The 56,394-nt window shown below is 63.7% G+C and carries 53 protein-coding genes and 1 pseudogene (1 of these 54 only partly in view); 30 read left to right on the forward strand and 24 right to left on the reverse strand.

From position 1 onward, the window contains the following. Positions 1–1,221 precede the first annotated feature (1,221 nt). Positions 1,222–1,578: a hypothetical protein gene (locus F6X40_RS29015; protein ID WP_184023464.1), complete on the forward strand. Its 357-nt coding sequence runs from the start codon at positions 1,222–1,224 to the stop codon at positions 1,576–1,578. A 58-nt stretch (positions 1,579–1,636) separates the two neighbouring features. Further along, positions 1,637–1,849: a hypothetical protein gene (locus F6X40_RS29020; RefSeq protein ID WP_187630190.1), complete on the forward strand. Its 213-nt coding sequence runs from the start codon at positions 1,637–1,639 to the stop codon at positions 1,847–1,849. A 483-nt stretch (positions 1,850–2,332) separates the two neighbouring features. On the opposite strand, the gene F6X40_RS29025 is transcribed toward F6X40_RS29020, so the two are convergent. Beyond that, the gene (locus tag F6X40_RS29025) at positions 2,333–2,953 is read right to left on the reverse strand and encodes a TetR/AcrR family transcriptional regulator (RefSeq protein ID WP_187630191.1); all 621 of its coding nucleotides are present in this window, start codon (positions 2,951–2,953) and stop codon (positions 2,333–2,335) included. A 188-nt stretch (positions 2,954–3,141) separates the two neighbouring features. On the opposite strand from F6X40_RS29025, the gene F6X40_RS29030 reads away from it, so the two are divergent. The 4 genes from F6X40_RS29030 to F6X40_RS29045 all read left to right on the forward strand — a co-directional run bounded on the left by F6X40_RS29030 (position 3,142) and on the right by F6X40_RS29045 (position 8,622). Beyond that, on the forward strand, positions 3,142–4,650 hold the full coding sequence (locus F6X40_RS29030) for an efflux transporter outer membrane subunit (RefSeq protein WP_187630192.1): 1,509 nt from the start codon (positions 3,142–3,144) through the stop codon (positions 4,648–4,650). 56 nt (positions 4,651–4,706) lie between these two features. Further along, on the forward strand, positions 4,707–5,882 hold the full coding sequence (locus tag F6X40_RS29035) for an HlyD family efflux transporter periplasmic adaptor subunit (protein WP_187630227.1): 1,176 nt from the start codon (positions 4,707–4,709) through the stop codon (positions 5,880–5,882). Positions 5,883–5,894: 12 nt separating this feature from the next. Beyond that, positions 5,895–7,436 carry a DHA2 family efflux MFS transporter permease subunit gene (locus F6X40_RS29040; RefSeq protein ID WP_316251859.1) on the forward strand — a complete coding sequence of 514 codons (1,542 nt, stop codon included), beginning with the start codon at positions 5,895–5,897 and terminating at the stop codon, positions 7,434–7,436. A 109-nt stretch (positions 7,437–7,545) separates the two neighbouring features. Next, positions 7,546–8,622, forward strand: coding sequence for an AI-2E family transporter (locus tag F6X40_RS29045; RefSeq protein ID WP_184074534.1), 1,077 nt, complete (start codon positions 7,546–7,548; stop codon positions 8,620–8,622). A 60-nt stretch (positions 8,623–8,682) separates the two neighbouring features. On the opposite strand, the gene F6X40_RS29050 is transcribed toward F6X40_RS29045, so the two are convergent. Continuing rightward, on the reverse strand, positions 8,683–9,306 hold the full coding sequence (locus tag F6X40_RS29050) for a TetR/AcrR family transcriptional regulator (RefSeq protein ID WP_187630193.1): 624 nt from the start codon (positions 9,304–9,306) through the stop codon (positions 8,683–8,685). A 203-nt stretch (positions 9,307–9,509) separates the two neighbouring features. Here F6X40_RS29050 and F6X40_RS29055 point away from each other — a divergent pair, with 203 nt between their 5' ends. Further along, entirely contained in the window at positions 9,510–10,469 is a 960-nt protein-coding gene (locus F6X40_RS29055) for a LysR family transcriptional regulator (protein WP_184074536.1), read from the forward strand. A 776-nt stretch (positions 10,470–11,245) separates the two neighbouring features. Here F6X40_RS29055 and F6X40_RS29060 read toward each other — a convergent pair. The 3 genes from F6X40_RS29060 to F6X40_RS29070 all read right to left on the reverse strand — a co-directional run bounded on the left by F6X40_RS29060 (position 11,246) and on the right by F6X40_RS29070 (position 13,168). After that, positions 11,246–11,764, reverse strand: coding sequence for a hypothetical protein (locus tag F6X40_RS29060; protein ID WP_090808157.1), 519 nt, complete (start codon positions 11,762–11,764; stop codon positions 11,246–11,248). Between the two features lie 245 nt (positions 11,765–12,009). Further along, positions 12,010–12,489, reverse strand: a complete 480-nt coding sequence (locus F6X40_RS29065) for a DUF1348 family protein (protein WP_184073402.1) — start codon at positions 12,487–12,489, stop codon at positions 12,010–12,012. 13 nt (positions 12,490–12,502) lie between these two features. Further along, positions 12,503–13,168 carry a TetR/AcrR family transcriptional regulator gene (locus F6X40_RS29070; protein WP_187630194.1) on the reverse strand — a complete coding sequence of 222 codons (666 nt, stop codon included), beginning with the start codon at positions 13,166–13,168 and terminating at the stop codon, positions 12,503–12,505. A gap of 122 nt (positions 13,169–13,290) precedes the next feature. Between F6X40_RS29070 and F6X40_RS29075 the strand changes: the two genes are divergently transcribed. Beyond that, complete coding sequence (locus F6X40_RS29075; protein WP_018424028.1) at positions 13,291–13,941, forward strand: YceI family protein; 651 nt, start codon at positions 13,291–13,293, stop codon at positions 13,939–13,941. Positions 13,942–13,982: 41 nt separating this feature from the next. On the opposite strand, the gene tdh is transcribed toward F6X40_RS29075, so the two are convergent. Then, positions 13,983–15,014, reverse strand: a complete 1,032-nt coding sequence (gene tdh / locus F6X40_RS29080) for an L-threonine 3-dehydrogenase (protein WP_187630195.1) — start codon at positions 15,012–15,014, stop codon at positions 13,983–13,985. Positions 15,015–15,042: 28 nt separating this feature from the next. Continuing rightward, positions 15,043–16,248: a glycine C-acetyltransferase gene (locus F6X40_RS29085; protein ID WP_187630196.1), complete on the reverse strand. Its 1,206-nt coding sequence runs from the start codon at positions 16,246–16,248 to the stop codon at positions 15,043–15,045. Positions 16,249–16,385: 137 nt separating this feature from the next. On the opposite strand from F6X40_RS29085, the gene F6X40_RS29090 reads away from it, so the two are divergent. From F6X40_RS29090 to F6X40_RS29100, 3 genes are all read left to right on the forward strand, one after another. After that, entirely contained in the window at positions 16,386–17,033 is a 648-nt protein-coding gene (locus F6X40_RS29090) for a helix-turn-helix domain-containing protein (protein WP_187630197.1), read from the forward strand. 67 nt (positions 17,034–17,100) lie between these two features. Next, positions 17,101–17,499 (forward strand): DUF2471 family protein, encoded by a 399-nt coding sequence (locus tag F6X40_RS29095; RefSeq protein WP_187630198.1) that lies wholly within the window; start codon positions 17,101–17,103, stop codon positions 17,497–17,499. A gap of 115 nt (positions 17,500–17,614) precedes the next feature. After that, positions 17,615–18,697 (forward strand): tyrosine-type recombinase/integrase, encoded by a 1,083-nt coding sequence (locus tag F6X40_RS29100; protein WP_187630199.1) that lies wholly within the window; start codon positions 17,615–17,617, stop codon positions 18,695–18,697. 70 nt (positions 18,698–18,767) lie between these two features. Here the strand turns inward: F6X40_RS29100 and F6X40_RS29105 are convergent, their stop codons facing one another. Next, complete coding sequence (locus F6X40_RS29105) at positions 18,768–19,997, reverse strand: DNA-binding protein (protein ID WP_184073418.1); 1,230 nt, start codon at positions 19,995–19,997, stop codon at positions 18,768–18,770. 2,036 nt (positions 19,998–22,033) lie between these two features. Here F6X40_RS29105 and F6X40_RS29110 point away from each other — a divergent pair. After that, the gene (locus F6X40_RS29110; RefSeq protein ID WP_184057688.1) at positions 22,034–23,383 is read left to right on the forward strand and encodes a replication initiation protein; all 1,350 of its coding nucleotides are present in this window, start codon (positions 22,034–22,036) and stop codon (positions 23,381–23,383) included. A gap of 58 nt (positions 23,384–23,441) precedes the next feature. Here the strand turns inward: F6X40_RS29110 and F6X40_RS29115 are convergent, their stop codons facing one another. Beyond that, positions 23,442–24,497, reverse strand: coding sequence for a ParB/RepB/Spo0J family partition protein (locus F6X40_RS29115; RefSeq protein WP_184073420.1), 1,056 nt, complete (start codon positions 24,495–24,497; stop codon positions 23,442–23,444). Between the two features lie 24 nt (positions 24,498–24,521). Continuing rightward, positions 24,522–25,184, reverse strand: coding sequence for a ParA family partition ATPase (gene parA, locus F6X40_RS29120; protein WP_013092840.1), 663 nt, complete (start codon positions 25,182–25,184; stop codon positions 24,522–24,524). 723 nt (positions 25,185–25,907) lie between these two features. On the opposite strand from parA, the gene arsC reads away from it, so the two are divergent. Continuing rightward, entirely contained in the window at positions 25,908–26,267 is a 360-nt protein-coding gene (gene arsC / locus F6X40_RS29125) for an arsenate reductase (glutaredoxin) (protein ID WP_187630200.1), read from the forward strand. A 54-nt stretch (positions 26,268–26,321) separates the two neighbouring features. On the opposite strand, the gene F6X40_RS29130 is transcribed toward arsC, so the two are convergent. Then, positions 26,322–27,305 (reverse strand): sulfonate ABC transporter substrate-binding protein, encoded by a 984-nt coding sequence (locus tag F6X40_RS29130; protein ID WP_187630201.1) that lies wholly within the window; start codon positions 27,303–27,305, stop codon positions 26,322–26,324. A 247-nt stretch (positions 27,306–27,552) separates the two neighbouring features. Between F6X40_RS29130 and F6X40_RS29135 the strand changes: the two are divergent. Together F6X40_RS29135 and F6X40_RS29140 are read left to right on the forward strand one after the other, a co-directional pair. Further along, a pseudogene (locus tag F6X40_RS29135) lies at positions 27,553–28,553 on the forward strand (GntP family permease). Between the two features lie 133 nt (positions 28,554–28,686). Continuing rightward, positions 28,687–28,977, forward strand: a complete 291-nt coding sequence (locus F6X40_RS29140) for a DUF1272 domain-containing protein (RefSeq protein WP_187630202.1) — start codon at positions 28,687–28,689, stop codon at positions 28,975–28,977. A gap of 24 nt (positions 28,978–29,001) precedes the next feature. Here F6X40_RS29140 and F6X40_RS29145 read toward each other — a convergent pair whose 3' ends face one another. Both F6X40_RS29145 and F6X40_RS29150 read right to left on the reverse strand, forming a co-directional pair. After that, complete coding sequence (locus tag F6X40_RS29145; RefSeq protein WP_187617628.1) at positions 29,002–29,214, reverse strand: zf-HC2 domain-containing protein; 213 nt, start codon at positions 29,212–29,214, stop codon at positions 29,002–29,004. After that, a complete protein-coding gene (locus tag F6X40_RS29150) occupies positions 29,195–29,803 on the reverse strand; it encodes an RNA polymerase factor sigma-70 (protein ID WP_184073430.1) in 609 nt (202 codons plus the stop codon). The genes F6X40_RS29145 and F6X40_RS29150 overlap by 20 nt, the downstream gene beginning before the upstream one ends. Positions 29,804–30,268: 465 nt before the next feature. Between F6X40_RS29150 and F6X40_RS42685 the strand changes: the two genes are divergently transcribed. Further along, positions 30,269–30,403, forward strand: coding sequence for a hypothetical protein (locus tag F6X40_RS42685; protein ID WP_018424013.1), 135 nt, complete (start codon positions 30,269–30,271; stop codon positions 30,401–30,403). 157 nt (positions 30,404–30,560) lie between these two features. On the opposite strand, the gene F6X40_RS29155 is transcribed toward F6X40_RS42685, so the two are convergent. Next, positions 30,561–30,776 (reverse strand): hypothetical protein, encoded by a 216-nt coding sequence (locus tag F6X40_RS29155; protein WP_026226445.1) that lies wholly within the window; start codon positions 30,774–30,776, stop codon positions 30,561–30,563. A gap of 290 nt (positions 30,777–31,066) precedes the next feature. Between F6X40_RS29155 and F6X40_RS29160 the strand changes: the two genes are divergently transcribed. Beyond that, on the forward strand, positions 31,067–31,621 hold the full coding sequence (locus F6X40_RS29160) for an NADPH-dependent FMN reductase (RefSeq protein ID WP_187630203.1): 555 nt from the start codon (positions 31,067–31,069) through the stop codon (positions 31,619–31,621). Positions 31,622–31,725: 104 nt separating this feature from the next. Here the strand turns inward: F6X40_RS29160 and F6X40_RS29165 are convergent, their stop codons facing one another. After that, positions 31,726–32,895, reverse strand: coding sequence for a hypothetical protein (locus F6X40_RS29165; protein ID WP_187630204.1), 1,170 nt, complete (start codon positions 32,893–32,895; stop codon positions 31,726–31,728). Between the two features lie 206 nt (positions 32,896–33,101). Further along, entirely contained in the window at positions 33,102–35,396 is a 2,295-nt protein-coding gene (locus tag F6X40_RS29170; RefSeq protein WP_187630205.1) for a hybrid sensor histidine kinase/response regulator, read from the reverse strand. 605 nt (positions 35,397–36,001) lie between these two features. On the opposite strand from F6X40_RS29170, the gene F6X40_RS29175 reads away from it, so the two are divergent. From F6X40_RS29175 to F6X40_RS29205, 7 genes are all read left to right on the forward strand, one after another. After that, positions 36,002–36,367 (forward strand): response regulator, encoded by a 366-nt coding sequence (locus F6X40_RS29175; protein WP_090808122.1) that lies wholly within the window; start codon positions 36,002–36,004, stop codon positions 36,365–36,367. Beyond that, the gene (locus F6X40_RS29180; protein ID WP_184031036.1) at positions 36,360–36,983 is read left to right on the forward strand and encodes a chemotaxis protein CheC; all 624 of its coding nucleotides are present in this window, start codon (positions 36,360–36,362) and stop codon (positions 36,981–36,983) included. The genes F6X40_RS29175 and F6X40_RS29180 overlap by 8 nt, the downstream gene beginning before the upstream one ends. Then, a complete protein-coding gene (locus F6X40_RS29185; protein ID WP_187617622.1) occupies positions 36,980–37,930 on the forward strand; it encodes a diguanylate cyclase in 951 nt (316 codons plus the stop codon). The genes F6X40_RS29180 and F6X40_RS29185 overlap by 4 nt, the downstream gene beginning before the upstream one ends. A 238-nt stretch (positions 37,931–38,168) precedes the next feature. Next, positions 38,169–39,017, forward strand: coding sequence for a presqualene diphosphate synthase HpnD (gene hpnD / locus F6X40_RS29190; RefSeq protein ID WP_184073438.1), 849 nt, complete (start codon positions 38,169–38,171; stop codon positions 39,015–39,017). 4 nt (positions 39,018–39,021) lie between these two features. After that, positions 39,022–40,290: a hydroxysqualene dehydroxylase HpnE gene (gene hpnE / locus F6X40_RS29195; RefSeq protein ID WP_187630206.1), complete on the forward strand. Its 1,269-nt coding sequence runs from the start codon at positions 39,022–39,024 to the stop codon at positions 40,288–40,290. After that, positions 40,287–42,365: a squalene--hopene cyclase gene (gene shc, locus F6X40_RS29200; RefSeq protein WP_187630207.1), complete on the forward strand. Its 2,079-nt coding sequence runs from the start codon at positions 40,287–40,289 to the stop codon at positions 42,363–42,365. The genes hpnE and shc overlap by 4 nt, the downstream gene beginning before the upstream one ends. A 3-nt stretch (positions 42,366–42,368) precedes the next feature. Then, a complete protein-coding gene (locus F6X40_RS29205) occupies positions 42,369–43,127 on the forward strand; it encodes a phosphorylase (protein WP_187630208.1) in 759 nt (252 codons plus the stop codon). A gap of 55 nt (positions 43,128–43,182) precedes the next feature. Here F6X40_RS29205 and F6X40_RS29210 read toward each other — a convergent pair whose 3' ends face one another. Next, positions 43,183–43,404 carry a hypothetical protein gene (locus tag F6X40_RS29210; protein ID WP_184073447.1) on the reverse strand — a complete coding sequence of 74 codons (222 nt, stop codon included), beginning with the start codon at positions 43,402–43,404 and terminating at the stop codon, positions 43,183–43,185. Positions 43,405–43,485: 81 nt separating this feature from the next. On the opposite strand from F6X40_RS29210, the gene F6X40_RS29215 reads away from it, so the two are divergent. Then, the gene (locus F6X40_RS29215; protein WP_184073449.1) at positions 43,486–43,626 is read left to right on the forward strand and encodes a hypothetical protein; all 141 of its coding nucleotides are present in this window, start codon (positions 43,486–43,488) and stop codon (positions 43,624–43,626) included. A 432-nt stretch (positions 43,627–44,058) separates the two neighbouring features. Next, positions 44,059–44,544 carry an acyl-CoA thioesterase gene (locus tag F6X40_RS29220; RefSeq protein ID WP_090808106.1) on the forward strand — a complete coding sequence of 162 codons (486 nt, stop codon included), beginning with the start codon at positions 44,059–44,061 and terminating at the stop codon, positions 44,542–44,544. 127 nt (positions 44,545–44,671) lie between these two features. Here F6X40_RS29220 and F6X40_RS29225 read toward each other — a convergent pair whose 3' ends face one another. After that, the gene (locus tag F6X40_RS29225; protein ID WP_184073451.1) at positions 44,672–45,601 is read right to left on the reverse strand and encodes a VacJ family lipoprotein; all 930 of its coding nucleotides are present in this window, start codon (positions 45,599–45,601) and stop codon (positions 44,672–44,674) included. 2 nt (positions 45,602–45,603) lie between these two features. Then, a complete protein-coding gene (locus F6X40_RS29230; protein ID WP_187630209.1) occupies positions 45,604–48,219 on the reverse strand; it encodes an MMPL family transporter in 2,616 nt (871 codons plus the stop codon). 211 nt (positions 48,220–48,430) lie between these two features. Between F6X40_RS29230 and F6X40_RS29235 the strand changes: the two genes are divergently transcribed. After that, the gene (locus tag F6X40_RS29235) at positions 48,431–49,033 is read left to right on the forward strand and encodes a phospholipid-binding protein MlaC (protein WP_184073454.1); all 603 of its coding nucleotides are present in this window, start codon (positions 48,431–48,433) and stop codon (positions 49,031–49,033) included. 142 nt (positions 49,034–49,175) lie between these two features. On the opposite strand, the gene hpnH is transcribed toward F6X40_RS29235, so the two are convergent. Continuing rightward, positions 49,176–50,330 carry an adenosyl-hopene transferase HpnH gene (gene hpnH / locus F6X40_RS29240; RefSeq protein ID WP_018423996.1) on the reverse strand — a complete coding sequence of 385 codons (1,155 nt, stop codon included), beginning with the start codon at positions 50,328–50,330 and terminating at the stop codon, positions 49,176–49,178. Between the two features lie 10 nt (positions 50,331–50,340). After that, positions 50,341–51,285 (reverse strand): 4-hydroxy-3-methylbut-2-enyl diphosphate reductase, encoded by a 945-nt coding sequence (ispH, locus tag F6X40_RS29245; RefSeq protein ID WP_090808097.1) that lies wholly within the window; start codon positions 51,283–51,285, stop codon positions 50,341–50,343. A 376-nt stretch (positions 51,286–51,661) separates the two neighbouring features. Between ispH and hpnC the strand changes: the two genes are divergently transcribed. Next, entirely contained in the window at positions 51,662–52,528 is an 867-nt protein-coding gene (gene hpnC, locus F6X40_RS29250; RefSeq protein ID WP_187630210.1) for a squalene synthase HpnC, read from the forward strand. Beyond that, positions 52,528–53,700 carry a glycosyltransferase gene (locus F6X40_RS29255; protein WP_187630211.1) on the forward strand — a complete coding sequence of 391 codons (1,173 nt, stop codon included), beginning with the start codon at positions 52,528–52,530 and terminating at the stop codon, positions 53,698–53,700. The genes hpnC and F6X40_RS29255 overlap by 1 nt, the downstream gene beginning before the upstream one ends. Before the next feature lie 91 nt (positions 53,701–53,791). On the opposite strand, the gene F6X40_RS29260 is transcribed toward F6X40_RS29255, so the two are convergent. Further along, positions 53,792–54,358, reverse strand: a complete 567-nt coding sequence (locus F6X40_RS29260; RefSeq protein WP_187630212.1) for a hypothetical protein — start codon at positions 54,356–54,358, stop codon at positions 53,792–53,794. Positions 54,359–54,480: 122 nt separating this feature from the next. Next, positions 54,481–55,491 (reverse strand): hopanoid-associated sugar epimerase, encoded by a 1,011-nt coding sequence (gene hpnA / locus F6X40_RS29265; protein ID WP_187630213.1) that lies wholly within the window; start codon positions 55,489–55,491, stop codon positions 54,481–54,483. A 138-nt stretch (positions 55,492–55,629) separates the two neighbouring features. Here hpnA and F6X40_RS29270 point away from each other — a divergent pair, with 138 nt between their 5' ends. After that, positions 55,630–55,923: an acylphosphatase gene (locus F6X40_RS29270; protein WP_187630214.1), complete on the forward strand. Its 294-nt coding sequence runs from the start codon at positions 55,630–55,632 to the stop codon at positions 55,921–55,923. A gap of 103 nt (positions 55,924–56,026) precedes the next feature. Here the strand turns inward: F6X40_RS29270 and egtD are convergent, their stop codons facing one another. After that, positions 56,027–56,394, reverse strand: the 3' portion of a protein-coding gene (egtD, locus tag F6X40_RS29275) for an L-histidine N(alpha)-methyltransferase (RefSeq protein ID WP_187630215.1). It continues 616 nt past the right edge of the window; 368 of the gene's 984 nt are visible here — the last part of the coding sequence; its start codon lies off the right edge, out of view — the gene reads right to left on this strand; the stop codon is at positions 56,027–56,029.

Consider the following 56,394-nt stretch of genomic DNA (forward strand, 5'->3'; position numbering starts at 1 on the left):
TCGAGCCGCCTCCCGCAAACGCGGCTGCCATGATGCTCGCACCATTAGTCGAGCTCGCCTTTAGCGATCCATCCTGTTGATTTTCGCGGGCGTGTTTCGCTGTTGATCCTTCCCGGATCAACACTGCTCGACAGCGCAGTTGCTGCCCGCGACCGATCAGTCAACTTGTCTCCTCGAGCCACATACAGGACGTCGCCGATGCGCGCGAATGTCGCTTAACAGGTGTGCGAGGGACGTTTGCAAATCTTGCGCGACTCGACGTGTTTAGTTTGTAGGTTGAGGGTGTCGAACGGAGCTTGTGCTGGCCGGCGCGCTACGTATCCAGCTAGCCTGTCGAGATCGGCTGGTCAAATCCGCCCCCATGCGAAAGTGATTGTCACGATCTCCGAATCGCGCCGTTATAGACGCGTGGGCAAATGGTCACGAAGGCGAAACCGGCAATGGATCGTGCAAGAAAGTTGCCAATCTGATGTCGGTCAAGGGTCCGGGCACAGCGAAAGTGTTGAACCCCAGCATGGGCCGCGTTCGGCGCTTGATCCGCGTCAAGGGGGAATGGCGGTAACTCTACCAGCCAACAGAACCGTCATAAATGCCCCATTGGGCGAGTGATCGAGTGGCCTTCGTCGTTGCGCGCAGAGGGCTCAGTGCGTCACGACGGTCGTGTGCGCGGCGAGGCGCTCGACCTCGGGTAGCGCCTGGCCCAGCACATCGATAGCCCCATCGTGGTGGAGGCCGTAGCAGCGCTGCGCAACGCGTGCTGAACGACCTCATGAATGACTCCCGTGTTCGATGAACCGATCTGGAACGTGAGTTGGGTTTGTGCGAACCGCGAATCGCTGGCATCAGAACAACAAGCGGAAGGCATTCCAATATTCACGTAGCGGTCTTGACAACGAACTTCGATTGAAGCTTGCACGCTCGACGGCTGATCCCGCTTGCGTAACGCCCGGCTGGATAGCGTCGAAGCAAATGTGCTGCGTGTCATTCAGATGGTCCGCACGGCCCCTGCCTCCGGACACACTAAAGAACTGCGCACCGCTCCAGGGCAATCGGCTAAAACCTTGCAGCGACGGCAACTATCCGTTGCCCCGCAGATGCTTGTAAGCCGACGGTAAGTGACTAGACTGGCAACGAACTGGCAAACAGCAGTCATGCCTCGCCAGACCGTTGTTCCCCAAACACGGCGTCTCCTGCATCCGACGCTCGATATGGAGTCTGATCATGCCGAAGTCGAAGACCTTCATCCCCGTCCCTGTTGTCGCGTCGATCCTGTCCTTCTCGACCGCCGCATTCGCTAGCAGCAGCGGTCCCCAAACCTATGAGCAAGCGGCTGTGCAACCGGTTCAGCGTCAAACGGTCGGCTACCATGACCACACGGGCGCCAATACACAACATGCAATGGACTTTCAGGCGGTGTTAGCCCGCGTGGAAGCCCAGCGGCAAGCGTTCAACAACTGCGGCGGGGTGACTAGTTCGTCCGCTCCCCTCCCGTCAGACAACGTAGCGTCGGGTAGCCCCGTCGACTTCAGTACCGCAACAGCGTCCTGGCGTTACAAGGCAACCTTGGCCGCGCGTTGATACGGCCCGCGGCTGCTAATCGCATCAAAATCAAGACGACCAACTGTAGAGCATTGAAATGAAAAAGACCTTCCTTGTACTGTTCGCCTTCCTTACCAGCACATCCGTGCTTGCGCAAAGCAATCTGCCGCAGCAATTGCCGTCGCAGCAGCCAGCGTCCGCCGGGCAACCGTCCACGAAGCAGCTTTCACAAGGTGGGCCGCAGCTTCCGCAACCTCCGCAGCTTCCGACACAAGCGTCGGCGCAAGTCCCGACCCAGCTTCCGAAATAACCCCATATGACTGCGCAACCCGCGCAGCCATACCTTGGAGACCGGCGAATGTCGCGGCTACCCGGATTCTGTTCATCGCTGTATGCGCATGTGATGCACGACCGGCGTTTGCCGGCGATTCGTTCATGACGTCGGCAGATCGCTGGCCGCGAGACCGTGGTTGGTTCAGCAATGGACTGCTCTCAACCCTTCCTCAGCAATTCCTCAGCAATTCGATAAGGCGCGGCGTCTTCGCCGGCTGCCTGCGGGTTTCGGCGAGAGCATCGACCGCGATCGGCGTGCCCCGCCATCCGGGCATGATCCGGAGTAGCCGTCCACGGGCCATTCATCGTGACGATTGGCTCCGCAACGGGCTGATTACCCATGTCACGCGTTGCAAACGGCGGATTTTGCCGACGCTGTGCAGGGTGAACCGTCCACCTGACGACACGATGGCGGTTCGCTTGCCGTCTCCCAAGGTTCGCGACCGTCCAGGCACCTGGCCTATGCGGCGTCAGTCCCGTCCGTCGGCCCATATGCGGCCAGAAACACATCGGCCGCTCTTTGAACGACTTTGGCGATGTTGCGCGCACTGATATCCGCCGGCACGCCCAGCAGGCAGAGTTCCAGCAATTCCGCTTCATACAGCCCACGCAAATGCGCTGTCGCGACGGCTGCGTTACAGCTGCGCAGCTTCCCGGCGTCAATCGATTGCTGCAGGAAGTCAGTCACCACTTGCCACCCGGGCTTCGGCCCGCGCTCATAGAACAGGGCGCCGACGTTCGACCGGCCACCTTCAAAATGCGCGAGACGGCGCACCGCGAGCAGTTGCGGTGTCAGGATCGCAACCAGACAGTGCTTGCCGAAGCTCACCAGTGCGTCGCGAACCGGCACAGTGGTCTTGAGTCGCTCGAGTGCAGCTTCTACTCCCTGTTGCGCGGCGACGCCCATGAACTCGGTGAACATCTCGTCCTTCGACTTGAAGTAGTTGTAGAGCGTGGCCTTCGACACGCCTGCCCGCGCCGCAATCTCGGACATCGACGCAAGCTCGAACCCCAATTCACTGAACACCTCAAACGCGGCGTCAACGATCACCTGCCGCTTTGCTTCTGTTTTCACTCTCATCTTCAATGCTCCTCCGGTCTGCGCGACCGATCAACGACATGGCCGGCGGCGACGCCCGTGACCGGCCTTCGACTTTCAATGTTGTGATCTTACCATACCTGAACCGTACAGTTTATTTCTGTTGACATGGATGATTTCGATAACTAGACTGTGCAGTATTGTAAAACGGAGCGAGGGAGCAGGAGATCATGCAAGAGAGCACGGACATTTGGAGCCAGGTGAAACCGGTGAGACTGGCCGCCGCATTCGCATTCGCCATCGTGGCGAGCGCCTGCGCGCAACTGCCTGATATGCCGCAAAAGCCGGTAACGAAAGACATCAGCAGGTACGAGACGGCAGAAAGTCTCGGTGCGGGCTCCGGCAAGCAGGTCGGCACCGCGTCCGCCTGGCCCACCGATCAGTGGTGGCTCGGCTATCACGATCCGCAATTGAACGCGCTGATCGCGGAAGCGCTCAAGGATGAGCCGACGCTGGCGGCCGCCGAGGCGCAGCTGCATAACGCCGAGGCGTCGGCGCAGGTGGCAGGCGCGGCGCTGTTGCCCGAAGTCAGCGCGCAGGGCTCGGTCGAAAAGAAGAAGCAGAGCTACAACAACGGCACGCCCTCCGCTCTCGTCCCTCACGGATGGCGCCCCTACGGCACCGCCGAGCTCGACTTCAGCTACGAGATCGACTTCTGGGGCAAGAATCGCGCGGCGCTAGCCGCCGCTACGTCGGAACTCGACGCGGCGCGCGCCGATGCGGCACAGGCCCGCATGGTGCTGTCCGCGTCGATCGCCGCAGCGTATGCCGACCTCGCGCGGCTGTTTGCCGAGCGCGACAGTGCGCAGGCGGCACTGCAGGTGCGCACGCAATCCGCACAGCTGTTCAGGGAGCGTTTCGCAAACGGGCTCGAAACGCAGTCCGGCGTCAAGCAGGCTGAGTCGAAGCAGCAAAGCGCGCAGGCCGACCTGCTCGAGCTGGATGAATCGATTGCACTGGAGCGCAACAAGATCGCCGCGCTGATGGGCGCGGGGCCCGACCGCGGCTTGCGCATCGAGCGTCCGGCCGTCGACCTGACCCAGCCTGCCGGCATGCCCGCCAACCTTGGACTCGGCCTGCTTGGCCGTCGCCCGGACGTGGTCGTTGCACGCCTGCGCGTAGAGGCGGCGGCCAAGCGGATCGACGTCGCGCGCGCCGAGTTCTATCCGGACATCACGCTCGGCGCGTCGATCGGCTACCAGTCGCTTGGCCTGAACATGCTGACGAACGCGGCTTCGGTGGCCGGCAACTTCGGGCCGGCGATCACGCTGCCCATCTTCAATGGCGGACGTTTGCGCGGCGAACTGCGCGGCAAGCGGGCGACCTACGACGAGGCGGTCGCGAACTACGACGAAACGCTGACGAAGGCGCTGCACGACGTGGCCGACGTTGCCGCAAGCAAACGCGCGCTGGCGGACCGGCTGCAAGCGACGCAGGCCGCCTACGACGACGCCGCCCAGGCGCACCAGGTCGCGCTCGATCGCTATCGCGCCGGCCTTGCCGGTTATCTCGAAGTGCTGAACGCCGCCGACACGATGACTTCCGCGCAGCGCCAGCTCGCCGATATCCAGTCGCGCACCTTCTCGCTCGATGTCGCGCTCGTGCGCGCGCTCGGCGGCGGCTTTCAGGCCAGCACGCCGGCCGCGACCGACGCAACCCATCCCAACAAGCAAAGCTGATTTCAAGGACTCCGATCATGTCTGAAACCCAATTCGTCAAAACCAGCGAGTCGCTGATGCCGGACTCGCCCGCTTCCGCTGCTCCCGCTGCTCCCGTCGATACCGGCGCTGCGGCCGGCGCTCCCCCATCGAACCGCAAGAAGCTGTTCGCGCTGCTCGGCGGCGCCATTCTCGTCGCCGGTCTCGGGTACGCGAGCTACTGGCACTTCGTCGCGTCGCATTACGTGTCGACCGACAACGCCTACACCGCGGCCGAAGTCGCATCGATCACGCCGGCGGTCAGCGGCATCGTCAAAAGCGTGCCGGTCGTGAATACGCAGCAGGTCCACAAGGGCGACGTACTGGCCGTCGTCGACGACACCGACGCAAAGATCGCGCTGGCGCAGGCCGAAGCCGATCTGGGCCGCGCCGAACGCAAGGTGCGCGGCTATGTCGCCACCGATACGCAACTGGCCGCGCAGGTCAGTGCGCGCGCAGCGGACGAATCCCGCATGGCCGCGCAGATCGCGTCGGCCCAGGCCGACTTTGACCGCGCGGCGATCGACCTGCAGCGTCGGGAAGTGCTCGCCCGCACCGGCAGCGTATCGGGCGAAGAGCTGAGCCACGCGCGCGCGGCGTTTGCCGCCGGCAGGGCGGCGCTCGACGCAGCCCGCGCTGCGGCCTCGCAGGCGAAGGCAAGCCGCGATGCCGCAGTCGGCTCGCTCGAGGCGAACAGGGTGCTGATTGCGGACACGACGGTCGATACCAATCCGGAAGTCCTGCTCGCACGCGCGAAGCGCGATCAGGCCCGCGTCGATCTCGAACGCACCGTGCTGCGCGCGCCGGTCGACGGTGTCGTCGCGAGCCGCCAGGTTCAGGTGGGTCAGCGCGTTCAGACCGGCACCACCCTGATGAAAGTCGTGCCGATCGAATCCGTCTACGTCGATGCGAATTACAAGGAAACCCAACTCGGCAAGGTGCGCATCGGTCAGCCGGTGGAACTGAAGTCGGACCTGTACGGCAGCAAGGTCGTCTATCACGGCAAGGTCGTTGGTTTCTCGGGCGGTTCAGGTTCCGCGTTCGCGATGATCCCCGCGCAGAACGCGACCGGCAACTGGATCAAGGTCGTGCAGCGCCTGCCGGTGCGCGTCAGGATCGATCCGGCCGAGCTTCGCGCGCACCCGCTGGGTATCAACCTGTCCATGGAAGCAACGGTCGACACACGCGGCGGCAACGACGCGTCCGCATACTAAGGATGCGCCATCATGTCTTCCCGTCAGGTCAATGACATCGCATTGCCGCCGCTGTCCGGCCCCATGCTAATTCTCGCGGCGGTGATGATCGCCGCCGCCAACTTTGTCGCGGTGCTGGACAGCACCATCGCGAACGTGTCGCTGTCGACCATCTCCGGTGCACTCGGCTCCTCGACGAGCCAGGGCACGTACGTGATCACCTCCTACGCGGTAGCCGAGGCGATCACCGTGCCGCTGACCGGCTGGCTCGCGAGCCGCTTCGGCACGGTGCGCGTGTTCATCACGGCGCTGGTGATGTTCGGGCTCTTTTCGGCACTGTGCGGGATGGCGACTTCGCTCGGCACGCTGATCCTGTACCGTGTATTTCAGGGGCTCGCGGGCGGCCCGCTCATGCCGCTCTCGCAAACCCTGCTGCTGCGCATCTTTCCGAAGGAGAAGGCCGCCGCGGCGCTTGGCCTGTGGAGCATGACGACATTGATTGCGCCGGTGATGGGCCCCGTGCTGGGCGGTATCATCTGCGACGACTACCACTGGTCCTACATCTTCTTCATCAACGTGCCGGTCTCGCTGATCTGCGGATACGCCGGATGGATGATGCTCAAGCGCTTCGAATCGGAGAAGATCCGGATGCGGATCGACACGGTCGGGCTCGTGCTGCTGATCATCTGGGTCTCTGCGCTGCAGATCATGGTCGATGATGGCAAGGACAAGGACTGGTTCAGCTCGATGGAAATTCGCGTTCTCGCGATCGTTGCGGTGATTGGTTTCCTCGCCTTCCTCATCTGGGAGCTGACCGAGCGAAATCCCATCGTCGATCTGCGGGTGTTCCGTCATCGCGGCTTTGCCGCGAGTGTGGTCACCATGTCGCTGGCGTTCGGCGCGTACTTCGGCGCCACCGTCCTCACGCCCCTGTGGCTGCAGAACAATATGGGCTACACGGCCACGTGGGCCGGCTACGCCCAGGCGACAACGGGCATCTTCGCGGTGGTCGCCGCACCGTTTGCAGCCAGACTGTCGACCAAGTTCGATGGACGCTGGCTGGTGTTTGCCGGCGTGATGTTGCTCGGCTCGGTGACGCTGTTCCGCACCCATGCGAATTCGGACATGGACTTCTGGCAGGTGGCACTGCCGCTGCTGCTGCAAGGCATCGGCCTGCCGTTCTTCTTCGTGCCGACGACGAGCATCGGCCTGAGCAGTGTCGACGAGCCCGAAACGGCGTCGGCGGCGGGCCTGATGAGCTTCTGCCGGACCTTCAGCGGGGCGATTGCCACCTCGGTCGTCAACACGTTGTGGGAGGACAAGACCAAGTTCAACCGCGCGGAGTTGTCGGGCCTCGTCGATCAGGCCGGCCACTTCATGTCCTCGCTGACCGGTTCCGGCTGGAGTGCAGATCAGGCGCAGGCGCAGATCAGCAACATGGTTGAGTCGCAGGCGGTGATGCTCGCCACCAACCAGCTTTTCTTTAACATCGCATGCTGCTTCATCATCGGCGCACTGGCGATCTGGCTTGCGCCCAAACCGACCCGTGTCGCGGATACGTCACAGGCACATTGAAGGCCAACGCGGGGCGCGCGCGCCCCGCTTTCGCCGATGCTGAATGACGACGACTGATGCCCCCTCGATACCCCGCCGCTTTTTTGCCTGTCACGTGCGGGTCACCTGAATACGACTCCCGACCATGATCCTGACTTCCTATCAGCGCCAGACCCTCGTCTGGGGCGCCATCGCGGCTGGCCTCGGTATCCTTCTATGGATCTTGCGCCCGGTTCTGACGCCATTCCTGCTCGGTGCACTCATCGCGTACATGCTGCAGCCGGGCGTCGAGTGGCTGGTGCGCCAGCGTGTGCCACGCGCGGTGGCCGTCCTGCTGATGATGCTCCTCTTCGCACTGCTCCTGACCCTGCTGCCGTTGCTTGCGTTCGCCGTGATGCACAAGGAAGGACCCGAGCTCGCGAAGAACCTTCCCGTCTTCATCGCGAACCTGAACGCGTGGCTGCAACCCAGGCTGGCACTGCTGGGTGTCAGCTACTCACTCGATCTGCCCGGAGTCCGCCACCTGCTGACGGGCGACACGATCGGCGACGGCCAGACCGTCATACTCGCGGCGTTGCGTTATGTGCGCACAGGCAGCAACGTCGTGTTTCCCGTGGTAAGCAACGTCATACTGGTGCCGCTCGTCCTTTTCTATCAGCTTTACGACAGGCACCAGATATTTGCGCGGATGGAAAGCTTTGTGCCGCGGCGCTGGGTCGGCAAGGTCCGGGCACTCGTGACCGAGATGGACCACATGCTGTCGCAATACCTGCGCGGCCAGTTGCTCGTGATGGGCGTGCTCGCCGTGTTCTACCCGATAGCGTTGACACTGGCCGGCCTCGACATCGCGCTGCCCATTGGACTCTTCACCGGCTTCGCGGTGTTCATCCCCTACGTGGGTTTCGCCGTGGGACTCGCCCTTGCCCTGCTTGCCGCGCTTCTGCAGTTTGGCGTCTGGTACGGCATCGGCGTAGTCGCAGCCGTGTACGGAGTTGGACAGGTTCTCGAAAGTTCTTTTCTTGTTCCCAAACTCGTGGGCGACCGCATTGGGCTGCACCCGCTCGCGGTGATCTTCGCTCTGCTTGCGTTTGGCCAGCTTTTCGGCTTTTTTGGCGTGCTGCTCGCGCTGCCGGTGAGTGCGATCCTTGCAGCGGTGCTGGGCGACCTGCGGCGCCGCTATGTGGCCAGCGCGCTGTATAAGGATTGACCGCCGGTTTGCCCTGGATGTCGATCTGCCGCCCGGACAATGCGGGCGGTAGCCGGATAATCAGTGCTTGGTTTGTGCGGCGTCCGTCGGCCCGTATGCGGCCATGAACACGTCGACCGCTCTCTGGACGACCTTCGCGATGTTGCGGGGGCTGGTATCGGCCGGCACGCCAAACAGGCACAGCTCCATCAACTCACCTTCATACAGGGTGCGCAGATGCGAGGTCGCGATAGCCGCATTACAGCTGCGCAACTGCCCGGCGTCAATCAATTGCTGCAGGAAGACAGCCACGGTTTGCCAGCCGAGCTTCGGCCCGCGCTCATAAAACAGGGCGCCGACGTTGGACCGGCCGCCTTCGTGATGCGCGAGACGGCGCACCGCGAGCAGTTGCGGTTTCAGCACTGCAACCAGATAGTGCTTGCCGAAGCTCGCCAGTGCGTCGCGAACCGGCACCGAGGTCTGGAGCAGCTCAAACGCCGCCCTGATTTCCTGTCGCGCGGCGACGCTCATGAACTCAGCGAACATCTCTTCCTTCGACTGGAAATAGCTGTACAGCGTGGCTTTTGATCCACCTGCCCGTGCCGCAATCTCGGACATCGACGCCTGCTCGAACCCCACCTCACTGAACACCTCAAACGCGGCGTCAACAATCGCCTGCCGCTTTTCTTCCGTTTTCACCCTCATTTCCGGTTCTCCTTCGGTCTATGAGACCGATCAAACGACACCGCTGGCGGCGGCGACGCACTTGACTGGTGTTTTCGATCAATACTGACAATCTTATCATAACAAAACCACTCGGTTTATTTGCGTTGACGGCAACAGTGGGTTTCACTATACTGAACGGTATAGTTATAACCATTTGGACTTACCTTGAATTGCGAGCACTTATGGACCACCTCGAAACGCTGCGAACCTTTTGTACCGTCGTCGAAATGCAAAGCTTCACGCACGCCGCGAATGCGTTGGGCATCTCAAAGGCAGTCGTCTCGCGTGCGATAACGGGGCTCGAAACCAGGCTCGGTGTGCGTCTTTTTCAGCGCACGACCCGACACCTCGCACTCACTGAATCCGGGGAGGAGTTTTACGGCGGCTGCTCGCGCGTGGTTGCTGAACTGGACGTGCTCGAGGCCGGTACCGGGGAGCGCGCACGGGCGCCTGCGGGGGTACTGCGGCTCGTCGCCCACACCACCGCGGCGCTGATAGAGTTGCCACCACTGATCGCCGGGTTCCGTGCCCGCTACCCAGCCGTGCAGCTCGAATTGACGCTGGCGGAACGGCCAGTCGATCTGATCAAGGAAGCCTTCGATCTCGGCATCGTGCTGCCGTTCATGCTCACGAGCGAGCTCACGATCACCCGTGCGTTGTGTCGCCTGCCCCTCGCCGTGGTGGGCTCGCCCAGCTATCTGCAGGGGCGCCAGCTACCGCAAAGGCCTATCGACCTCGCCGCATTCCGCTTCGTCACAATACTTGCGTCGATCAGCGAACCACAACTGCGGTTCCGGCGCGGTGGCGAACAGATCGCCGTGCCACTCGAACACGACGTGTCGAGCAACAACGCCGCGTTGAACAAGGAACTGGTGATGAGCGGTGCTGGTCTCGGCGCGTTGCCTCTTACGATGGTCGGCAAGGAGCTGGACGATGGCCGGCTGGTACAGCTGCTGCCCGACTTCGAGCTCATGAGCGGCGACGCCGAACTCAGGCTCGCATATCGCGACAGGGGCCTGATGACGGCGAAGGTCCGGGCGTTCATCGACTATGCGACGTCGTACTTCGACGCGCGCGCGGCTCAGATGGGCCACGTCCAACAGCAGCGGACGGTGGCCGGCGGCAGTGGCAGGCCGTCCTGATTGCCAGATGCTCATGCAAACCTTCCCTACGCTCGTCGTTTGCGAGCATTGTGACAGCGTGCTACGTCCGCAGCCCCAGGATAACGGCCGATACGAAGAGCGACCTGCTGTTCGACATTCTCAAGCGGTTGCGTGCAGCGGCCATTACGTCGGCGACCCCGCAGACTGTAATTATTCGAGACCTGCGGGAAGTTGACACCGGTAGCTCTGTCGTCTCTCGGGAGTGGAAACACGCTGGCAGCATCTGACGCGCATACAGATATATTCAAACCGGTCTCGCTAACGGCAACCCTAACCGGATCTTCCCTCACGTGTGCGGTGAGCAATTCCAGGAGGTCCTCATCAGTTGTGAACGGTGTGCTGAATCTAAACTGGGGCCGCCCATCTCACGGGTACACTGAGCAGTAGTTTTAGGAGGTCACGGTCAGAAAACAACCGCGCTCCTCGTGGAACACATCAAGCGCTTGTTGCAAAGGCTGTCAGTCAAGTCAACGGGCACCCCGCCCTTAAACCCAGGGCGGTTTCAAGGTCGAAGCGCAACGGCGGGTTTAATGTTTAGAGCCTTGAGGTTGAGCTGCTGAAGCAAGTGTTGCGGCAAAGACCTCGAATGGCGAAAGGAAGTCTCAACTGTCATTCGGCGAACGAAGTAATCTGGCACGCGCGAAGCACTAAAGTTTTATAGCCGCATTCCCGCTCACCAGGGCAAGTCGCGACTGTTTTGCCAAAAATCAGTGTTTTTCTGTAGGTCGCGACTGTTTTGCCAATTGAGAGCTCCGTCAGAACTTTACCTTCAGCTGAAAACCAATCGTAAAGGGCAGATTGTCCGATGGGATCGGCGGAATGACGATGAAGTTCGCGCCGACGCGCTTGTATTCGAGCATCACGATTGGCGCGACCACCGGGCCGATCGTGTGATTGCTGCCAAGCCCCCAGTTGCCATAGTTATAGCCGGAGATGATCCCTCCGATCGCCGCGATCCGCACGATGCCCCAATGCGCGAACTCCGGCGCCCATACGCCGCCGCCGTAGTAGGACGGCCGACGCAGCGAGTTGCGAAAGCCGCCGGCCGTCAGCGCCCACTGGTTGTTCAGCCAGCATTCGACACCAAGCCCGGGATTGAACTGCTCGAAGTGCGTATCGGGATCGGGGTTGATGTGATACGAGCCGAGCATCGCGTCGACCCATACACCGCCGTCACACCAGTTGCCCGCGTGCGCCGCGGAGAGCGCCGCGAAGCTGGCGAAAAGCGCCACCGCGGCGCGCCGGATATTCTTATTCATCTGCCTGAAGTGCATTTCTTCTCCGTCACCGGTCGAGCGCCGGTGTCATGGTGTTCTGGCGATCCGCGTGCCGCCCGTCGCGCACTGTACCTGAAGCCGTGCGGTCGATGTCGAGGACTCGCTCGGCCGGGCACGCGACGCGCCCCCGCAGCCGGAACCGCCACGATAACGGAGAACCGATGGCGCCGTGATGAACAAGCGGTAAAGAAGTTCGCGGCGCGCATCGGGTGCGCCGCCGGCGATGAATGTGGTGGGAACGTCTACAGACCGAGATCGGACAGGCTGGGGTGATCGTCGGGCCGCCGGCCGAGCGGCCAGCGATACAAGCGGTCGGCTTCGCGGATCGGCAGGTCATTGATGCTTGCGTGACGATGCGCCATCAGACCATGCTCGTTGAACTCCCAGTTCTCGTTGCCATACGAGCGGAACCAGTTGTTCGAATCGTCGTGCCATTCGTACGCGAAGCGCACGGCGATGCGGTTATCGGTGAACGCCCACAGCTCCTTGATCAGCCGATAGTCGAGCTCCTTCGCCCACTTGCGGCGCAGAAAGCCGACGATCTCCGCGCGGCCATGCACGAATTCGGCGCGGTTGCGCCACACGCTATCCGTCGTGTACGCGAGCGTTACGCGCTCGGGTTCGCGCGTGTTCCACGCATCTTCCGCGGCGCGCACTTTCTGGATCGAGGTATCGCGAGTGAATGGCGGCAGCGGCGGGCGAGCTTCGATCGTATCGGCCATGATGGTTCCTCAGTCAGGTTATGGTGCGCCGCGATGGCGGCCGTTTGGTTGCGGCGGGTTTCGCTGCCGCATCGAGCAAGGTCTTGCCAACCGCCTGCGCGTCGAGCGCCGCATCGGCTTCGCCGCTCACGAGCGCCACCGCGATCGCGCCGTCGAGCAGCACGAGCCATTGCCGCGCGAGCGGCGCCGCGCGACGCGCATCGATTTGCGCTTCCGCTACGAACGCGACGCATTCGGCACGCACGAAACCGAGCAGCCGTGCCTTGTGTCTGCGCGCGACGACGCGGATCGGATCGTCCGCGGATTCGATTTCGCCGGCCGCGTTCAGAAACGCGCAGCCATGAAAATCCGCCGATGCGAACCACTCGCGCAGCACGTCGAACATGCCGAGCAGGCGTCTGCGCGCGCCCTTGCCGCGCCGTTGCGCGCCGGCCATAAACCAGTTCATCCAGCGCTCGTCGCGCCGTTCGAGCGCGGCCGCGATTAGCGCATCTTTCGACTCGAAATGCGTGTAAAAGCTTTTGCGCGCGGTGCCGGACTGCCGCACGATCGCATCGACGCCGGTTGCATGGATGCCGCCGGCGTAGATGAGCGCCTCGGCGGCATCGAGCAGCCGCTCGCGCGCCGTGCCGGGCTGGGCCGCGTCGTTTGGATCGGTCGGAATCGTTTCGCGTGTCATGGACGAAAAGGTAGAACGATCATTCTCCCTCGTCAAGTTTTTCTTCGAGCTTCGGCGCTGTGGGTGCGCTTGCTGCTATCGTGATGGAGTCGCTTGATCACCGCTCAACCAGAATCGCTTCGATGAAACCATCCTCCGTTCGCACCGCGTGGGTACGCGCGCTGCTCGGCGCAACGCTGCTGGGCGCGGTGGCCTGCACGCCGATCCAGGTGCTCACGCATTCGGTCAGTCAAAACGAGGCGCGCGTGCCGCCCGGGCGCTACGACATCGATCAGGACCATACGAGCATCACGTTCGATATCGATCACTTCAAATACACGCGCTTTACGATGCGTTTCGATCGCAAGCAGGGGGAGCTCGACTGGAACGACGGCGGCCTCGACCGCAGCACGGCGTCGGTCGCGATCGACGCCGCAAGCATCGACACGAACGTGCCGCTGCTCGACAAGATGGTGAAAAGCGACAGCATGCTCGACGTCGCGCGCTATCCGCAGATCCGCTTCGCGAGCACGCGTTTCGAGCGCACCGGCGAAGCGCGCGGCACGCTGAGCGGCGATCTGACGATCCGCGGCGTCACGCAGCCGGTCACGCTCGACGTCACGTTCAACGGTTTCGCGCCCGATCCGCTGACGAAAAAGGACACGCTTGGCTTTTCCGCGGACGGTCATTTTAGCCGCGCGAAGTTCGGTCTATCTACCTGGTATCCGGCCGTCGGCGACGATATTCACGTGCGCATCCAGGCCGAGTTCGTGAAAACGCCCGCAGGCGCGTAAGCGCGCTGCGGGCGTTAGCGTTCAGACGGTGAAGCACCGACTCAGGCAGTCGTCCAGTCGAGAATCACCTTGCCGCTTTCGCCGGAGAGCATCGTCGCGAAGGCTTCCTGATAGTCGTCGACCTTGAAATGGTGGGTGAGGATCGGCGACAGATCGAGGCCGCTTTGCAGCATCGCGACCATCTTGTACCAGGTCTCGAACATCTCGCGCCCATAAATGCCCTTGATTTCAAGGCCTTTGAAGATCACCTGGGTCCAGTCGATCGCGGTTTGCGCGGGTGGAATGCCGAGCAGCGCGATCTTGCCGCCGTGGTTCATCGCTTCGAGCATGCCCGTAAAAGCGCTCGGCACGCCCGACATTTCGAGTCCGACGTCGAAGCCCTCGGTCATGTGCAGATCGTGCATCACGTCGCGCAACGATTCGCGCGACACGTTCACCGCGCGCGTCGCGCCCATCTTGCGCGCGAGTTCGAGGCGATAGTCGTTGACGTCGGTGATCACGACGTTGCGCGCGCCGACGTGCCTGGCGATCGCGACCGCCATGATGCCGATCGGCCCAGCGCCGGTAATCAGCACGTCTTCGCCGACGAGGTTGAACGACAGCGCCGTATGCGTCGCGTTGCCGAACGGATCGAAGATCGCGGCGAGATCGTCGGAGATTTCAGGCGGGATCTTGAACGCGTTGAAGGCCGGAATCACCAGGTATTCGGCGAACGCGCCCTCGCGATTCACGCCGACGCCGATCGTGTTGCGGCACAGATGCCGGCGGCCCGCGCGACAGTTGCGGCAGAAGCCGCAGGTGATGTGTCCCTCGCCCGACACCCGATCGCCGATCGCAAAGCCGCGCACTTCCTGCCCCATCTCGACGATTTCGCCGACGTATTCATGGCCGACGTGCATCGGCACCGGAATCGTCTTCTGCGCCCAGTCGTCCCACTTCCAGATATGAATGTCGGTGCCGCAAATCGCGGTGCGCGTGATGCGGATCATCACGTCGTTATGACCGACTTCGGGCTTCTTCACGTCGGTCAGCGTGAGGCCCGGTCCGCGTTCGAGTTTTGCCAATGCTTTCATCTGCTTCTCCATTCGAATCACGCGGCGATCACGTGGTGATGACGCCGAGCTCGCGGCCGACGCGCGCGAACGCCTCGACGGCGCGGTCGATCTGCTCCGGCGTGTGCGCGGCGCTCATCTGCGTGCGGATGCGCGCGCGGCCACGCGGCACCACCGGGAACGAAAAACCGATCACGTAGACGCCTTGCTTCAGCAGCGCATCGGCCATCTTTCCCGCGAGTTGCGCGTCGCCGAGCATCACCGGAATGATCGGATGTTCGCCCGGCACGAGCGTGAAGCCGAGCGCGCTCATCGCGCGGCGGAAATGCGCGCCGTTTTCGCGCACGCGTGCGCGCAGCTGCGCCCCTTCATCGCTGGCGAGCAATTCGAGTACCTTCAGCGACGCCGCCGCGATGCTCGGCGTGAGCGTGTTCGAGAACAGATACGGGCGGGAGCGCTGCCGCAACAGCTCGACGACTTCCTTGCGCGCCGCGACGTAGCCGCCCGATGCGCCGCCGAGCGCCTTGCCGAGCGTGCCGGTAATGATGTCGACGCGCGCCATCACTCCGCAATGCTCGGGCGTGCCGCGACCGTGTTCACCGATGAAGCCGACCGCGTGCGAGTCGTCGACCATCACCAATGCGCCGTACCTGTCGGCCAGATCGCAGATGCCGGCGAGGTTCGCGATGATGCCGTCCATCGAGAACACGCCGTCGGTCGCGATCAGTTTGAAGCGCGCGCCCGCCGCATCGGCTTCCTGCAGGCTCGCTTCGAGATCGCCGAGGTCGTTGTTCCTGTAGCGAAAACGCTTCGCCTTGGACAGCCGCACACCGTCGATGATGCTCGCGTGATTCAGCTCGTCGCTGATGATCGCGTCGTTTTCGTCGAGCAGCGTTTCGAACAGGCCGCCGTTCGCGTCGAAGCAGCTCGAGTAGAGAATGCAGTCGTCGGTTTGCAGGAACGCGGCGAGCGCCGCTTCGAGTTGCTTGTGCACGGTTTGCGTGCCGCAGATGAAGCGCACCGAAGCCATCCCGAAGCCGTCGCTGTCGAGGCCTTGCTTGGCGGCTTCGATCAGCCGCGCGTCGTCGGCGAGACCGAGATAGTTGTTTGCGCAGAAGTTCAGCACGTCGCTGCCGTCGGCAAGACGCACGTCGGCCGACTGCGGACTCGCGATCACGCGCTCGCTCTTGTAGAAGCCGTCGGCGCGGATCTGGTCGAGGGTGCCGCGCAAATGGGCAAGGTATTGGTCACGCATGAACGGGACTCCTGAGAGTGATGGCGCCCGCATTCGCATGCGCGCGGGAAGGGCAGCCTGTTATAGTCGGTTGTCAGCTTTATCGGATATTTTCGTTTTTCCGAACTAAAATCCGGTATATCGAACAACTCTAAACGATGGGTCAGGAAATGGCAAGTTCGGGTACACGCCGCACCGCGTCCAATGCGGCGCCCACCTCCGCCGGCGCGGCATTACCGCCGAGTGCGGGGATTGCGGCGCCGCCGCGCGTCGGCGAACAGATTCAACGGCTGCGCGCCGAGCGGCGCATGACGCTCGACGATCTGTCGCGCGCGGCCGGCGTGTCGAAATCGATGCTGTCGGAAATCGAGCGCGACAAGGCCAATCCGACGATCGCGGTTGCATGGCGGCTGACCAATGCACTCGGCGTAAGTCTCGATTCGCTGTTTGCGCCGCCGAAGTCGCCTGAGGCAATCGCCGTTTCCGGACCGCGCGATATTCCTACGCTAAGCGGTCACGAAGCGAAATACCAGTTGCGTGTGTGGGGACCGATCGAGCTGGCCGGCAAGTTCGAGTGGTACGAGTTGACGCTGCAGCCAGGCGGGGCCCTCGTGTCGAACGCGCACGAGCCAGGCACGCGCGAGCATCTGACCGTGCTGCACGGCTCGCTCGAAATCGAGGCGGCCGGCGCGACGAAGCGGCTCAAGGTCGCGGACACCGCGCGCTACGTCGCGGATGTTCCGCATGCGATCCGCAACGTCGGCAAGAGCGAGGCGAAAGCGCTGCTGGTCGTGATTCACGGTTAGGCCGTTCGGCCAGGTTGCGCCCGGTACTGTATGTTTGTACAGTATCAGGTGTCGATTGGAGCCGAGAATGAACAACCTGAAAACCGACCCTACCGATCAAACTCTCGCCGCGCTGCGCTTCCAGACCGCCGCGCGCGATCTCGAACATATCGTGCGCAGCATTGCCGCGCGCTACATCGTCAGGCAGGTGCCGCTCACGTGGCGTCTGCTCCATGCCATCGAAGCCGAGGCGCTGGCCGATCTCGGTTTTGCCAGCCGGCACGACGCGCTGATGCTCGGACTGTTCCAGCGCCCGTCCGATCTGCCTTATCCAGAAACCGATGACGGCGTGGATTTCGGCACCTCCAACGCATTGCCGGCCGTTTTTGCGTTTGCCGTCAATGCGTACGAGGAAGCGGAGCGCCGGGCGGCGCTGCCACGGCCGGCCGATGCGCCCTTAAAGCGCGCCCGGGCGTGGGGCGGCTAATGGCGGCACCACGTCGGGATGGCTCGGATCCTCTTTTATTCCTCGCGGTCGGCCTTGCAGCGGTCAGCGCCTACAATACGCGGACCAAACGGTGCAACTAACGGAAGGATTGCCCATGTCACCTCCTCATCTGTCCGACCCCGTTCCCCGTCCCGCGCCCTCTACCGATCTGTTCGATCAGCAACGCGAAGACTGGCGTCGCGACCCGCAGGTCGCGTTCGATGCGTGGCTCGCGAAGCAGCACTTCCGTCGCTCTTCGGCGTTGGTCTATCAGGCGCAGTGGGGTCAGTTTCTCGATTGGCTCGACGCGCGGCAACAAAGCCTCGCGACGGTCGACACACCCGCGATCGCCGAATTCGTCGCCAGCCTCGAGATTCGCAGAACGCAGCGGATCCGCTATTTGCGGCTTATCGAGCGCGTGCTCGATCACGTGCGCGAGATCGAATCGGCGTCGACCAACCCGGCTCGTTTCATCGCTCAGGACGGGGAAGCCGCGTGGCGCAATGCGCGCGACAACGAGCCGACCGGGTTTCTCACGCATGCGGAACGCACTGCGTTGATCGCGCGGCTGTTCGCGCCGTTGCCGGCGTTGTCGACCTCGCAGCGCTGGAGAGAGCGACGCGATCGCGCGTTGATCGCGGTGTTTCTGGGCGCAGGACTGAAGACGGGCGAAGCGGGAGCGCTTACGGTTAGTTGCGTGAGAGAGGGCTCGCCGTGGGTCACGATCGAGTCCGCGAATCCAGTGCTGACGCGGCGCACGCGACTCGCGCCGTTCGCAACGGCGATTCTCGACGCCTGGCTAGCCGAGCGCCGGCTGACGCAGCTGGCCGGCAAGCTTGTGTTTCCCGCATCGCCGTCGGGCAGGCCGATGCATAAGGCCACGATGCTGCGCGCGGTGGATGCGCTCGTCGATGCAGCGGGGATTGCCACGTCGCGCCGATCGCGCGCGAGTCCGCAGACCTTGCGCAACACGTTTGCGGCGGACCTTTTCGAAAGCGGGGTAGAGGCCGAACAGGTCGGTCAATGGCTCGGCTTCGTGCAGGCGGTGTCCGCGAACCGGCTATATCGCGCGTGGCAAACCTGGATTGATCAGCAGGATTCGCCCGCGACAGAGGAGCCGGATCCAGCTGCGGCGCCGTTGGCCGAGCCCCGCCGTGACGGGCGTTTGACGAGGAAAACGGGAGCCGGCGAACCCTGAGGAACCTCACCGTTGCGGTCCCGAATTTCCTCACCTTTGACGTTTTTCCCGTTGGATTGGCCGCCTCCGGTTAACGCATCGCGTGGACGGAGCGGGACGACGGCGCGGTGGCGCCATCGTTCGACAGAAACTGGTTCACCGCCGCGAGCCTCGATTCGCCGAGGCCGGAAGAGTGCTCGCATTCCGGGCACAACAGTTCGAAACGGTGATCGACCTGCGACAGCTCCGGCTCACCTTCCTCGCATTTCGGGCATCTCGCGGGCAGCGTCACGTGGCCGTCAGCCGCGGTGCCGATCATGCTCAACTCTTTGCTCGTGAGCCGCCCCTCAGTAACCAGCGAGCACAGCAGTACGGCGATGGCTGGATCGATGCCCTGCTGGCCACGCAGGGTGGCGACTTCTTTCGTCAGCGCGTCGACTTCGTCCGACTGCTCACGCAGCTGCGCGTCGAGCCGATCGGCGCGCGCCTTGGCGGCGGCAATCTGCTGAATGAACTCGAATTCCTTGCGGCTCGCATCACGCACGCCAGACTGATACGTCGCGGCCATGCTACGCAGCGAGTCGAGTTCGACCAGCATCGGCTTGACGCGCCGCTCGGCTTCGGCGACCGCATCCTTGATCTGCTGTGCATAGTGCTCCGTGCTTTGCCGCAATTCGACGTGCAACGCGTCGATCCGGTCGCGCAACGCAGCATTGGCAGTCTGTTCGTTTTCGAGCCGTTGCCGCAGCGCCTCGTTCTCCTGGTCGAGCCGGCGCGTGGTTGCCTGCATGCCTTCGAGGTGAACGCTGCCGTGCGTAGTCGCGCTCGATAACTGGGTTTCAAGTGCGCGAACCCGCTCCCACGCGGCTTCGGCGCGCGCTTCGCTGCGCCTGATGGCGTCGTCGGCCGCATCCCGACGAATTTCCGCCTCGCGTACGCGTAGATCGGCGGCGCTGATCTGCGAGCGGATCTCTTCACGTTCGCCATCGAGCGACGCTTTGGCCTGCACGACCGCTTCTTCGAATAGCGCGCCCAGCAGTTCGCCGGCGCGATCTTCGAGTGCCTTTGGTATCGCGCCCGCTCCGACCTTGACCCGCGACACACTGCGGATGCGCTCCCAGAAATGATCGATGTCCTTCGGGATGTCGCTCGCGCTGCCGGTTTGCGTGAGATCGCGCACGGCCGCCATCGATGGCCGGATGCCGAGATCGAAAAAGAGCCGTTTGCATGCATGCAGCGACAGATCCTGGCGGCGCACGCCCTGCGCACGCATTGATTCAAGCTCGTCGCGAATGGCTTGCCGCTCCTGATCCAGATTCATGTCTACCTCGATGTGGCTCGAATTGGATGGATCATAACAATTTACGTAGTGTTTGCTACCGATTTATCGATGGCGAACGGATTGGCGTATACCGACGGGCTTTTGCGTGCAAATGGCGATAGTAAACCCGCGCCTACCGTTTTTCTCCGTGAAACAAAACGAAGAATAGCTAATAAGCCATTGTATTAGAAGCATTTCGTTTGATTTTCGCATGATCGCGCACTGTTTCACGATTGATCGGCAATGGTTGCGGGGGGTGGTCGTCTGTTTCACGGGGCTCGCGGGGTGTAAGGCTTGAGAGTAATAAAAATAAACACCTTTGAACCCTTGTTAAAGACGTTAACGACTCGGCAAACCCTTATCTGGCGGGGTTTTCAGGCCAGCAAGGTGAAGCTTTGCGGGAGACTTGGTGAGGGTCTGCGGGAAACTCGAGTGATGGGGTTCGGGAAGCTCGGTGAGCGGCTGCGGGACGGAACGTGAGCGGGTTCAGGAAGCGCCGTATACGTGGGGTTTGGGCAAAGGTGAGGTTTTGCGGGACTTCGCAGCCGCGAAGCGCCCGACACCCCTCAAAGCGTCTGTTCGGTTTGGTCTGCAGCAAGGTGAGGGCTTTCGGGAGGCTCGCGAGCGTGGTTTTTTGCCGGTTTTTTGGGGTGGTTAACCGCTTTGGTGAGCCGTGGCGGGAGAAAACGGAAAACGAAGGTGAGATTTTTCGGGGCGCGGGGTCCAGTTTTGCTCTCTTTTTGAGCATCCATAGTGCTGAGGTGAGGTTTTACGGGAGTCAAGATGGATTTCGACGCATCGATTGCCCGAAAGACTGGTTCGGCGGGAACCGCTGGCGATTGGAAAGGTGAGGGGATTCGGGGAACTGGCTGATCAGCTAGATCCGCGAGCTGATTTGGCCGGCGATTCCGTCAAAGGTGAGGCTTTTCGGGAAGGTCTGGATAGCGTTCTGCGCATTAAGGTGAGGAGATTCGGGACTGAAACGCCGGCTATCGGCCGGAGATGCCCGGCGGATGGCAATTTGCGAGCGTAGATATACCTGGTCTCTGATTGCAAAGGCGAGTCTTTTCGGGAGATTCATGGGGACGCAATGAAAAGTGCTGCGGTGCGAAAAACTGGCTTAAGGTGAGATTTTACGGGAACACCGATGGTTCGAGCGCGAGATGGGATTATCGCAAGTCACTGAAATAATTGATGTTTTTCCTGTCCTCCAGCAAAGGTGAGAGTTTTCAGGAGTTCTTTGGAAGGGGGCGCCGGGGCCTCCGTAAACGTCAAAGGTGAGATTTTTCAGGAGGTTGTATTGGGGAAATGCGGTACCGGCGTGGCATGAGCGCGTATCGTGTTGTGCCGTTCCGCGGTGCTACGGTGAGGTTTTTCGGGAGCATCGGAGCGGTGAGGATTTGCCTGTGCTTGGATCTGCCCTTTTTCGGCAGCTTCGGACGAAGCTCGAAGTCGAAACAGGTGGAAACAGGTGGTTAACGCCGGAAGGTTCTCGGTAGTGAGGGCTGACTCGTCAGCGGAGTCACCAAGCAGGTCGAATGGCGCGCCCGACGACAGGAAGCTTGATGCACCGACAACAGGGCTGACGGGGCGCCCGTCGCTGGCCCGCGCCGCGTTGCGGTCCCAATACCGTGCGGGCATTCCATCTATCGATCCGGGACTGTGCGTCGGCCGGCAGCACGCGACGATCGACGAAACGATCGCGAGGCCGCACGACGAAGTCATCACCCGCCCCGGACACCATCCGTTTGCAGGAGGGTCTCGAAAAAATCCGCGAAAATTTTTGAGGTGAGAAGATTCGGGATCAAATGCTCCCCGTTGCCGCACGCGGCGAAACGAGCCCGATTCGCAAACGCCGCGACCGGCAAGGAGAGCCCGATCCTGGCGGTACGCACACGAGGTGAGGGTTTTCGGGAGTTGGTCGAGGTGAGTTGCGCTTCGTAAACTCGCTTCACCGGCAATGGTGAGATGGACGCTATAGACGCGTATCACCACAGCCGGTATGCTCTCGCGAAATCCCCTCCTCACCTCGACGCATGGCCACGAAGCGCGCGAAAAAGACCGATGTTGTCAGCCCGAGCTCGGCTGAGCTGCGCAAAGCCGTCGAGGCGATCGCGATCCAGCCTAAGAGCGGCAAGATCACGCTGCTCACGCGCAAGCTATTTAACGTGTTACTCGCGGTGGCCCAGCAAGCGGATGAATCGGGCGACACCTATCGGGCGCTGCTGTCCGACATCGTCGCCAATTCCGCGTTCGATTCCAATGACACCGCGCTCGTCAAGGAGCATCTGCGCCGCATGGTGTCGGTGCAGGTCGAGTGGAGCACCGGCACGTCGAGTCAGAAGCCTGGCCGCAAATGGGGTATTTCGACGCTGATCGCGGACGCGGAAATTCTCGAAGATCCGACCACGCGTCGCGTCTGGGTCGAGTTTTCGTTTGCGCCGAAGATCAAGAAGAAACTGCTCGATCCGGTTCAGTATGCGCGGCTGAGTCTGCAGTTCCAGAGCCAGCTGCGCAGCAGCGCGGGCCTCGCACTCTACGAGATCTGCGTGCGCTACCTGACCAACCCCAGCCACCTGACGATGCGCGAGACCTGGGAATGGTGGCGGCCGATTCTGTCGGGCACGCCGGACACTGAAGCCGGCGACGAGGCGAAGCGCGAGTACAAGTATTTCAAGCGCGACTACCTGCGCCCGGCCATCGCGGAGGTCAACGCGGTCACGAACATTTTTGTCGAGCTGATTGAGCATCGCGAGGGTCGGCGCGTCGCTGAAATCCAGTTCCGCGTGACCGAGCGCAAGCAGCCGATGCTCGCGCTCGACGAACATCCGAACGTGTTCGACAGCACGCTGGTCGACCGGATGGTGAAGATCGGCATTCCGCTCAAGGAGGCGCAGACGCTTTATGCGGACAGCGAGGAGAACCGGATCCGCGCGGCGCTGCAGATGACCGAGCAGCGTATGCGCAGCACGTCACTGCCGCCGGTGCGCAGTGCGCCGGCGCTGTTCAAGGATGCGTTGAAGAAAGGCTATGCGCCGCCGGTCGAGGCGCTGCCCGCGGGTGGCGGCACCAGCAAGGCCGCGGCGTCGCCGGCCGACGATCTGAAGGCGCGTCTGCTCGGTGAATACTCGGCTTACCGTCGCAAGCAGGCCTACGAGTTGTACAACGAACAGGGCGAGTCGGAGCGCGATATCGCGCGACAGTCGTTCGAGGAAGATGAATTGCCGGGGCTCGGCACGCACATGCGCGACGACTGGCGGCGTCGCGGGCTCGACTCGAAGATCGTCGAAACGGCGTTCTTCGACTGGCTCGCGCGCAGGACCTGGGGCGAACCGACCGACGGCGACCTGCTCGCCTTTACGCTGAGCCAGTCGCGCGCGGCGTGATGGGTCGATAACTGCCTTTGAAATCCAGGCGGCGGTGCATGCGCACCGCCCTCACGTCTTACTTCAGCATCTTCTCGATCTGCCGCAGGATGTCGTCGCGCTTTTCACGCGTGAGGCCTTTCAGGCGCAACTCGAGCCGGTCGTCCCCATACGACTTCAGATCGCCGACCGACACACCACCAAGCTTGATTTCCAGACGTTGCGCGTAGCGCTGCCGGCCCGCCGGTTTGACGCTTTCCTGCGAGGTCGCTCGGCCTTTGACGATGTCGGCGACCTGGCGTGTGCTCAGATCGTCGGAAAGGATCCGGTTGATCAGTCGCAGTGTCGCCTCCGCGCCGCGAGCCGTGTGGTAGCGGCCCACCTGATACGCCATGTTCGAGCCGAAGCGGTCAGGGCGCGCGACCATCTCCTGCATCACGGTTTCCGGGAGTTTGGCGATGGACAGCGCGACTGCGACCGTCGATTCGTCGAGGCCGAGATGTTCGGCCAGTTCCTTCTGGCTCTGGAAATGCCGCTCGTCGAGAAAGCGTCGCCACACGACCGCGTTGTCGAACACCGTCTGCGAGTCGCGCTGCACGTTGAGGTCGTAACCGAGCTTGTAGCTCTGGATGCCGATCGGCAGATCGATGACGAGCGCTTTCACCGACTCCTTGTTCGCTTCTTTCAGCGCACGCACCCGTCTGCCGCCGTCGCTGACGAAGTAGGTGCCAGGGTTGTCATAGTCGGGAATGACGTGAATCGCCTGCTGCTGCCCCTGCTTCGCCAGATTGACGGCAAGCTCCGCAATCGACGACTTCACATAGAAGTACCGTGGATTGAACGGGCTCGGCTTGATCGTCTTGAGCGCCAGTTCGATGATCTGGCCGGGACGATAGCCGTGTTCGAGCCTCCAGGCGCGGTAGGCCGCCGATTCGTTATCCGGATCAGGAATCTCCGCGTCCTGCAGACGCGACGGCAAGACGGCCGGAATCGGCCGCCCGGCGATCACGGGAGTTTTCGCCTCGTTTCCGACCAGGCCGTCGATCGCATTCAGCCGGTCGAGCGCGGTGCGCTTTTCGCTGCTGGTCGTGTCAGGACGTGCTTGAAAGCCTTTGGCGAACTGGGACGGTTTCATTCAGGGTCCTTTATGCGCATAAATTCACGGGAGCAAGGCGGCGATCTCGTTGGCGCACGCCCGTACTTCGAGCGCGGCGAGCTTCGCGCCGCGGTCGTTCATCTGAAGCACCGTTTGCCCTAACGCCATTGCCTGCTTGTAGGCTTCGCGCGTGGGAATCTGGGTTTTGAGGAGAGGGAAGCCGAGTTCTTCGAGCGCGCGCTTCAGTTCGCGCGTCAGCATCCGTTTCTCTTCAGTCTTGTTGAGCAGGAACACGGCTCGCAGGTCTTCGTTCATGACCTGCGCTTGCTGGACCAGCTTGACAAGGCCGATGCTCGACCAGTAATCGGCAGGGGACGAGGAAGTTGGGATTACCGCGACGCTCGCCGCGAGCAGAACGACGCCCGAGACTTTTTCGGTGATGGAGGGCGGGCAGTCGACGACGATGATGTCGTAATCAGCCACGAACTTCTTGATCTCGCGATGGATCTGGCTGCCTGCTTCGGACAGGTTGACGACGGCGAACGGAATACCGATGTCGCCGTCGGAGGCAGCACTGGCCCAGTGAATCAGAGTGTTTTGGCCATCGGCGTCGACGACGAGAACGCGTTTGCCTTTCTCGTGAAATGCAGCGCCGAGATGCATCGCGATGGTGCTCTTCCCGACCCCGCCTTTCTGCTGTGTTACCGCGATGATTTCTGCCGCCAAATTTCACCTCCTCTTTTTAGACGCAAATGGATTTTACCTGGTTGAATTGCGATTTCAAATGATTTGCGTAAGCGCAGTTCGGAAATTGGCCATTCGGCAAAGGGTTTATGCGCATAAAGAGGCATCGGACGTGTGCCCGGGGTCTTGCGGGATATCAGAGCAAGCGTGGACTGGGGCTTAAGCGTTGCTGATCGCTGTCCGGCGGCGGCAAAGGGAAAGTAACGAGTGCTCGCGCACTGCGTGCACAGTCGTCGGTGACTGTTCGCGATTCTCGGGCTGATGTGCAGAGAAAAGGAGCGCACGCATCTGAGCGACCAAAGAGGTGAGAGGTGCCAGACTTTATGCGCATAAAGTTCGCGTGCCAATTGGCCCGGAGGGACCATTCGTCATGAATTCGTCCGACGCCGATTCTCCCCAGACATGGCGGCAAGGGGCAAACGTGCATCCGGCGCCTCATCAGCGGGGGATATAGGTTGTCGTTTGAATCGCGCCCGCGCGAGCAAATCTCAGGTGCGACTAGAACTCAGGGTGCCAGCGTTACTGTTCCTACTCGCCTCGAAGGCAGCGTCGGTTTATGCGCATAAACCGACCCACCTCGCCGATGGTTCAAACAACGCGGATGCCGCGCAGTCGTCCCGCGCCACGTCATCAAGTCACCCGTTAAAATTCCCGAACCCTTCTAACCGTCACAGCCTTCAACGGCGTAAGCCCCGAATCCAGCCCATGATCACCATCTACCACAACCCGCGCTGCTCCAAATCTCGCACCACCTGCGAACTCGTCGCGAACACCTACAACTCCGCAAACGAAGCGACGGAAATCGTCGAATATCTGAAGAAGCCACTCACCGTCGCAGAGCTTGAGAAGCTCAATGCTCAACTCGGCTGTCCCGTCCGCGAAATGATCCGCGACACCGAGGCCGAATATAAAGAGCTCAATCTTGCCGACACGTCGCTGACGGATGCCCAGCTCTATGACGCATTGGCGAAGCATTCGATTCTGTTGCAACGACCGATCGTCGTCAGAAACGGACGGGCTGTCATCGGCCGCCCGCCGGAAAATGTCGCCGCGCTTTTCGCCTGATCGCGCGACCGTCGAAGTAAAACGATGTGGGCAATGCGGACTCGAACTGCTGCGCTAGGCTTTGCCGGACAGCGCGGCATCCTTGGTCACGATCTTCGTCGGAATCAGATGCAGTCCGGTGAACGTATCCGCGATGCGCTGTTGTTCTGCAAGCACGTTCGCGTCGACGGGCTTGTAGATATGCGCGTAATGCCGCAAGCCTGATTCGATCACGCTCGCGTCGAGCCCTTGAATCGGCGCGAGTTGGGCGGCGGCCTCGCTGTAATGGCCGCGCACCCACTCCCCTTCCTTGCCCACTTCATCGAGCACGATCGCAAGGACGTCGCCGTTCTGTTGCGCGAAGGGCCGCGCGCTGAGAAAGAACTGGTGGTGACTCACGATACCCTCGGCATCGGCGAGCAGCCGCGCGTTCGTTTGCCGCCTGGCGGCTTCGAGGAACGGATCCCAGATCGCCCACGCATCGACCGCACCGCGCTCGAAGGCCGCACGTGCATCGGCGGGCGGCAGATACACGGGTTGGATCTCGCTGAACTTCACGCCGTTCTTCTGCAACGCGGCGACGAGAAACCAGTGCACATCCGAGCCCTTGTTCAGCGCAATCTTCTTTCCCTTCAGATCGGCCAAGGTTTTGATTGGCGCGTCCGGATGCACGAGGATGCCTTCGGCGTGCGGCGTTGGAATTTCATACGCCGTGTAGACGAAATTGGCACCCGCGGCCTGCGCGAACACGGGCGGCGCTTCGCCCACATAGCCGAAATCGATCGCGCCGACGTTCAGCCCTTCCAGCAATTGCGGCCCGGCCGGAAACTCGGTCCATTTGACCGTGATGCCAAGTGGCGCGAGCCGCTTTTCGAGCGTGCCGTGCGCCTTCAGCAATACCAGGGTGCTTGCGGCTTTCTGATATCCGATGCGAAGTTCTTTTGCATGTACGTCGGCGGCAAATGCGGCGGCGGAGAAGACCGGCAACGCGGCGGCGGCCAGCGTTGCGCCTACGCCGGCCAGTAACGTACGGCGCGTCAGCAGCGGATCACGGGACATGAGAATACTCGTCGAAAAAGAATTTAACGGACGCCAAAAGATGGTCCGATTGGCTCCGACGATAATTCGTCTGCGGGCCTGGACGAACCGATAAATTCGCATAAGCAAATCATGCGGCAGTAGCGAAGCATTGCCCAAAGCCCAACCTATCCCCTCCCGCTAGAATCGACCGGCAAAACAAGCGCCCGCGACCACCAGCTCGCGGCTGCATCGATCGACTGCAAGCGAAGAGAGGAAAAAAGCCGCCGTGCCTGTAACGACAACACTGACGCCGTGGGCCGCCCACGACACCCAACTGATCCTGTCGTGCGCTTGGACTAGCACTGATCATCATCTTCATCAGCGTGCTGAAGCTCGCGCCGTTCCTGTCGATCCTAGTCGGCACCTTCGCGGCGGGCTTCACGGCCGGCCTGCCGCTCGAAGCAGTCGCGAGCGCGTTCAGCAAAGGCGCCGGCGCGTTGCTCGGCGACGTCGGCATCATCATTGCGCTGGGCGCGATGCTCGGTGCGTTGATGGCCGAATCGGGCGCCGCCGACCGGCTCGTGTCGACGATCCTCGCGCACTCGACCCCGCGCACGCTGCCGTGGATGATGGCCGTCGTCGCGCTGCTCATCGGCCTGCCGCTGTTCTTCGAAGTCGGCCTCGTGATGATGGTGCCGATCATCTTCGTCATGGCGCGTCGCGCGCAGCAGCCGATTCTGCGCATCGCGATTCCCGCGCTCGCCGGTATGGCGACGCTGCATGCGCTGCTGCCGCCGCATCCGGGTCCGCTGATCGCGCTGGGCCTCACCGTGCTGTTCGCGGTGTCGCGCTCGGCTGGTCGCGCGGCATGCCGCGCGAGCGCGTCGGCGGCATTCTGCGCAAAAGCCTGCCGCCGATCGCCGCGCTGTTGCTGACGATCGGCGCGGGCGGCGGCCTGAAACAGGCGCTCGTCGTCGCTGGCATCAGCACGACGATCGGCAAGATCGCGGTCGGGGCGCATATGCCGCTGATCTTGCTCGCCTGGTTGATCGCCGTCGCGCTGCGTCAGGCGACCGGCTCGGGGCGACGCACAATTCGCTGATGGCGCTCGCGATCGGCGCCGGCTCGGTGTTCTTCTGCCATGTGAACGACGCCGGCTTCTGGATGGTCCGCGAATATTTCGGACTCCAGCTTAAGCAGACTGTGCTGGTGTGGTCGGTCTTGCAGACGATCGTATCGGTCGTCGGTCTCGCGTTGACGCTCGTGCTGTGGAGCGCGTTGACGTGAGCACGGCGCGCGCGACAGCCTCACCCATTTGGGCAGCGGGTTGACGCGCGCACAGCGGAACACGCGCGCAGAACCTCACGCGACGCCAGGCAGCAAGCCGCGCCTCGCGTCATCAACAACAGGAGCCACCGTCATGCTCGAATTGCGACCAACCTGCGAAGGCTGCGGCAAGTCACTTCCGCCGAACGCGCCCGACGCAATGATCTGCACCTACGAATGCACGTTCTGCGAGGTCTGCGCGCTGACGAGGCTGCGCAACGTGTGTCCGAATTGCGGCGGCAATTTCGCGCATCGGCCGATTCGCACCCGCGCGCAACTCGCCAAACATCCGGCGCGTGCCGATGCGCATCCTATCGGCATCGATGAAGCATCGCATGCTCGCTTTTTCGAACGCTATCGCGACGTGCCGATCGGCGAGCGCTGAACTGCGGTGTGGCAAAGCGGCAAATCACTCGTCGCCGCTCACCTCTCCATCCACGTTCGCCACTCCGCTCGCCACATGCGCGGCGACCCGCAGCAGGCGGATCTGTTTGCGATAGTTCCGGCACCCGCTGCAGGTCGGCAGATGCAGGCGGATCGCGAGCCATTCGCCAGTCGACAGGGAGCGGTCGAGCGCATCGGATAGCAGCCGCGTGATGTCCTTACATTTCCCCATTCGCATCCTCGCTGGATAGGCCTTTTTCGCTCAGGCATGTGCGCAGCCGCAGCCGCGCGCGATAGATCAGCACGCTGCAATGATTCGCGTTGATCTGCAGTTCCGCGCAGATCGCCGCGATGTCGAGGTCGAGAAACTCCCGCATCATGAACACGCGTCCAATGTGCTCGGGCAAATGCTCGAGGCACATCTCGAACAGCGTCCAGAATTGCTGCCGGCGCAATGCAGTTTCGGGTGTCGGCCACGGACGCGGTTTGGTCTCGCGCGACCAGTGGCCGTTGTCCTTGAAGAGCTCGCGATCAAGCAGCGCCTCGCCGTCGAGTTCGGCTTCGAGCGCCGACAGATTGACCGTGCGCTGGCGCGCGCGCAGCGTGTCGACGAGCTTATGGCGCAGGATGCCGAACACCCAGGTCTTGTGCTCCGACTGCGCGGCGAAACGCGTGGCCTGAGTCCACGCGGCGGTCAGCGCTTCCTGCACGGCGTCCTCGGCGGCCGCGGCGTCGCGCAATTGCAGACGGGCGAAGCGCACGAGGTCACGCCGCAATTGCGCGAGATAAATGGGATCGTCCAGCGAGGGAGCGCCTGGCTGCGTCACGGCATGCTCCGTCGCTGCGCTGTCGGCCGCGCGCTGCGCTGCGCGTGTCGTCCTGAAACGTCGTGATTCATGAGCAGATGGTCGTCCTCGCACGGTTTGCGGATGCGTGCGCCATTCTCCCTCACGTTCCTGCCCTAGCGAATCGGTATTGAACATATGCCCCTCGGCAATCGATGCCCGAGGAGCTTCGTCGCGCGGCGCGGCCGCTTATGACAACGGAAATTAATTGTTGCAAGAAATGATATTTCGAGTCTGCGCGCGACAAGGCTGTTGGATCGCCGCACTGGCCGATCAACGCGTCGCGGTCGACCGCCAATTCAACGCAATCGCACAATAGCGATTATTTCAATTTATAAAATAATCTCTTCTCATCTTCGCTGTTTGTGGACGCGGGCTCGCTCGCTATTCTTCACGCCATCGATCGCATCAGATCGCGCAACCCACACACAAACGAGGACGCACACCATGAAACGCATTTTCTCCGCCCTGATCGCTTCGGCCGCGCTGTTCGCAGCGGCTTCGGGTGTCGCTCACGCCGACGCTCCGGCTTCGACCTGCAACGGCCCGGCGTCGTACTGCAACGTATTTTTTGGCAACTGATCGACACGTCGAAATACGCAGCAAGGAAGCATGAGAAAAGGGCGCCGGCAACGGGCGCCCTTTCGTATTCCAGTATTCAGCATTCGGCCTGCATGGGGATACGGCGGCGTCAAGCGGCCCCTCCTTCTAGCCACGGCCGACGGACAACCCGCGAGTCCTAGCGGCTCGGCGCCTTCCCTCCGCCATCGAGTCCGGCGCCCGTGCGCCACACCTGTTTGCCTCGTTCCGACAACTCGCCGCAGCTATGCGTGGCATCGGCTTCGACGCCGTCGACGGCCATCTCGCCGCCCGCCGGCTCCTGCGCGCGCTGCCGCGCTTTCTTGCGCGCGGCGACCGCTTCGTCGTGGGATTTTCCTGCGTAGTCGAGACTCATGATCCGGTCCTCCAGAATGTCGATGGTGTCCATTTGCCTCAGATCGCCATGGCCCGAAGGCATGCTTGATTGGCAAGGCAAAAGTTCCACTTATCCACAAGGTTATTCAGCGAATCTGTGGATAACTTTTCGAGCCGCGAGGTTATCCACCGACAGGTGTCGCAAGAATCCTTCCCGATCCGCTATGACCTGGCCAAATCCGCCAGGGCCTGGGCGTTTCGCGCGGCTTTTGCCTATGATGGACAGTTCGTACTCTCTGCGCGTCGAGCGCCTTACCTGAGGAAGCGAACATGGCCTATCACATTGCAGTGGTCGTCGGCAGCCTGCGGCGGGATTCGTTCAATCGTCAGCTGGCTCAGGCGGTGATTTCCCTCGCTCCAGCCGATTTCACCTTCGAATACATCGATATCGGCTCGTTGCCGCTGTACTCCCAGGACTACGACGCCGACTATCCCGAAGCCGGCAAGAAGCTCAAGGAGCGCGTGCAAGCCGCGGACGGTCTGCTGTTCGTGACGCCCGAATACAACCGCTCGATACCGGGCGTGCTGAAAAACGCGCTCGACTGGGGCTCGCGGCCGTGGGGCACCAACTCGTGGGCCAACAAGCCCGGCGCGGTGATCGGCACCTCGGTCGGTGCGACCGGTAGCGCGCTCGCTCAGCAGCATCTGCGCAACGTGCTCGCCTATCTCGACGTCGCGGCGATGGGGCAGCCCGAGGTGTTCATCAAGCACGATCCAGCGGTGATCAACGAAAAAGGCGAGATCGTCAACGACGGCACGCGCAAGTTCCTGCAGACGTTCATGGACCGCTACGTCACGTGGATCAAGCGGCACCGGGCGGTGTAGCCGAGCCTCAGCGCCGCTGACCGCGTCCTGACCATCCGCCGAAGCAACGCGAACACAGCGCGCGCCGCGTAAGGCGGCCGCGCTCGTGTCGCCAGGCGCATCGCCTACGCGTGGTGATGGCCGGTCACCCGCTCCCAGCCGTGACGCACCGCGAGCTTGAAGCGCTCCCACGTGCTGTCCGGCGACGTGGTTTCCCAATGGCGGCGTGCTTCGGGCTCGATCTCATCCCACGGACGATTGCGGAATCGCGCGTCGCGAGCGATCTCCGCGCCGTAGCGATAGGCCGGCACATAGTCTTCATAGCGCGCGTTCGCGGCGGCGTACTGCTCGTCGTAGTGCGCGCGGAAATCTTCTTCGTACTCCAGATACTCGTTCGGCATCTGCGCGCCGGGACCGGTGCCCGGCTGCCCGCCTTCGGGGACGATGTCGGACGGCTGCATGACCGCGCCCGAACCTGGTACCGAGCCGGCGGCGATCGCGCTGCGTCCCGCATCGCCGGCGAGCGGATCGACGATGGGTTCGTTGACCGGATCGCTCATCGGCCGTTCGCTGATCGGCGGCGGCGCGAACGGCTTGGCGGCGGCGCCGATGTCCGCCGGCGGCATGGCGGTCAGCGGATCAGGGCGCGGGGTGGCGGGAGGGGGCATGGTGTCGGGTGCGGTCGTACCGGTCGCCGAAGTGGCGCCCGTCGCGCCGGCGATTCCGGTCGATTCGGTCATGGCCGCCGCACCCGCTGCGCCGCTGCTCGAATTTACGCCCGCCGCCCCCGGTGTCGCAGTGGTGTCGCGCATCCCGGGCGTCGCACCCGCCTCGGTCGTTACGCTCGACGTGCGCGGCGTTCCCGGCATCACCGCGCCGATGCCCAGCTCATCGAGTATCGAGTGATCGCGGTCGGTGGCGGCCGGCGTGTCCGCCGCGGGCGGGCGGTCGCCGATATCCGTCGCGCCGAGCCGCACGAGCGTATTGCGCGCCAGCTCCGCATGCGACTCGCTTGCCGCGTGGACGCACACGAGCACCGCGCCGCGCCGCATCGCCTCGGCATAACGCGCGGTGTCCGATGGGCGCGGCCCGGTCGAGAACAGGCTGGCGAGAAAGCGCTCGATATTCGCGAGCACGCCCGCGTTGGCGACTTCGCTGGTGGCCGAGCCCACCGAAGGTTCGGCGTTCGCCTGCAACTCGATCTTCTCGCGCGCAAAGCCGGTTTGCACGAGCGTGTCGCGGGCGGTTTCGGCCTGCATGTAAGTGTCGAATAAACCAATCACGGTATGTTGCATGGTTGTCTCCCGACATGTTCTGCTGGAACGGGCGACGCTCGCGGCGTCGTCCCCTTGCCGTCTGAAGGCAAGCAACCTTCATGCCCCGCACCGCCGCGCTGCCCGGCGTGCTACGTATGACGCGGGCTCGCGATGCAAAAAAGCGCGGCGCGTAAACGCCGCGCTTTTTACAAGGCCCGGTAAATGACGCCGGCACGGCGCGGACATCAGGTATCGGCCGGATGCGTGGCGGCATCGTTGCTCGTTTGCACGGCGTCGTGCTGGATCGTTTCGAGCAGTTGCTCCAGCAGTCCGATATCGAACGGCTTGGACAGCACGCGCACGTTCGCGTGCCGCGCGCGGTCGAGCTCTTCCGCGTAGCCGGTGACGAGGATGACCGGCAGCTGTGGGTCGAACCTGAGCACCGCTTCGGCCAGATCGATGCCGTTCATCTTGCCGGGCATGTGGATGTCCGACAGCACCAGGTCGAACGGCAGCGGCTCGCCGGTGCTCGCGCGCTTCGCGCGTGCGTCGTCGAGTACACGCAGCCCCGTGTCGGCGTTGAACACGCAGGTGACCTGATGACCCATCATCTGCAGCAGCGCCTCGGTGCCGGCGGCGACTTCTTCGTCGTCCTCGACGAGCAGCACGCGCAGACCCTGTGGCACGCCGCTTTCGGTCGCTAGCGCTTCTGCAGGCCCGGCCGTGTGCGGCTCGGTCGACGCGCGCGGCAGATAGAGCCGCACCGAGGTGCCCGCGCCGATCGCGCTGTCGATTGCCGCGAGCCCGCCCGAGCCCTCGCAGAACGCGAAGACGTGCGGCAACCCGAGTCCCGTGCCCATGCCTTTGGGCTTGGTCGTGAAAAGCGGCTCGAACGCGCGCGCGAGCACGTCGGGCGCCATACCGGCGCCGGTGTCCTCGAGCGACAGTTGCACGAACTCGCCGGTCAGCGGAAAGCCGTCCTCGTGACGGAACACGACATTGCTCGCGTGCACCGTGAAGCGCCCGCCGTTGGCCATCGCATCGCGCGCATTGACGGCGATGTTGATCAGCGCGAGCTCGAGCTCGGCGACGTCGACGCGCACCGGCCAGGTATCGACGCCGCTATCGATCACGAGCGACACCTTCGCGCCGAGCGACGCGCGCAGCAGTTCGCGGCACGACGGCAGCCAGCGTTCGAGCGACAGCGTCTCGGTGCGCAGCGGCTGCTTGCGCGCGACGCCGAGCAGTTGCCGCGTCAGCGACTGGCCGCTCTTCAGCGCGCGCTCCATCGCCGACAGTTCGCGCTCCAGTCCGCCGACGCCGCGCCGTCGCACGATCTGCACGTTGGCCGACAGGATCATCAGCAGGTTGTTGAAGTCGTGCGCGACGCTGCCGACCAGCGTGCCGAGCGCTTCCATCTTGCGCGACTGGCGGTACGCGGATTCGATCGAGCGGCGCATCGATGCCTCGGCCTGCCAACGCTGCCACGCTTCCTCTTCGGCGCCGAGGCGGCGCAGCGACAGCCAGATCACGCACCACAGCGCGATCGACGGCGTGAACATCGACAGGACCAGCACGCTCAGGTGCTTGTACCAGGCGGCCCAGATCGCCGACGTGCGATAGCCGCACAGCACGTAGACCGGATACGAGCCGACGTGCCGGAAGGCGACGATCAGGTTGCCGCCGGCGAAGCTCGAGCGCATCCGCACGACGCCGGAGCGCTGCCCCTGCCTGACCGCTTCGGCGAACGGCGAATCGGACGCGAGCGCGGTCGGCTCGCGTGGGCCGCGCGGGTAATGCGCGAGCACCGCGCCGTCGGTGCGCACGAGGCTCATGATGATCGGCGTAGCGTCGCTGCTGCCGAGCAACTCGCGATAGAACGCGTCGAAATAGCTGGGCCGCAGCGCGATCGACACGACGCCCGCGAACGAGCCATTGGGCGCCTGGCGCTCGACGCCCATGTTGAACACCTGCTCGCCGCTCACATGTCCCGTCATCACTTTCGACACGCGTTCGAGCGCGTTGCCGTCGCGGATGCCGACGAAATCGTCGCGCTGGCCGATCGAATTTTCCGGCGACGGATACAGGCGGCTGCTCACGAGCAGCGCGCCCTGCTGGCCGAAGATCGACATCGAGGCTACCTGCGGATAGCCGCCGCCCATCGTGCGCAACTTGTCGTGAATCGTGTGTTCGCGCGCGCGAATGCCGTCGTCGTCGAGGCCGTCGGTCAGATCGACGATGCGCGAGTTCAGCGTCTCGTTCATGTCGAACACCTTCAACGCGTGTTCTTCGGCGACCCGCACCGTGCGCAGCGCCAGATCGGTCGCGTCGGCCTCGCGCGAGCGCAGATCGGCGAATGCCATCGCCGCGACGTAGACGAACGGCAGCACGATCGCCGCGACCAGCAGCGCGATCAGCGTGATGCGACGCACCTGGAAATTCTGTTCCGGCACGGTGGGAAACGACGCGTCGTCCTGCTCGCGGGCAGGACGACGCGAAAGACGGCCCGCGCGCGCGGAGTCGACCCGGTCTGATGTCATTGTCGTTGACGCGAAAAGTCGTTCGGATGTGGCAGCCCCGTATCGGGCCGTTGCCGGCACCATGCCGCCTTCAGAACAAGCATAGACGCAGCACGGAAAAATTTGCCGCAAAGCGCGGGGGATGGGCATCCGCCGTGCCGGCCGTTCTTTAAGAGCGGCTTTAAAACAGCGACGAATCGGGAAGCGCAAACGTACACAAAAGGATAAAGATAAAAAAATGTCCGCCCCGACGATAGATCCATTTCTAAAATTCGCCTAGCAGAGAAACAGATCGTTACCGTCAGCGATTCTGGCGAGTTGCTTTTGCGCGACTTTACTTCGACAATCCTCGCCACGATAAAAGGGCCGTTGCCCCCTCTGTGCGCCGGATCGTCAAGGTTCGCCAAACGCGTCCTGCTGCATTCGCACCCCCTCTCGCCAAAGGCAATTGCAATTCGACAGGCGCCACTGTACCTGGTCGCGCATCGGTCGGCATCACGCGAAGGTGTGCCACCCTCCACTGTCGTGACGAACGAAATACGCACACAACCAGGCGCGGAAAGCGCGCAGATGAACCAGCCGATTCCTTTATCCGACCCGCCCAAACCGCCCGACCCGCCGTTGCCATGCTCCCCATTGTGATCGCCGACGATTCGCTGCTCGCCCGCAAGTTGCTCACGAAGGCACTGCCGCCCGACTGGGCAGTCGACGTGTCCTACGCGACGAACGGGCACGAGGCGCTCACGCTGTATCGCGAGGGCAAGGCATCGGTGATGTTCCTCGACCTGACGATGCCGGACATGACCGGCTACCAGGTCCTCGAAGCGTTGCAGCACGAGGACCTCAACACCTTCGTGATCGTCGTTTCCGCCGACGTGCAGCCGCTCGCCCAGCAGCGCGTGCGCGAGCTCGGCGCGATCGCGTTCATCGCCAAGCCGGTGACGCCGGAGGCGGTCCTGCCCATCCTCAAGGAGTACGGCTTGTATGTCTGAGCCCGCCTTCACCGAAGACCAGCGCGACGCGCTACAGGAAATCGCCAATCTCGCGATGGGCCGGGCCGCGACGCGGCTCGCGGGCCTGCTCGATTCGTTCATCGAACTGTCGGTGCCGCGCGTGCGGATGGTCGCGGTGAGCGACGCGGCGCGCACGCTGCGCGAGATGACCCATATCGACGACACGGTCAGCGCGGTGCGCCAGGGCTTTCGCTCGGACATCAAGGGCGAGGTGCTGGTGATCTGTCGCAGCGACAGCATCGCGCAGCTGTGTTCGCTCGTCCGCGACCCGTACGCGCGTTCGAGCTACGAGGAGGTCGGCGAGCGCGAACTGATGCTCGACGTCGCGAACCTGCTGTCCGGCGCGTGCGTGTCGTCGATACTCGACCAGCTCGGCCGCACGCCGGTGTTTTCCGCGCCGGGCATGCTCGGCGACACGCTGACGCTCGACGAAGTGTTCCAGCCCGGCGTGCTGCAATGGCAGGTGGCGCTGCTCGTCGAAGTGAATTTCGCGCTCGAACATCAGAGTTTTCGCGCGCATCTGGTGATGCTGATGGCCGAAGAATCAATCCGTCACATGAACGAAGCGCTCGATGCGCTGCTGTCCAGTATATGAACGTCTCCGTGGAATCGTTGAGCGACCTCGTGGTCGAGCGGGTCGGTTTTGGCATCTTCGTGCTCGACCGTGAACTGAACGTGCTGATGTGGAATCGCTTCATGCAGGACCATAGCGGCCTGTCGGCGGAGCAGGTGGTCGGCCACTCGATCTACCAGAACTTTCCGGAGCTGCCGCGCGTGTGGCTGTCGCGCAAGATCGAGAGCGTGTTTCAGCTCGGCAGCTTTGCGTTCAGCTCGTGGGAGCAGCGCCCGTATCTGTTCAAGTTCGATCACGACCGGCCGATCACCGGTGGGGTCGACTTCATGCAGCAGGACTGCACGTTCATGCCGCTGATGCGCGGTCGTGAAGTGGTGGCCGTGTGCGTGACGATCTCCGACGTGACGCATGTGAGCATCGTGCAGCGCGAACGCGAGGAGGCAGTTGCGAAGCTGCAGGAGTACGCGAATCGCGACGGACTGACCGGCATCGCGAACCGGCGCTTTTTCGAAACGCGGCTGCGCGACGAGTTCACGCGCTGGCAGCGCTACGGCGGCGAGATGTCGATGTTGCTGTTCGACCTCGATCACTTCAAGAAGATCAACGACCAGTTCGGTCATGGCGTCGGCGATACGGTGCTGCGTGTGATGGCGCAGCGCGTCGCCGGCGTGGTGCGCGCACAGGACACGTTCGGGCGCTTCGGCGGCGAAGAGTTCGCGCTGCTGCTGCCGTGCACGCCGCTCGACGACGCGATGCTGGTGGCGGAGAAGATCCGTCGCGTGATCGAGGAAACGCCGGTGGAGCTGATCGGCACCAGCGTGCCGGTCACGGCGAGCCTCGGCGGCGCGACGGCGCGCGCCGGGGTGCCCGCCTACGACGTGCTGATCAACGAGGCCGACGCGGCGCTCTATAGCGCAAAGCGTCAGGGCCGCAACTGCGCGGTCGCGTTCCGGCTCGCGGGAGCCTGATTCGCTAGCGGGGGCGGCGCGGTCGAGGCCGCCGCGCCGCCCCCGGCGGCCCTCCTTCCCGTCCCCCTATTGACCGGCGAAACTGCGGTCACCGGCAAAGATTGCTATACTTTTCGCCGTTTCCGGCCGCCCAGCCGGATGTTTCGCGCGTGTCCGCGCGCGCGGGCCCACTGCCCTGCGGGTCGGCATAAAAACCTCTTTGAACGCCTTTCAGCGGGCGCCTCCAGCGGAGATCGTCTTGGCTGTTTCCAATCTTGTCGTGGACGATACTGAAATCGACGCCGCTGCCGCCACGTCCGGCAGCTCGTTTTATCTTGCGATGCGCATCTTGCCGGCGGCGCAGCGCGATGCGATGTACCAGGTCTACGCCTTCTGCCGCGCCGTCGACGACATCGCCGACAGCGACCTGCCGCGCGCCGAGCGCGCGGCCGGGCTGGAGCAATGGCGCGCCGACCTCGACGCTTGCTACGCCGGCCAGCCGCGCGCGTCGCTGCGCGCGCTGACGCGGCACATTCACACGTTTCATCTGCAACGCGAGGATTTTCACGCAATGATCGACGGCATGGCGATGGATGCCGCCGCCGACATCTGCGCGCCCGACGACGCCACGCTCGACCTCTATTGCGACCGCGTCGCGAGCGCGGCCGGCCGTCTGTCGGTGAGGATATTCGGGATGCGTGACGAGCCGGGCCGGCTGCTCGCGCACCATCTCGGCCGCGCGCTGCAGCTCACCAACATCCTGCGCGATATCGACGAAGACGCCGTCATCAACCGCTGCTATCTACCGCGCGAGCTGCTCGCGCGCGAAGGCATCGCGGCCACGGACCCGCGGCAGATCGCTGACGATCCGACGCTGCCGCGCGTCTGCGCGACGCTCGCCGAGCGCGCGAAGCAGCACTTCGCCGAGTCCGACGCGATCATGGATCGCGAGCCGCGCGCTCAGGTGCGCGCGCCGCGCATCATGTCGGGCGTCTATCGCGTGCTGCTCGAGCGCGCGCTGGAGCGCGGCTTCGACGTTCCGCGCACGAAGGTCCGCAAGCCGAAGCTGCGCCTGCTGTGGATCGTCGCGCGTTACGCGCTTTTCTGAGCTGATGCCGAAGCTCGTCCACGTGGTCGGCGCGGGCGCGGCCGGGCTCGCCGCCGCCGTGCAACTGCAGCGGCGCGGCGCGCGGGTCGTGCTGCACGAAGCGCAGGATCACGCGGGCGGCCGCTGCCGTTCGTACTACGACGCGAAGCTTGGTGCGACGCTCGACAGCGGCAATCACATCGTGTTGTCGGCCAATGCCGCGACGCTCAACTACGTGCGCGCGATCGGCGCCGCCGACGAACTGGTCGGCCCCACGCAGCCCGAGTATCCGTTCGTCGATCTGGCCACGCGTTCGCGCTGGAGCGTGCGTCTGTCGCCGGGGAGTTTGCCGTGGTGGATTTTCGATGCGCACGCGCGCGTGCCGAACACGGGCCCGACCGATTACCTGTCGCTCGTGCCGCTGCTGTTTGCGAAACCGGGCCGCAGCGTCGCGCAGACGATGCGCTGTCACGGTCCGCTGTGGGAACGGCTGCTGCGGCCGCTGCTGCATGTGCTGCTGAATCTGGAGCCGCGCGACGCCTCGGCCGAACTGACCGGCGCGCTCGTGCGCGAAACGCTGTTCGCGGGCGGGCTCGCGTGCCGGCCGCTGGTCGCGCGTAATGGTCTTGGCAGCGCGTTCGTCGATCCGGCGCTGCGTCTGCTGCAACATGGCGGCGCGACCATCCGGCTCGGTTCGCGTCTGCGCGACATCACGTTCGCGGCCGACCCGGCCCGTGTGCAGGCGCTGCATTTCGACGATGAGAGCATCGCGCTCGGCGCGAACGAGGCGGTGATTCTCGCGCTGCCGCCCGAAGCCGCGGTGGCTCTCGTGCCGGGCCTGCGCGCGCCGACGCGTTTCGCGGCCGCGCTCAACGTGCATTTCGCGGTCGAGCCGCCGTTCGGCCTGCCGCAGATCACCGCACTGCTGAACGGAACGGCCGAATGGTTGTTTGCGTTCGACGAGCGCCTGTCGGTGACGCTCAACGGCGCCGAGCGGCTCGTCGACACGCCGCATGACGTGCTGGCGGCGACCGTCTGGGCCGAGGTCGCGCAGGCGGTCAATCTGCCGGCGGCGCCGCTGCCGCGCTGGCAGGTGGTGATCGAATCGCGCGCGACGTTTGCCGCGCTGCCCGCGCAGGAGACATTGCGGGCGGGCACGCGCACTCGCTGGAACAATTTGCTGCTCGCGGGCGACTGGACGGCCACCGGCCTGCCCGCGATGCTCGAAGGCGCGATCCGCTCCGGCCAGAAGGCCGCGGATACGCTGCTGAATCAACCGATGGAACGCAGATGAACGACTTATCTCACACCCAGCCGCTCGACGCGGCGCTGCCCGAAGCCGCCGATGCGGCGCCGGACCTGGCCGAAGCTGCCGTGGTTGCCAACGCGCCCGCCGTGGCGGACGCATTGGCAACCGCAACGCCGGCGCCCGTGCAGGGCGCGAGCGCGCTCGACGCATCGATCACGCGCGCGACCGATGCGATCCTGGCCGCGCAGCAGCCGGACGGCCATTGGGTCTACGAACTCGAAGCCGACGCGACGATTCCGGCCGAATACGTGTTGCTGGTCCACTATCTCGGCGAAACGCCGAACCTCGAACTCGAACAGAAGATCGCCCGTTATCTGCGCCGCATCCAGTTGCCGAACGGCGGCTGGCCGCTCTTCACCGACGGCGCGCTCGACATCAGCGCGAGCGTGAAGGCGTACTTCGCGCTGAAGATGATCGGCGACCCGGTCGATGCCGAGCACATGGTGCGCGCGCGCGACGCGATCCTCGCGCACGGCGGCGCGGAACACGTGAACGTGTTCACGCGAATCCTGCTCGCCCTCTTTGGCGTGGTGTCGTGGCGCGCGGTGCCGATGATGCCGGTCGAGATCATGCTGCTGCCGGTGTGGTTCCCGTTCCATCTGTCGAAGGTGTCGTACTGGGCGCGCACGGTGATCGTGCCGCTGCTGGTGCTCAACGCGAAGCGGCCGCTAGCGCGTAATCCGCGCAAGGTGCGCATCGACGAGCTGTTCCGCGGCGCGCCGGTGAACACCGGCATGAACGAGCGCGCACCGCATCAGCACGCGCGCTGGTTCGGCCTGTTCCGTTGTGTCGATTCGGTGCTGCGCGCGGTCGATGGCCTGTTGCCGAAGGCGACCCGCGAGCGCGCGATCCGCGCGGCGGTCGCGTTCGTCGACGAACGGCTGAACGGCGAGGACGGCCTCGGCGCGATTTTCCCGGCGATGGCCAACTCGGTGATGATGTACGACGGTCTCGGCTATCCGGCCGATCATCCGCATCGCGCGATCGCTCGCAAATCTCTCGACAAGCTGCTCGTCATGAAGGACGACGAAGCCTATTGCCAGCCGTGTCTGTCGCCGGTGTGGGATACGTCGCTCGCCGCGCACGCATTGCTCGAAACCGGCGAAGCGCGCGCCGAACAGGCGGCCGAACGCGGGCTCGCGTGGCTGCGTCCGCTGCAGATTCTCGACGTGCGCGGCGACTGGATTTCGCGCCGCCCCAAGGTGCGGCCGGGCGGCTGGGCGTTCCAGTACAACAACGCGCATTTCCCGGATGTCGACGATACCGCGGTGGTCGCGATGGCGATGCACCGCTCGGCGGCGCTCACGCAATCCGATGTCGATCGCGAAGCAATTGCCCGCGCGCGCGAATGGGTGGTCGGCATGCAAAGCAGCGACGGCGGCTGGGGCGCGTTCGAACCGGAAAACACGCAGTACTACCTGAACAACATTCCGTTCTCGGACCACGGCGCGCTGCTCGATCCGCCGACCGCGGACGTGTCGGGCCGCTGTCTGTCGATGTTCGCGCAGATCGGCGAGCTGCCGCAAAGCAGCGAGCCGGCGCGGCGCGCGTTCGACTACATGCTGCAGGAGCAGGAGTCGGACGGCAGCTGGTACGGCCGCTGGGGCCTGAACTACATCTACGGCACATGGACCGCGCTGTGCTCGCTGAACGCGGCCGGCATGCCACACGACGACCCGCGCATGCGGCGCGCGGTGCAATGGCTCGTGTCGATCCAGAACGACGACGGCGGTTGGGGCGAGGGCGGCGAGAGCTACAGGCTCGACTATCGCGGCTACGAGCGTGCGCCGAGCACCGCGTCGCAGACAGCCTGGGCGCTGCTCGGGCTGATGGCGGCGGGCGAGGTCGATCACGAGGCGGTGGCGCGCGGTATCGACTATCTGCAGCGTGAGCAGCGCGAGCATGGGCTGTGGGACGAAACGCGCTTTACCGCGACCGGCTTTCCGCGCGTGTTTTATCTGCGCTACCACGGCTATCGGAAGTTCTTCCCGCTGTGGGCGCTCGCGCGCTTCCGTCATCTGAAGCGCAATGGGCTCACGCGCATCACGGTCGGGATGTGACGGATGTCCGTGTCGATGACGCCGTCCATGGGGACGGGCGATAGCAGCTTGCCGGTGATCGTCGTGACGGGCATGGCGTTCGAGGCGCGCATCGCACGCGGCGACGGCAGCGTGCGCGTCGAAGTCGTGTACGCGGCGCGCGCCGATCTGCTCGAGCGCGCGCTGAACGCGGCGGTCGCTCGCGGCGCGGCGGGGATCGTCAGTTTCGGCACGGCGGGTGGGCTCGCGCCGGATCTGCAGCCGGGGGCGCTGATCGTCGCGGATGCCGTGCACGGGCCGTTCGGGCGTATCGACACGGATCGGCAATGGGCGGAGCGGATTGCCGCCGCCGTGACCAACGTCAGGACGGCCGAAGGGCTCGCGGGACGTCTGCGCCGTGGCGCGATGGCGGCAGTCGCCGCGCCGCTGATCACCGCCGAAGACAAACGCGCGCTGCACGAATCGACCGGCGCGCTCGCGGTGGATATGGAATCGCACATCGCTGGCGCGACCGCTGCCGCTCACGGTCTGCCGTTCGCCGTGTGTCGCGCGATCGTCGATCCGGCCTGGCGCACGCTGCCGCCGGCCGCGACCGCTGGTTTGCGCGACGACGGCAGCACCGCCCTCGGGCCGATTCTGCGCGAATTGCTGCGGCAGCCGTCGCAACTCGGCGCGCTGCTGCGACTCGCCGGTGATGCGCGCGCCGCGCGGACTACGCTGGTCGAGGCGCGGGAGGCTTTGGGGAAGGGCGGCGCGCTGCGGATCGCGGGCGTCAGCAGTTGAGCGACGGGGATGGCGGTTAGCCATCCCGACTGCGTCTGGGGCCGGCAGCAAGTCGCTAGCGTGTGCGTGACTCACCCCTGGAGCGGCGACTCGAGTCTTCGCCCAGGTCCCTTAGGCGGTTGCGCAGCCGCTGGTTATCTGCGTAAAGCCCCGCAAACGCCAGTATGAACAGTAGCAGCGGAAACCACTGGCCGCTGTAGCGAATCAGCGCCCATGCGATCGCCGCACAGGCGATAGCGGCGAGCAGAAGCGCCACTTTATCGACGATCCAATTCATACCAATTCCGCTCGATGGAGCGCCAGACAGGCGTCGTGCCGGCGCGCTGGCCCCTTTGTCAGCACTTCCGGATGGCGATGGATGAATGCCAGCATCGACTCTGGAACGACCAATCCGAGGCGGCCCGCTGCAATTCGCGCAGTGACCGCCGCGCTGCTGGTGCCGCACGTTATCGCAGCCTTGGTCGCGACGATCAGCGAACCGATGCATGCACCGACGTAGAACGCCGCACTTAGCGCGCCGGCGACGGATAGCGCCTCGAGTGTCGTTGTTGCTCCAATCAACTCGGCAACCGTTGCACTAGGACCAGGTTTGCTGCAAATGCACTTCCAAAGTTGCCACAAATAACCGAATTCATAAATTGTCTGCCTACGCCGTAGTCGGGGATGCCAACTTTAGGTACGGGCAGAGCCCGAACCAATCAGCGACTTCTTAAAAATTGCCGGGACAGTGATGGACGGGCCTCCTAGCCATCGCCCGAAGCGGTTGACCACTAGCGGTGGTCCATCGTGGGCCCCCAAGACTATCAGCACGATTAATTATGCAATTTTGAAATACTAGGGAAAACCCCTACTTTTGGTACAATGCTAGTGTTAACCCTTAGGTTCCGGCGCATGACGCGCCCGCCCGGGAGCCTCAGACACGGAGTACCAAATGAATTTCCACACGAGAAAATGGGTCAAGCCCGAAGACCTGAATCCCAACGGGACATTGTTCGGCGGCAGCCTGCTACGCTGGATCGACGAAGAAGCCGCGATCTACGCGATCTCTCAGCTGGACAATCAGCGGGTCGTGACCAAGTTCATGTCAGAGATTAACTTCGTCAGTTCGGCACGCCAGGGCGACATCATCGAACTGGGCATGACCGCCACGCATTTTGGCCGCACGTCGATCACGCTGCGCTGCGAAGTGCGCAACAAGATCACACGCAAGAGCATTCTGACGGTCGAGAAAATGGTATTCGTCAATCTCGACGAAAACGGCGATCCGGTGCCACATGGCCGCACGCGTATCCGTTATGCGGACGAGCAGTTCGCTCACTATCGCGCGAACTCCAAGCCAGTGCCGCAAACGGCACCAGTCGCGGCGGTCGAGGAAGATCGGGGCGCGGCGCGCAGCGAGGTCGAGAGCCTGCACTGAGCGGGTTGCAGCGCTGCCCGCGGGCTTGGTCGGGCGACGTTTGGCTGTACTTCCACGCGGGGCATCCATCGAGGGCGCCCGCTGTGCCTTGGAGCGCTGGATCGACGTGCCCAGATCCCCTGGAGCGCTATTGCGGGGCCGACGCCGGCTCAGCAGGCACGGCTGGCGTAGCGCCCGCGCCACTGTCACCCGGATCGGTGTAGTTCGGCAGATCCCCGCTGGGCGCGTTGGTCGCTCCACCGGAAGCCCCATTGGGCGCCGGCGAGGACTCACCCGGATCGGAGTAATTCGGCAGGCCGCCCGCCGGCGCGCCTGCCGCTGGGGCAGCAGCCGGGCCCGTATCGCCGTGATCGTCGTAGTTCGGCAGCGGCAGAGGGTTATTGCTCGTGCCGCGCAGCCGCGCGAGGCGCTGCTGCAAAAAGGCATCACGAACGAACGAGTACTTGTCGAGCGCAGCCTGCTCCAGAAGGCTGGTCGCGCCGAGCAGATCCGAACGTGTGCTCACGAACTGCAGCACGTACAGCGGATTGCGGGTCGCGGGTTCGATATAGTTCAGCGGATTGAACTTCACATCGACGACGAGCCCCATGCTGTCGCGCACCGTGCTCGGCCCGAACAGCGGCAGCACCAGATACGGACCCGACGGAATGCCCCAATGCCCGAGCGTCAGACCGAAGTCCTGATGATGCTTGGGCAGGCCGGCCGGCGTCGCCCAGTCGAGCAGGCCGCCAATCCCAAACACCGAGTTGAACGCGAAGCGCATGATGTCTTCGGTCGCATCGGTGATCTTCAGTTGCAGCAGCGCGTTTGCGGCGTTGGTGAGGTCGCCGAGGTTCGAGAAGAAATTGCTGACGGCGGTGCGCAGCGGCTGCGGCGTCACTTTCTGGTAGCCCTTCGCGACCGGCACCGCGATATAGCGATCGACTCCGTCATTGAAATTGAAGATCACCCGGTTCACCGGCTCGAACGGATCGCCCGGCTTGCGATCCGGAGCGGTCGCGCAGCCAGAAATGAGACCCGCGGCGGTGAGCGCCAGCGCGGTGTTACGCAGCTTCATGCTTATATTCCTTTTTGCTTCCCGCGACGTTGACGCGGCTTGCCCATCAGCACCGGCTGGAAAACCACCGCTCCGATCAGCGTGCAGAACAGCGAAAGCACGAGCAGCCTCCCCATGCTGGACGTGCCCGGATGGTGCGACAGCCACAGGCTACCAAACGCGGTGGCCGTTGTGGCGGCGCTGAACAGCACCGCATGCGTGAGGCTCGACTGCAACAGGCCGGTCTGGCCGTGGCGCCACGCCATCACAAAGTAGATCTTGAACGCGACGCCGACGCCGAGCATCAGCGGCAGCGCGATGATGTTCGCGAAGTTCAGCGGCATGCCGAATACCACGCACAGTTCGAGCGTGACGATCGCGGACACCAGCAGCGGCACCAGCGTGCGCAGCACGTCGCCGACACGGCGCAGCGCGATCCACAGCAGCACGGCGATCGACAGCAGCGCATAGACTGCCGCCTGCAGGAACGCCTTGATGATCGTGTCGGCCGAATGCAGGATCGAGATCGGTCCGCCGATCGCGCCCGGCTCCGCCCTCTTCACCGCGTGCGCGAAGCGCGCGAGCATCTGGTCGTCGTTTGGATCGACGCCGGGCGGCACCTTCGGCGCGATATCGACGAGCGCATGACCGCCCTTGCCGATCCACATCGCGGTGATGCCTGGCGGCAGGGTCTGCTGGGTTATTTCGGTCGGCTGCAGAAGGTTCTCAAGCTGCTTCAAGGCGATGCGCAGCGTGTCGGACATCGCGACTTCGGCGCGGTCGCGCGTGGCGGCGTCGGCGGCGGCGAGCTTTTGCAAGGTCGCGGACAGGTGCTGCGCGTCCGCCGCGCCCGGGCCCGGATGGTCCTCGGCCGCGAGCGACAACTGATTCGCCGCGCGCTTCAATGCGGCGACGCGCAACTCGTCGGTGGCTTGCGGCGCGGGCTGCTGTTGCAGCGCCGGCAGCAGCAGCTGCGCGGCGCTCGCGATCAGCATCATCTTCTGCTGCTGGTCGGCCGGCACGAAGGTGCTCAACGTGTTGACGCGGCCCACTTCCGGCAGCTTGCGCAGTCGCTCGGCCATCGCGTCGGCGTCGGCAAGCGACGGCGCCAGCGCCTGCACGTTGTTCACCGCGGCTTCGGGCGAATCCTTCAGCGACAGCAACGTTGCCATCGACTCGGTGTGCGGGTCCTTCAGATGCAGCGGATTGAAGTCGAAACGCAGGTGCGTGAGCAGCGGTGTCGCGCCGATCACGACGAGCAGCGTGCCGATCAACACCGGCTTGCGATGGCGGTCGAGGAAGTCGTCGACGGGCTCGAGCTGCTTGAAACCGGGCGAGGCGACTTCGCCCGGCGGATTGAAGAGCTTCAGCAGCGCTGGCAGCAAGGTCATGTTGGTGAAGTACGCGACGAACATGCCGACGCCCGCGATCTGGCCAAGCTCCGACACGCCGCGATAAGCGGTCGGCAGGAACGAGAAGAAGCTCAGCGCGACTGCCACGGCCGCGAGCGTGAGCGGCACGCCGATGCTGTGCGCGGTGTGCATCAGCGCGGCCGACAGCCGGTCGTCGCGGTTGCGCTCCTCGCGATACTTGACGCCGAACTGCACGCCGAAATCGACGCCGAGCCCGACGAACAGCACCATGAACGCGACCGAAATCATGTTGAGCGCGCCGACCATCAACAGGCCTAGCGCGGCCGTGATCGCGAGGCCGACGAACAGCGTGATGAACACGGCCGCGATCATGCGGCCCGAGCGCAGCGCGAGCCACAGAATGATCAGGACGACGATGAAAGTGCCGATGCCGTTCAGCACCGCACCGTCCTGCACTGACGCGAACTCCTCGTCGGCGAGTGGCTGCTCGCCGGTCAGGCGGACCGTCGCACCGTAGCGCTGCTGGAGATGCAGCGAGACCGCGGTTGCGCGAATCGCCCTCGACGCGCTCGCGCCCGGCTCCAGCGCGTCGTAGTTGACGACCGGATGCACGACGACAAACGAACGCGCCGGATCGGTGGCGGCGCTTTTATCGACGAGAGCGCGCCACGAGAACGCGGCGGGCTGGCCGGCCAGCACGCGATCGAGCGTGTTCGCGCTTTGCGCAAGCAGCCGGCTCATGTCAGGGAGTTTGACCTGGCCGAGTTGCAGCGGCAGCAGCAGGGTCGTAGTCAGCGTGCCGGCGAGACCGGTCAGGCTCGGATCATGCGCAAGTTGATTGACGAGCGGGCGCGACTGCACGAGTTGCGAGGTGGTGGACATCACCTCGTCGGTGGACAGAAACAGCAGGCCGTTGTGTTCGAAGAAGGGGCCGCCGGCGGGCTGCGAGACCGACGTGAACTCCTTCGGATCGGCTCTGAGCGCGGCGGTCAGCGCGTTGGCGGCGGCGTCGGCGAATTCGGGCGCGCGCGCCTCGACCACCACCAGCACGGTGTCGCCACGGTCGGGGAAGGCGGCGTCGAGCGCGTTCTGGACTGCCGCCCATTGCTTGTCGGTCTCGATGAGACGGCTGATGTCCGTGTTGATCTTGAAGTTATGCGCGACGTATATGCCGCTCAGGACAGCGAGCACGATCGACAGCGCGATGATCCTCAGCGGATGACGCACCGAATACGCGACGAGACGGACGATAGATGACTTCAGCATGTAGGCGGACGTGGCCTTATGACGGGTGTTGTTTTTGACGAAGGTGCATAAGTATACAGAGCCCGGGCAAGCAAGCCCGACTTCGGTAGCAAGTACGGCTCCTGACGGCTTCGTCCGGATGGGAACGTAATCCCCGCTATACTGGTGTACCTCTCTTTAGCCGCGGGGCTGCGGCCCGTCGGCGCTACTTCTTTCGAGTCATGACAAGCGTATGAAACGATATCTGACTGCTTTTGTGGCTGCGGCCGTGGTATCCACGGCGGCGTTTGCGCAGAGCGCACCCGACGCGGTGGTAAAAAGTGCAGTCCAGGGCACGGTGACTGCAATGAAGGCTGACCCGCAGGCGCGCGGCGGCGACATGGCGAAGATCACCGAGGTCGTCCAGACGCACTTCCTGCCCGCCACCGACTTTCAGCGCACCACACGTATCGCGGTAGGCAAGCCGTGGGCGACCGCGACGCCGGAGCAGCAGAAGCAACTGTACGAGCAGTTTACGCTGCTGCTCACGCGTACCTATGCCGCATCGCTGTCGCAACTGCGCGACCAGGACGTGAAGTTCCAGTTTGCGCCGGTCAGCGTGCAAGGCGGCGCGACCGACATCGTCGTGCAATCGCACGTGATCAGCAACGGCGGCGATGACTCGATCGACTACCGGCTCACCAAGGGGCCGTCGGGCTGGAAGATCTACGACATCAACATGATGGGCGCGTGGCTGATCCAGGTGTATCAGACGCAGTTCGCCGACCAGATCGCCAAAGGCGGCATCGACGGGCTGATCAAATTCCTGACCGCGCATAATGCGCGCGGCGCGTAAGCGGGTCGGTCGACAGAAGTTTCAATCGGTAAAAGAAAAGCGCGGTGGCCTTGATTGGCCACCGCGCTTTTTTTCGAGCTGCTTGCGCTAACGATCAGGCGCAATAGAGGGGCGGCGCGCGGCCGCTCTCCTGTCGAACGCCTCAGTGCGCGGCCGTCGCGGTCTCCACCTTCTTGCCCTTGCCGGCGCGCGTGATTTCTTCGAGCTTGATCTCGACGTGACGCGAGAACACGTACTCGGCGGGACGCTGCTTGTCGAGCGGAATGTCCTGCGCGAACGCGCCCGTGGTTTTCGGGCCGCGCATGCTGACCTTCAGCGCCTTCAGCGGATGCGCAACCGTGTCCATCACGGCCGTCGCTTCGAAACCGCAGTGGACCATGCAGTCCGCGCACTTCTCGTAGTTGCCGGTGCCGTACTTGTCCCAGTCCGTGGTTTCCATCAGTTCCTTGAAGGTCTTCACGTAGCCTTCGCCGACCAGATAGCACGGTTTTTGCCAGCCGAACACGGTACGCGCCGGGTTGCCCCACGGCGTGCATTCGTAGGTCTGGTTGCCCGCGAGGAAGTCGAGGAACATCGCCGACTGGCTGAACGACCAGTTCTTGCCGTTGTTGCCGCGCTTGAAGATTTCGCGGAACAGCTGCTTGGTCTTGTCGCGGTTCAGGAAGTGCTGCTGATCCGGCGCGCGCTCATACGCATAACCCGGCGATACCGTGATGCCGTCGACGCCCATCGGGCCCAACGTGTCGAAGAACTTCGCCACGCGTTCCGGCTGCGCGTCGTTGAACAGCGTGCAGTTGATGTTGACGCGGAAGCCGCGGCGCTTCGCTTCGCGGATCGCGGCCACGGCCTTCTCGTACACGCCTTCCTGCGACACCGAGTGATCGTGCGCTTCCTTGTCGCCGTCAAGATGAACCGACCACACGAAGTACGGATTCGGCTCGTAGTCGTCCATCTTCTTTTCCATCAGCAGCGCGTTCGTGCACAGGTACACGAACTTCTTGCGCGCCATGATGCCCTTGACGATCTGCGGCATTTCCTTGTGCAGCAGCGGCTCGCCACCCGCGATCGACACGACCGGCGCACCGCATTCGTCGACGGCCTGCAGGCATTCTTCCAGCGACAGACGCTGGTTCAGAATCGGATCCGGATAGTCGATCTTGCCGCAGCCATTGCAGGCGAGATTGCAGCGAAACAGCGGCTCCAGCATCAGGGCGAGCGGATAGCGTTTGTTGCCGGAGAGATGCTGGCGCATGATGTATGCGCCGACGCGGACTTTCTGTAGCAGCGGAATAGACAAGGCGTCCTCCTTAAACTTCGCGTGCAGCGAGTGGTTGCATCAGTTTCGATGGCAACTTGAATTCGACTTTTTCTTCACGGCCCGCCATCGTCGTGACATCGACGGGCCCCAATGCGCGTAGCGCATCGATTACGTTTTCGACCATTTCTTCGGGCGCCGACGCGCCGGCCGTGATGCCGACCGTGTGCACGTTGGCGAACCATTCCGGCTTCACTTCGGAGCCGTCGGCGACGAGGTAGCTCGCCACGCCGCTCTCGCTGCCGATTTCGCGCAGCCGGTTCGAGTTCGAGCTGTTGGTCGCGCCGACCACCAGCAGTACATCGACCTCTTTGCTCAATTCGCGCACCGCGGCCTGGCGGTTCTGCGTTGCATAGCAGATGTCGCGCGTGTCGGGACCGACCATGTCGGTAAAGCGGCGCAGCAGCGCGTCGATGATGCCGCGCGTGTCGTCGACCGACAACGTGGTTTGCGTCACGTAGGCGAGCGGCGCATCGACCGGCAACTCGAGTTTCGCGACTTCTGCCTCGCTCTGCACGAGCAGTACCGTGCCGGGGATCTGGCCGATCGTGCCTTCCACTTCTGGATGGCCGGCGTGGCCGATCAGGATCAGCGTGCGGCCGGCGGCCACGTACTGACGACCCTGTACGTGCACCTTGGTCACGAGCGGGCAGGTTGCGTCGAGCACGTCGAGGCCGCGCGCTTCGGCATCACGTTCGACGGTCTGCGCAACACCATGCGCGCTGAATATCGCGACGGCACCTTGCGGCACTTCATCGAGTTCCTCGACGAAACGCGCGCCCTTCTGGCGCAGATTGTCGACCACGTGACGGTTATGGACAATCTCGTGGCGGACATACACGGGCGCGCCGTGTTGCTGTAACGCACGATCGACGATTTCGATTGCGCGGACAACGCCCGCACAAAAGCCGCGGGGCTGAGCAAGGATGACTCGCATAAGTTGGCGAACTCCGACTAACGCGGGTTTCGAAGAAGTCGTGAAACTGACTTTATCGCCGCGCTCATCTTGATTAGTTGACGTCTTGAGCCCCGGCGACCGGCCGGTACAGCAAAACCAAACGCGCATTCTAACGCTATCGGGGCCACTTTGCTTTTTGCTGCGGCCCGTGTGTTGGCCGCTTGCCGCAGCCGCCGGGCCGTGCGGAGGACCGGGGCGGCGAGCGTTACAAAGATGTAAGGAGTCAGCGCGGGATTGCCTCGTAACGCGCCCGACCATGACCGCACACTGCACCGTCACGGCGGAACCCTTAAACTACCGATCCTTGCCGCGCGGACATCGCGCTGTATTACAGAATGGTTTCGAGGCTCGCTGGATGGACGTCGATCAGCACGAAAACTTTCCGATCGCGAGCGTGTTGCTGCCTAAGGCCCTACGCGCGCCTGTCGGTATTATCTATCAGGTCGTGCGCACTGCGGCCGATATCTCCGCCGAAGGCCAGTGGAGCGCCGCCGAGCGGCATGCCCGGCTGGCCGATTTCCGCGCCGGGCTCGACGCGATCGCGCAACGGCGCGCCGCGCCCGTGCATGCGCTGTTGTTCGGCAAGCTCGCTGGCGTGATCGCGCAATACGAGCTGCCGCTCGAGCCGTTCTACGATCTGCTCGACGGCTGCGCGCAGGACATCGATACGAATCGCTATGCGGATCGCGCCGCGCTCGTCGACTATTGCCGCCGCTCGGCGCATCCGGTCGGGCATCTGCTGCTGCATCTGGTCGGCGCGGCGACGCCGCACAATCTTGCCGACGCCGACGCGATCTGCACGGCATCGCAGCTGATCAGCTTCTGGCTCGACGTCGCCGCCGACTGGCAACGACAGCACGTGTACCTGCCGCAAGCCGATTTGCGCCGCTTCGGCGTGACCGAGGCGCAGATTGCCGATGGTGTCGTCGACGATGCGTGGCGCGCGCTGATGGCGTATGAAATCGCGTTCGTGCGCGCCACGCTGGTCCGCGGCGCACCGCTCGCGCTGCGCATGCCGGGGCGGCTCGGCATCGAGCTGTGCGGCGCGGTGCATGCAGGCCTTCGGTTTCTCGAGCGCATCGAGCGCGCGGATTACGATGTGTTCCGCGCGAGCCCGGTCCTCAATCTGTTCGACTGGTGCGTGGTGGCGGCGCGCACCCTGAAAATGCGACTATCCAGACGCGTCGGCATGGCGGCGCGCTCAATCGAGGGTAATGCTTAATGGCGGCGGTCCTGTTCGTTCTTTCGTGTGTTTCCCTGCTGATCTGGTGCGTGCTGCTGTTCGCGCGTGGCGGCTTCTGGCGCGCGCGCCCCGCCGCGCCGCTGGCCATCGCGGCGCGCGACGCATGGCCGGCCGTCGCGGCCGTCGTACCGGCGCGCAATGAAGTCGACGTGATCGCCGAGGCGGTTACGTCGCTGCTCGAGCAGGACTATGCAGGCGCGTTCCACGTGATCGTCGTCGACGATCACAGCACCGACGGCACCGCCGACGCCGCGCGTGCCGCAGCGCTGCGGCTGCAATGTTCGGAGCGCCTCACCGTGCTGAGCGCGAAGCCATTGCCCCCAGGCTGGTCCGGCAAGGTGTGGGCGCAGTCGCAGGGCATCGAAGCGGTGCGCACGCTCGATCTGCCGGCCGAATTCCTGTTGCTGACCGATGCCGACATCGGCCACCCCTCCGAGGCGTTGACGCAGCTCGTCGCGCGCGCGGATGCCGAAAAGCGCGACCTCGTCTCGCTGATGGTCCGGCTGCGCTGCGATTCGTTCTGGGAAAAGGCGCTGATTCCGGCCTTCGTGTTCTTCTTCGCAAAGCTGTATCCGTTCGCGTGGGTCAACAATCCACGCAACCGCACCGCGGCCGCGGCGGGCGGCTGCATGCTGGTACGCCGCGCGGCGCTCGAGGAAGCGGGCGGCATCGAGTCGATCCGCGCCGAGCTGATCGACGATTGCAGTCTTGCCGCGCGCATCAAGCATCGTGGCACCGGCCGTCATCCGATCCGGCTCGATGTGGCGGCGAAGAGCGTGTCGCTGCGTTCCTACGATAGCTGGCGCGACATCTGGAACATGATCGCGCGCACCGCGTTCACGCAGCTGCGCTACTCGCCGCTGCTGCTCGCGGGCACGCTCGTCGGCATGGCGATCATCTATCTGTTGCCGCCGGTCGCGGCGTTGATCCTCGGGCCGCTCGGCTGGCCGGCCTGGATCGCGTGGGCGGCAATGTGCTGCGCCTATGCGCCGATGCTCGTCTACTACCGGCGCTCACCGCTGTGGGCGCCGTTTCTGCCGCTCGTGGCGCTGTTCTATGTCGGCGCAACGTTCGCATCGGCGGTGCGCTACTGGCGTGGCAAGGGTGGGCAGTGGAAGGCGCGCGTGCAGGCGCCGGTGCAGGAGCGCTGAAGTCTGGCGATGGCCGATGCGCTCGTCGGTTGCAGAAGGCAGACGTAAAAAAAGCGGCTCCAGGCCGCTTTTGTTATGTACGCGCGTTTCATCACGCGTTCGTCAGCATCATGTACATCTGGATCACGATGTCCGGCGAGAACGTGAACGGCACCCAGCCGTGGCCGGTGTGGCGCATCACCAGCAAGCGGTCGCCGTTCGACTGCTTCTGCACGGCCATCATCGGATTCTTCGTCGAGACGAATTGCCAGCCCGGCGGGATGCCTTGCGGCTGCTCCGGCGTCATCGACGCCCGTGCGTTCGACAGTTCCTCGATCAGCCGGCTGATCTGGTCCGGGCGTAGCGCGACGGTCTGGTCGCCGATCGTCATCGTGATTTCGTCGCGCGCGGGGCGGTTGATTTCGAGCGTCGGCTGGAATTGCGGGGCGGCCGGCTTATCGATCGCTTCGGCGTGCGTTTCTGCGTTTGCTTCGGTGCTCGCGGGCTGTTCCGCTGCCGCTTGCGCCGCTGCTTCGTGCGCGGCATGCTCCACCGCCGCGGGCGATGCCGCGGCGTCAGCGCTTGTCTCGGGAGTGTTCTCGGCCTGCGTGGCCACGACAGCCTGAATGAGCTGGTCGACGCCCATTTCCAGCGCGCCGAGCTGTTCGTGAAGATTCATGCGAGGTTTCTCAGGTAGGACCCGCGATTTTACCTGCTGCGCGCGGGCTTGGACCCGTCGCCGGCGCGGGACTTGTAACAAAATGCTGACGGCCGCTGTTCAGCCCTTCACTTATCCCTTGATCACCGCTTCAGATACCCCGCCTGCCGGAACCATTCGAGCGCATCGGCGAGCCCCTCGCGATAAGGCCGCGCCCGATACCCCAGCTCGCGTTCCGCCTTCGCCGACGTGAAATACATCTTGTTCTTCGACATCTTCAGCCCGTCGACGGTGACGAAAGGTTCGCGCTTCGTGAACTTGGCGACCGCTTCCGCGCCCATCGCGAGCGGATACAACGGCCAGCGCGGCAGGCTCAGTGTCGGTGCCTTGCGGCTGGTCAATGCCGCGATATCGGCGAGCATCTGCTGCAACGGCAGATTTTCGCCGCCCAGAATATAGCGCTCGCCGATCTTGCCGCGTTCGAGCGCAAGGAAATGACCGGCGGCGACGTCGTCGACGTGCACGAGGTTCAGCCCCGTATCGACGAATGCGGGAATCTTGCCGAGCGCCGCCTCCAGAATGATGCGCCCGGTGGGCGTCGGTTTCACGTCGCGCGGGCCGATCGGCGTCGATGGATTGACGATCACCGCGGGCAGACCGTCCTCGGCGACCATGCGCTCGACCGCGCGCTCGGCGAGCACCTTGCTGCGCTTGTAGACGCCGATCGCCTGGTCGGCGCGAAGCGGCGAGGTTTCGTCGGCGGACTGGCCGGAGCTCGTCACCTTCAGCGTGGCGACGCTGCTCGTGTACACGATGCGTTCCACGCCTTCCTTCAACGCCGCGCGCATCGTCGCCTCGGTGCCTTCGAGATTCGCGCGCTCGATCTCGCCGGGGTCCGGCGCCCACAGCCGATAATCGGCGGCCACATGTAGCAGATAGCGCACGCCGCGCAGCGCGTTGCGCATGGATGCTTCGTCGCGCATGTCGCCGACGACGATTTCCGCGTCGAGCGATTCGACGTTCTTGCGCGGACTCGTCGCGCGCACCAGCACGCGTACGCGAAAGCCCTTGCTCTGCGCGATGCGCGCCACCGACGAGCCGACGAAGCCGGACGCGCCGGTCACGAGCACGAGATCGCGATGCTGTTCGGTCATTCTGTTTCCATTTCCTGCGTGACGGTCGACGGATTGTACGTGGCGCGCGCAAAGGATGGGCGTTGCCGAGCGCGCTCGCCGCGACGCGACTAGAATGCCGGCTTGAAAGACTGTCAGGCATTAAAAGGAGGTAGCGGCATGGCCCCGGATCTGGATGAGCGGATCGAAACGTATTACGCGCGGGTGCGCGGCACCGTGCAGGGCGTTGGCTTTCGCCTTGCGACGGTGCGCCAGGCGCACGCGCTCGGCATCAAGGGATGGGTCGCGAATCTCGACGACGGTTCGGTCGAGGCGATGTTGCAGGGAACGGCCAATCAGATCGACCGGATGTTGTCGTGGCTGCGTCATGGACCGCCGGCGGCGCGCGTGACCGAAGTGAGCGGCGAGGAGCGCGTGACGGACAGGCGTTACGAGCGCTTCGAGCAGCATTGAGCTCGAGCTGCGTGAGTTAAAAAAGCGGCGCGCCGTCCAGAGGAGGGCGCGCCGCTTTTTCGTTTATGCCGTTATCGGCCGTTATTTGCCGCGTGGTCAGCGCTTACCGGGCCACCAACAAACTCTCCGCGAATCCCCACTCATCCTCGATCCATTGATGGCTGCACACGAAGCCGGCGCCATCGACGATCGCGGGCAATTCTTCCGCGCGATACTTGTGGCTGCTTTCGGTCCAGATCGTCTCGCCTTCCGTCAGCGACACCGTCAGCTTTGCGGCGCGCACGTGAGCGGTGATATCGCGCTTCGCGCGCAGATGCATCTCGATGCTGCGCGCGTCCGGATTGAAGCGCGCGACGTGCTCGAACTCATCGAGCGGAAAGTCGCCGTCGAGTTCGCGGTTGACGCGCGCGAGCAGGTTCAGATTGAACGACGCGGTCACGCCGATCGCGTCGTCGTAGGCTGCGACCAGCA

This window comes from Paraburkholderia sp. UCT31 (genome assembly GCF_014397655.1).
Classification (GTDB): domain Bacteria; phylum Pseudomonadota; class Gammaproteobacteria; order Burkholderiales; family Burkholderiaceae; genus Paraburkholderia; species Paraburkholderia tuberum.

Coding starts and splice junctions, on each gene's coding strand:
- F6X40_RS29015 (WP_184023464.1), top strand. CDS start 1,222: ATGCCGAAGTCGAAGACCTTCATCCCCGTCCCTGTTGTCGCGTCGATC.
- F6X40_RS29020 (WP_187630190.1), top strand. CDS start 1,637: ATGAAAAAGACCTTCCTTGTACTGTTCGCCTTCCTTACCAGCACATCC.
- F6X40_RS29025 (WP_187630191.1), bottom strand. CDS start 2,953: ATGAGAGTGAAAACAGAAGCAAAGCGGCAGGTGATCGTTGACGCCGCG.
- F6X40_RS29030 (WP_187630192.1), top strand. CDS start 3,142: ATGCAAGAGAGCACGGACATTTGGAGCCAGGTGAAACCGGTGAGACTG.
- F6X40_RS29035 (WP_187630227.1), top strand. CDS start 4,707: ATGCCGGACTCGCCCGCTTCCGCTGCTCCCGCTGCTCCCGTCGATACC.
- F6X40_RS29040 (WP_316251859.1), top strand. CDS start 5,895: ATGTCTTCCCGTCAGGTCAATGACATCGCATTGCCGCCGCTGTCCGGC.
- F6X40_RS29050 (WP_187630193.1), bottom strand. CDS start 9,306: ATGAGGGTGAAAACGGAAGAAAAGCGGCAGGCGATTGTTGACGCCGCG.
- F6X40_RS29055 (WP_184074536.1), top strand. CDS start 9,510: ATGGACCACCTCGAAACGCTGCGAACCTTTTGTACCGTCGTCGAAATG.
- F6X40_RS29060 (WP_090808157.1), bottom strand. CDS start 11,764: ATGCACTTCAGGCAGATGAATAAGAATATCCGGCGCGCCGCGGTGGCG.
- F6X40_RS29065 (WP_184073402.1), bottom strand. CDS start 12,489: ATGGCCGATACGATCGAAGCTCGCCCGCCGCTGCCGCCATTCACTCGC.
- F6X40_RS29070 (WP_187630194.1), bottom strand. CDS start 13,168: ATGACACGCGAAACGATTCCGACCGATCCAAACGACGCGGCCCAGCCC.
- F6X40_RS29075 (WP_018424028.1), top strand. CDS start 13,291: ATGAAACCATCCTCCGTTCGCACCGCGTGGGTACGCGCGCTGCTCGGC.
- tdh (WP_187630195.1), bottom strand. CDS start 15,014: ATGAAAGCATTGGCAAAACTCGAACGCGGACCGGGCCTCACGCTGACC.
- F6X40_RS29085 (WP_187630196.1), bottom strand. CDS start 16,248: ATGCGTGACCAATACCTTGCCCATTTGCGCGGCACCCTCGACCAGATC.
- F6X40_RS29090 (WP_187630197.1), top strand. CDS start 16,386: ATGGGTCAGGAAATGGCAAGTTCGGGTACACGCCGCACCGCGTCCAAT.
- F6X40_RS29095 (WP_187630198.1), top strand. CDS start 17,101: ATGAACAACCTGAAAACCGACCCTACCGATCAAACTCTCGCCGCGCTG.
- F6X40_RS29100 (WP_187630199.1), top strand. CDS start 17,615: ATGTCACCTCCTCATCTGTCCGACCCCGTTCCCCGTCCCGCGCCCTCT.
- F6X40_RS29105 (WP_184073418.1), bottom strand. CDS start 19,997: ATGAATCTGGATCAGGAGCGGCAAGCCATTCGCGACGAGCTTGAATCA.
- F6X40_RS29110 (WP_184057688.1), top strand. CDS start 22,034: ATGGCCACGAAGCGCGCGAAAAAGACCGATGTTGTCAGCCCGAGCTCG.
- F6X40_RS29115 (WP_184073420.1), bottom strand. CDS start 24,497: ATGAAACCGTCCCAGTTCGCCAAAGGCTTTCAAGCACGTCCTGACACG.
- arsC (WP_187630200.1), top strand. CDS start 25,908: ATGATCACCATCTACCACAACCCGCGCTGCTCCAAATCTCGCACCACC.
- F6X40_RS29130 (WP_187630201.1), bottom strand. CDS start 27,305: ATGTCCCGTGATCCGCTGCTGACGCGCCGTACGTTACTGGCCGGCGTA.
- F6X40_RS29140 (WP_187630202.1), top strand. CDS start 28,687: ATGCTCGAATTGCGACCAACCTGCGAAGGCTGCGGCAAGTCACTTCCG.
- F6X40_RS29145 (WP_187617628.1), bottom strand. CDS start 29,214: ATGCGAATGGGGAAATGTAAGGACATCACGCGGCTGCTATCCGATGCG.
- F6X40_RS42685 (WP_018424013.1), top strand. CDS start 30,269: ATGAAACGCATTTTCTCCGCCCTGATCGCTTCGGCCGCGCTGTTCGCA.
- F6X40_RS29155 (WP_026226445.1), bottom strand. CDS start 30,776: ATGAGTCTCGACTACGCAGGAAAATCCCACGACGAAGCGGTCGCCGCG.
- F6X40_RS29160 (WP_187630203.1), top strand. CDS start 31,067: ATGGCCTATCACATTGCAGTGGTCGTCGGCAGCCTGCGGCGGGATTCG.
- F6X40_RS29165 (WP_187630204.1), bottom strand. CDS start 32,895: ATGCAACATACCGTGATTGGTTTATTCGACACTTACATGCAGGCCGAA.
- F6X40_RS29170 (WP_187630205.1), bottom strand. CDS start 35,396: ATGACATCAGACCGGGTCGACTCCGCGCGCGCGGGCCGTCTTTCGCGT.
- F6X40_RS29175 (WP_090808122.1), top strand. CDS start 36,002: ATGCTCCCCATTGTGATCGCCGACGATTCGCTGCTCGCCCGCAAGTTG.
- F6X40_RS29180 (WP_184031036.1), top strand. CDS start 36,360: ATGTCTGAGCCCGCCTTCACCGAAGACCAGCGCGACGCGCTACAGGAA.
- F6X40_RS29185 (WP_187617622.1), top strand. CDS start 36,980: ATGAACGTCTCCGTGGAATCGTTGAGCGACCTCGTGGTCGAGCGGGTC.
- hpnE (WP_187630206.1), top strand. CDS start 39,022: ATGCCGAAGCTCGTCCACGTGGTCGGCGCGGGCGCGGCCGGGCTCGCC.
- shc (WP_187630207.1), top strand. CDS start 40,287: ATGAACGACTTATCTCACACCCAGCCGCTCGACGCGGCGCTGCCCGAA.
- F6X40_RS29205 (WP_187630208.1), top strand. CDS start 42,369: ATGTCCGTGTCGATGACGCCGTCCATGGGGACGGGCGATAGCAGCTTG.
- F6X40_RS29210 (WP_184073447.1), bottom strand. CDS start 43,404: ATGAATTGGATCGTCGATAAAGTGGCGCTTCTGCTCGCCGCTATCGCC.
- F6X40_RS29215 (WP_184073449.1), top strand. CDS start 43,486: ATGAATGCCAGCATCGACTCTGGAACGACCAATCCGAGGCGGCCCGCT.
- F6X40_RS29220 (WP_090808106.1), top strand. CDS start 44,059: ATGAATTTCCACACGAGAAAATGGGTCAAGCCCGAAGACCTGAATCCC.
- F6X40_RS29225 (WP_184073451.1), bottom strand. CDS start 45,601: ATGAAGCTGCGTAACACCGCGCTGGCGCTCACCGCCGCGGGTCTCATT.
- F6X40_RS29230 (WP_187630209.1), bottom strand. CDS start 48,219: ATGCTGAAGTCATCTATCGTCCGTCTCGTCGCGTATTCGGTGCGTCAT.
- F6X40_RS29235 (WP_184073454.1), top strand. CDS start 48,431: ATGAAACGATATCTGACTGCTTTTGTGGCTGCGGCCGTGGTATCCACG.
- ispH (WP_090808097.1), bottom strand. CDS start 51,285: ATGCGAGTCATCCTTGCTCAGCCCCGCGGCTTTTGTGCGGGCGTTGTC.
- hpnC (WP_187630210.1), top strand. CDS start 51,662: ATGGACGTCGATCAGCACGAAAACTTTCCGATCGCGAGCGTGTTGCTG.
- F6X40_RS29255 (WP_187630211.1), top strand. CDS start 52,528: ATGGCGGCGGTCCTGTTCGTTCTTTCGTGTGTTTCCCTGCTGATCTGG.
- F6X40_RS29260 (WP_187630212.1), bottom strand. CDS start 54,358: ATGAATCTTCACGAACAGCTCGGCGCGCTGGAAATGGGCGTCGACCAG.
- hpnA (WP_187630213.1), bottom strand. CDS start 55,491: ATGACCGAACAGCATCGCGATCTCGTGCTCGTGACCGGCGCGTCCGGC.
- F6X40_RS29270 (WP_187630214.1), top strand. CDS start 55,630: ATGGCCCCGGATCTGGATGAGCGGATCGAAACGTATTACGCGCGGGTG.